Genomic DNA, 57,671 nt, shown 5'->3' with positions numbered 1-57,671 from the left:
TTAGAAGCAAGTAGATTTTATAGACAAATTTTAAATTTAATTCCACAAGGGGTTTATGAATTTGCTCATAATGAGCTTATGCAAGAGCGTTTTGATAGTCAAAAAGATAATGTTTTATTTGAAATTATTAATAATCAAGCCTTTTTAAAAGATGGATTTTGTATAAAACCTCAAGAGCTTGTGAAGACACTTTTGCAAAAAAGCAAGGCTAGGGTATTTTTTGAGTATGAATTTAAAGATTATTCTTATAAAAATGAAAAGTTTTTTTTAAATTTTAATAATCAAAAAATTTTAAAAGATTATGATGTGTTAATCTATGCTCAAGGTGCTGATGCTAAGAAATTTTTAGAGTATAAATATATGAAATTAAGTAGTGTAAGAGGTCAATGTACTCATTTAAAACCATTTTTAAAAAACCCGCATGCCTTATCTTCTAAAGGATATATTTGTCCTATTAATGAGGAGCTTAATTTACAACTTATTGGTGCAAGTTATGATAGGCTTAATCAAGATACAACGCTTTTAAAAAATGATGATTTACAAAATATTGAAAACATAAAAGAGTTTTTACATGATGAAAATTTAGAGATAATGGGCGGTAAAGTAGGATTTAGATCATATTCTAGTGATAGATTTGCCATAGCAGGTCAAGCCTATGATGAAAATTTTTATATGCAAAATTATAAAGCGCTTTTATGGCATAAAAATAAAAATCAAGTCATACCAAATGATTTTATTCCTTTGTATTTTTCTATTGCTCATGGATCTAGAGCTTTTGCTAGTGCTATTGTTTGTGCTAGAGTGATGAGCTCATTGATTTTTGATGAGCCAAGAATAAAAAAAGAATTTTTACATGCCTTACATCCTGCAAGATTCTTAATTAGAAAGCTTAAAAAAGGACTTATTTAATCTTTGATTTATTAATTTTATATATTGATATATTAAAATTAATATTTTAAGGAGGGTATATGAAAAGAAAAATTTTGCCAAATAATAATCAAAAATTTTTCAATGACGGACAAATGATTATTTCCAAAACAGATACTACAGGAAAAATCATATATTGCAATAGAATCTTTATTTCTCTTTCGGGCTATAGTGAGGAAGAATTATTGGGAAAACCTCATAACATAGTGCGTCATCCGGATATGCCAAAAGTTGTTTTTGAATTACTTTGGGAAAGACTTAAGAGTAAAAAAGAGATTATAGCTTATGTTAAGAATCTATCAAAAGATGGATCATTTTATTGGGTTTTGGCTTTTATCAGTCCTTCGTTTGATTCCAAAGGAGAAGTTGTTGGGTATTATTCTATGCGTTTAAAACCCAAAAAAGAAGCAGTTGAAAAAATAGAAAAATTATACAAAGAGCTTTTGATTGAAGAGCAAAAAGGTGGAAAAGGTGCATCAAGGAAGAAACTTGATGATTATTTAAATACAAAAGGGATGAGTTATGAAGAATTGGTTTTATCAATATAATATCAATCAATCTGTAAATTATTTTGCTTTATTTTTATTTTGTTTGATGGCAATCTTGGAAATAGTAGAAAATAATATTTTTGGTTTTATTTTTTGTGTGATTGGAACTTTAGTAGTGTTATTTGGACTTGCTAGTGCTTATTATAGAAATAAAGAAGTTTTAAGGATTACTCAAGTTTTAAATGAGCTTACAAAAGGAAATTTGGAAGCAAGAATTACTCATATAGCTGTTCCAAAATCTGGAGTAGGAAAATTAAGTTGGGTTGTAAATGATTTAGCTGATCAAATGGAGGCTTTTAATAGAGAAATTCTTAATGCTATTTTAGCTGTAAAAGAACAAAGATTTTATAGAAAAGCAAGATTAGAAGGCTTAATGGGTACTTTCGCATATAATGCTAAAATTATTAATGAAGCTACTTTAGAAATAGAAAAAACTCAAAATTTATCCATAAGAAGTATTGTCGTTGAAAATGTTTCTAAGGATATGTCAGATTCTTTGCAAAAAGAATTAGCTTTGATTAATGTGAAATTAAATGATAATGCAAGCACTATGCATGATATATATGAGCAAGCAAATGATATTTCTACTCATTCTTCAAAAAGTGCCAAAAATGCAGAATTAATTTCAGTCGATTTGCAAAATTTAGGTGAAAATATCACTCAAATTCATACTTTAATGGATACTTTTTCACAGCAAATTAATAATGTTTCTTCTTTTATATCTATTATAGAAGATATTACAGAGCAAACCAATCTTTTAGCATTAAATGCAGCTATTGAGGCAGCTCGTGCAGGAGAGCATGGTAGAGGTTTTGCGGTAGTTGCAGATGAGGTAAGACATTTAGCTGAAAAAACTCAAGAGGCCGCCAAAGAAATTTCTGTGATGATTAAAGTATCAATAGAGCAAATGAGTAATATTAAAAACATAACTAATGAAGCTTATAAAGTTGCTAAAAAATCTAACTCAAGTTTAGAAGAATTCCAAGAGGTGTTTACCGGTGTTGATGAGAAAGCTAAAATTTTATTAGATGAGATTTCTAAGACAAGTGTTGATACTAATAAAATATTGCTTTATTTAGAGTGTTGTTTAAAAACATATCTAGCTTGCTCTTGTGTGATTAATTCCAAAATAGAAGATATAGAAGATAAAAATTTAGCCAAATTTGATTCTACAAGTAATATTTATGTTTTAAATCAAAATTTAAATTCTTATATAGAAAAATTATTTGATTGTATAAGAAACAATCAAATAGTCAAAGAGGAAAGAAAAATTTATGCACATATTAAGCAAATTCAAGATATAAATGAAAAAATGATAAGCGAAATAGAGCATAAAAAACATATTTAATAAGAGGTTAAATGAAAAAATACATTTTTTTAAGTTGTATATGTTTAAATGCGCTTGCTTCTAATTTAGAAGAAAGCTTAAGTGAGGGTGATGTTAATATAACTAAAGAACAAAAAACAAATGCAATTTCTAAACAAGTATTTTTTCAAAAACCGCAGGAGTATCAAGTTCAAAATGTTGATTTTGGTACTTTTGCTAGTAATTCTTTAGCACAGGTTTTAAATTTAAGCTCAAAGGATAAAACAGAAGCTAGTTTAGATTATAACGCTTTAAATGTAAATATTAAAAATATCAACTCAATTTTAGATTATGATAATGCTACTTTACTTTTAGAAAAACAAGCAAGAATAGGGCAGTTAGAGCAAGCTTATTCTTTGGGAATTATTAATCGTTATGAATTTGATGAAATCAATTTTGGTTTTAATTATTTTAACGATCAATATAAACAAGCTTATGCAAAAAATAGTTTTGGTGCTGAATTGCAATTTAGTCAATATTTTAAAGCATATGCTAATCATTATGATATAAAAGAAAATAATAGTGATGATAGTACAGAGTTTGGGGTTATATTTGATTTACCTTATTTAAATGTTTTAAATGTAAATTCTAACATGAAAGAAACACAAAATCAGTATAACATTACTTATTCTCCAATTTCTATTTTGGATTTATCACTTAATTATCAAGATGAAAAAACAAGTGCAAAAGATCAAACGGCAATGTGGGTTAAGTTTAGACTAAATTATGAACAAAGTTTAAGTAAGCAATTTTATAATAGCTTTTATCGTAAAAATAGTATAGCCGAGTTTAATCGCTATGATTTTGCTACTAGGACTTATTAATTGCTCATAAAACGAGTAATGTCGTTGTAAGTTACAAATACCATTAAGCTTAAAAGTAAAGCCATGCCAAAATAACTAAGATATTCAAAACATACTTTTGGTACTTCTTTTTTAAAAATTAATTCATAAAGATTAAAAAGTATATGTCCTCCATCTAGTGCTGGTATCGGAAGTAAATTTAGTACTCCAAGATTGATGGAAATTAAAGCTGTGATTAAAAATAAAACTACTATACTAGTATTTGCTGCTTTGGAGGTTATATCCACCATAGTGATGATTCCACCCATATTTTTAGCATCTAATTCCCCGCTGATGATTTTAGTAAGACCTTTAAAAATAAGCAAAGAAGCATTTATGCTTTCTTCATAAGCATATTTTAAACTACTAATTCCTGAGTGATAAATAGTAACAAACTCACCCTTAGGTGCTATACCAATAAGAGGTTTTTGAACTTTTTGATAAAACTCATTATAGCCTTGGTCAATTTGCGGTGTTAAAGTGATATTGATAAATTTATTATCGCGTTCTATGTTAAGTAGGATTGGTTTTGCGTGAACAAGTTTGCCAATTTCTTCAAAACTTTGAATTTGAACCCCATCTATAGCTAGGATTTTATCACCAATTTGTAAATTTGCTTTTTGTGCAGCTGAGTTTGGCGCTATATCTCCAACAACAGGTGCAAGTTTTTGAACTCCTAAAAAACCTATGGCTATATAAAGTAAAAATGCTAGAAAAAAGTTAAAAAATGGTCCCGCAAAAAGTATATAAATTCTAGCTAAAGGACTTAAAGTGTTATAGCTATTTGGCTCATAATTTTTTTCACTAGGGTTTAAATCATCTTGTCCTTTAAGCTTGACATAACCACCAAATGGTAGGGCGGATAAGCGATACTCTGTATTTTTGTAAGTTTTTTTAAAAATAGCTTTTCCAAAACCTATGCTAAAAATTTCTACATCAACTCTCATATGTTTTGCAGCTAAAAAATGTCCTAATTCGTGAAAAAAAATTAAAAAAGATATCACTAAAAGTGTTATTAAAAAACTAAAAGAATAAAATTTAAAACCAATAGCTAAGATAATAAATAAAAATAAATATGATTTCAATTTATACCTTTTTTTAAATGTTTTACATAAGCTAGTATGTATTCAAAAGCTGAATAAAGTGTAAGCACTAAAGCAATAAATAACAATGTATTGGCAAAAGGCCATTGCATGATTAAAAATATAATAGCTATCATTTGAAAGGTTGTTTTTATTTTGCCTGCAAAAGAAGCACTTACATCAAATTTTTCACTTACCATAACCACTCTAAAGCCGGTGATGAAAAATTCTCTTACTAAGATAATGTAAACCATCCATGGATCAGCTTTTTGTGTAAGTAATAACCCTAAAAATGCAGCTAGAATAAGCATTTTATCTGCTAAAGGATCTATAATAGCTCCAAGTTTAGTAGTTTGATTCCAAGTTCTTGCAATATAGCCATCGAAAAAATCAGTTAAAGCAGCTATGCTAAAAATAACACAAGCAAAATAATTTACCCAACTAGGATGGATATTTTTGAAATCATTAATAAGTAAAAAAAACAAAAGTGGAGCTAATAATATCCTTATAAAAGCTAAGATATTGGGTAAATTCATACTTTTAAAATCCTTTATAAAGCACCCTTAAGGTAATATTACTTAAAGGTGGTGCCACCATCTACGATCAAAGTATGGCCTGTGATCCAATTTGCCTTATCAGAGCATAAAAATAAACATGCGCCAGCTAGATCTTGTGGCTGTCCAATGCGGTTTAGCGGACTAAGATTGATAGTTGCATTTTTTACCTCTTCATAATTTGTAAATGCTTTAAGCGCGTCAGTATCAATTGGTCCACCGCTAACTACATTTACACGGATATTTTTAGAACCAAGCTCGGTTGCAGCATATCTTGCCATAGCTTCAACCGCTGCTTTAGCTGTACCATGACCAGCATAATTTTCAATATGAACTAAATTTCCTGTTGAAGAAATAGATAATATACTACCCCCACCAACTTTTTCCATTCTTTTTGCCGCTTCTTGTGCTCCAACAACAAAAGCATTTACGGTTGCTGTGAAAATATTATTAATACCTTTTGGCTTTAATTTCATAAATTTAGTATATCCACCTACAACGGCACGACCTGAAATGATAGCATTAGAGATGAAAAAATCTATTCTATCAAAATCTTGATCGATTTTTTCAAACAACTCTTTATATGTTTCTGGTTCAAGTATATTAAATTCATAAGCCTTTACTTTGATTTTATAATTATTTTCTAAATCTTTCACAATTTCTTGAGCTAAATCTGCATTAGAATTATAAGTAAAAGCTACATTGGCTCCTGCTTTTGCAAACTCATATACAATAGCTTTACCAATCCCTCTTGTTCCACCGCTAATTACTAAAGTTTTATTTTGAAAAAAAGTATCCATTAAAATCCTTTTATGTTATAGTTTTTCATAATCGCTTCTATTTTTGTTAAATTGCAATCACTAGGTTTGCAAAGTGGCAAACGATATTCTAAAGTAGGGGTTAAACCTGCTATATACATTGCCGCTTTAATAGGTATAGGATTGCTTTCACAAAATAAAATTTTATTAATATTATATAACTCATCATTGATTTTTTTAGCTTCAATGTATTTTTCTTTTAAAGCTAGATGAGTTAATTTTGAAATCATATCAGGAAGTAAATTTGAAGTAACTGAAATCACACCCTTACCGCCATTTGAAAGTATAGGATAATTAATCGCATCTTCCCCGCTTAAAAGTATCATTCTAGGTTCATGCGCTAGCAAATCAACGCACTTATCAATGCTTCCACTAGCTTCTTTTACTCCGTAAATATTTTCACAATCTCTAAATAATCTTATAATAGTTTCTGTTTGAAGCTCACACCCTGTTCTTCCTGGGACATTATATAAAAGTACAGGTATATCTATACTTTTTGCTATTTCTTTATAATGAAGATATAAACCTTCTTGTGTGGGTTTGTTATAATATGGAGTAACGCTTAAAATTCCATCAGCTCCATGCTCTTGTGCAAACTTAGCCAAACTTACAGCTTCATGTGTGGCATTGCTTCCTGCTCCTGCTAAAACCTTACAAGAACTTCCTTTGCATGCATCTAGTGCTATTTCTATACAAATTCTATGTTCTTCATGGGTTAAGGTGGCACTTTCTCCGGTTGTTCCAACAGGCACTACTACATCAATTCCATTTGCGATTTGTCTTTTGATGAGTTTATGGTAAGTTTGCTCATCTAATTTTCCATTTTTAAACGGAGTTATTAAAGCTGTCATTGCTCCTATGATGATGTTATTGTCCATTTTCACCCCTTTTTAAGATTATTGTTGTAGATTTGTCTTCATTGAAGTATTTTCTAGCACAATGAATTAAATCATCTTTGCTTAGATTTTCTATATTTTTTTTATAATCAAGCAAAGGTTTTAAATCACCCTTTGCAAGATAAGATCCATAAATATTTGCAACGCTACTTGCATTGCTTAGTGAAAAAATAAAATCACTTTTTACGGTATTTTTGATTTTTTCCATGATAGCATCATCAAATTTGGCATTTTTTACATCTTCAAGAATTTTCAAAAGCTCTTTTTCAACATCTTCTGCTTTTATACTTTCATTACAAACACAAATAAATATAAATAAATTCTCATCTATATTTTCACTTGCATAGGCATAAAATTCATTGATTAGTTCTAATTTATCAATTAAAATTTCACTTATTAATGAGCTTTTTCCATTTCCTAAAAGCTCACTCAATGCGCAAAGTTTTGGCATATCTTCATGATTAAATGCAGGAATTTTGTATGCAAGTGCTAGTAGTTGCGTATCGCTTTCTTTGTGCAAAATCACGCGTTTAGCACCATCTTGTTCAGGTTCTTTTTCATGAACTATAGGGATTTCTTTGGTGTTTTTTATATCTTGAAAATGTTTTTTAGCAAGATTGAAAACTTCATCTTCATTAATATCGCCACTCACAAGCAAAATAGCATTTTTGGGTTGATAAAAAGTTTGATGAAAATCTTGTATATCTTCTATTTTCCAATTTTGTATATCTTTAAAAAAGCCTATTGGAGTCCAATGATATGGATGATGTAAAAAGGCATGATTGTATAATCTAAAATATAAATATCCTAAAGGATTGTTATCGGTTCTCCAACGCCTTTCTTCTAAAACTACATTTCTTTCGGGTTGAAACTCATCATCTTTTAAATTTAAATTACGCATTAATTCAGCAAAAAGCCACAAAGATTTGTCTAAATTTTCACTAGAGCATTTTATAAAATAATGCGTATAGTCAAAACCAGTACTTGCATTATCCACTCCACCAAAACCCTTGACTATCTCATCAAATTCGCCTGCTTTTAAATTTTTTGTACTTTTAAAATTTAAATGTTCAAGCATGTGAGCTATGCCGCTTTTTCCCATTTTTTCATTTCTTGAGCCAACTTTATAAAAAATATCTACACTTATAACCCCGCTTTTTTTATTTACAGGTAAAGTGTAAATTTCAAGTTCATTTTCAAGGGTGATTTTTTTATAATTAATCATTTAAAATTAACTCCTATAGCTTGACTAATATGATTAAAACCATCTTGTTTTAAAAGTTCAATTAATCCTTGATTGATATTTTTAACAATGCTTGGTCCTTTGAAAATCATAGCTGTATAAATTTGAACCAAACTAGCTCCATTTTTAATGCGTTCATAAGCAAGTTCAGCACTATCTATACCACCGCTTGCTATTAAAATAGTATCTTGATAAATTTCTTTAGCTACTTCTTTAAAAAATGTCGCACTTTTTTGAGTGATTAATCTACCACTAATTCCACCAAAGGTTCTTGTATTATCAATTAAAGAATAATCTATACTAGTATTTGCCATGATAATACCATCAGCTTTTGCACTAATAGCACTTTTGCAAAGTGAAATTGCACTATCTATACTCATATCTGGAGCAATTTTTAAAATCACAGGTTTTTTTGTGATTTCTTTTGCTTGATTAAATAGGGTGTTTACAAATTCCTCACTTTGTAAATCTCTTAAATTTTTGGTATTTGGAGAGGATATATTAATCACAAACAAATCGCACAAATCTTTAAATTCTTTTAATAAAATAATATAATCATTAATAGCTTCTTCATTTGGAGTGATTTTATTTTTGCCTATATTTGCTACTAAAGGTATGCTAAAAGGATAGACTTTTTTTACTTCTTTTGCGATAGCATCTTTACCTTTATTATTAAAACCCATAGCATTTTGAATACTTTCTTGTTCAACAAGTCTAAAAAGTCTAGGTTTTTCGTTGCCATTTTGAGGTTTTGGGGTGAAAGTTCCATATTCTAAAAAGCCAAAACCTAAAGCACTTAGCGGTCTTATCATAGTTGCATTTTTATCAAAGCCACCTGCTAAGCCCACAGGATTGTAAAAATTTAAATTAAAAATTTCTTGATTTAAAATTTCATCATTTATTATACAATCTTTTGCAAAAAAACTAAGCCCTCCAGGAAATATACAATCTAGCGTTCGCATACTAAATTCAGCTAAAGCATGGGCATTTTCTGGATCTAATTTATATATTAAAGGTTTTAAACTTTCATAAGTCATATTTTTCCTTTTTTTACAAAATAGCATATTTTACTAAAAAAATGATAATTCTTAGTTTTCATTTTCTTTAACTTTATCAGTTTTTTGTACTTTTTGTTTTAATTTTTGATAAATTTCACAATGTTGCATTAAATAAGCATCATTTCCTATAGAAGCTATTTTTCCTTTATCAAGCACAGCAATTTTGTCAGCATTTTCTATAGTGCTAAGTCTATGAGCGATGATGAGTATTAAGCGATCTTTTTTTAAGCTTTCTATAGTTCTTACTATGGCTTTTTCACTTTCATTATCAAGTGCTGAAGTTGCTTCATCAAAAATTAAAATTTGAGGATTTTTATATAAAGCCCTTGCTATGGCAATGCGTTGTTTTTGTCCGCCGGAGAGATTTTTTCCATGTTCTTTTAATTCAGTATGTATACCACCAAGTTCTTGGACAAAATCATAAGCATTAGCTTGTTTTAAAACTTCTATCACGCGTGTTTCGTTATATTCTTTAGCATAAGCAATATTTTGAGCTATAGTGTCATTAAATATATAAATATTTTGAGTTACCAAAGAAATATTTTCTCTTAAACTAATAATATCAAAAGAGCTAATGTCTTTTTGATTGATTAAAATCTCACCACTATCTTTTTCAAAAAAATACATCAAAAGATTGATAATAGAAGATTTTCCTCCACCACTTGATCCAACTAAGGCTAGAATTTCTCCTTTATCAAAAGAAAAATTTACATCTTTTAATACCATTTTATCTTTTTGATAGCTTAAAGAAACATTTTTAAAATGAATATTTTGGATATTTTCTGCAAGTTTTTCATCACCACCTTTAATTTGCGGTTCTAAATCAGTTAGATAAAAAGTTCTCTCACTAGCTGCTACTGCATTTTGCAATCTTGTATAAAGTGAAGAAAGTCTTTTAATAGGAGTATAAGCCATAAATAAAGCTGTAGTAAAGCTAAAAAAAGAACCTATGCTTAAACTTCCATCAATTACTTCTTTACCACCTATTATAATTACTATTGCAAAGCCAATTGAACCCATAGATTCCATTAAAGGGCTACTTAAAGCTTCAATTCTAATGCCTTTTAAGGAAAGTTTGCAAACTTCGCTATTAGTTTGGCTGAATTTTTGCATTTCATTTTTACCTGCATTAGAAGCTTTAATAAGTTCTATATTAGAAAAGATTTCACTTAATCTTGAAGTAAGATCAGAATTTTTTTCTTGAGTATTGCGTCCTATTTTTTTGATTTTTTTAGCAAAAATAGCAAGAGGGTAAATTGCTAAAGGTAAAATAACTAAAGCAAAAAAAGCAAGTTTTGGGCTTTGATAAATCACCACACTTAAAAGTCCAATCGCGGTTAAACTTTCTCTTAAAATTTCAGGTATTATAGTAGAAACTATATTTTGTAAAGCTCCAATATCAGAAGTACATCTGCTGATTAATTCTCCACTTCTGTATTTATGAAAAAAGCTCATATCTAAGCGCAAAAGATTGCCAAGAACTAATTCTCTTAATCTTCTTAAAATATCTGTCCCAACATAAGATATATAATAAACTTGCATATAAGCACCAAGATTTTTTAAAGCATAAATTAAAACAACAAGCAAAGGCATATAATAAAGCAAATCAACATTTTTTTCTATAAAAATTTTATTTAAAATAGGCTCTATGATATATGCACTAGCTGCTGTTCCACCACTAGTTAAAAGCATGCCAATAATAGCTAAAACAAAATAAAACCAATAATCTTTATAATAAGGCTTAAAGCGAGTAAAAACCTCTTTAAGCTTCATTTCTTTGTAATTTTTATCCATTTTTCTCCCATACCACACCATTTGGTGTATCCATTAAAAGAATATTCTCTTTAGCTAAATCATCACGAATTTGATCTGCTAAGGCATAGTTTTTTTCTTGCTTTGCCTTGTTGCGTAGAGCGATTTTTTCTTCTATTTCTTGACATTTTTCTTCACTAATGCCAAATTGAAAATATTTTATAGTATCCATAAAACCTATACCAAAAATAAAAGCGAGTTCTTTTAAGGTTTTTTCTAATTGTATTTTATAAGCTTTGTCTTTTAGGTTTTGATCTAAGTAAATATTACTTTCATTGATAAACTCATCAAGTAAAGCCAAGGCTTTAGAGGCATTTAAATCATCATTTAAAACTTCTAAGATATTTTTAGCTACTTCACTTTCTATGGTAGTTTTTTCATCTATAAAAGCATTTAAATTTAAGCGTTTTTTTAAACGGTAAAATTTATCAAGTCTTTTTTTAGCAGCTTGTAAGTCTTCCAAAGCATAGTTAAAATGCGCTCTATAATGCACACTTAAAAGATAAAATCTCAAAACCTCTCCACTAAAAAGCTTTAAAGAATCTTTTAGAAAAAAGCTGTTTCCTAAGCTTTTGCTCATTTTTTCACCATTAATTTGCACAAAGCCATTATGCAGCCAAAAATTAGCCAGCTCATGATTGTTTTTACAACGACACTGACAAGCTTCATTTTCATGATGAGGAAAAAGTAAATCTATGCCTCCTGCATGAATATCAAGTTTATCTTTAAAAATACTTTCTATCATCACAACGCATTCTGTGTGCCAGCCTGGTCTTCCTTTGCCAAAACTTGCAGGATAAAATTTTTCATCAAATTTCCATAAAACAAAATCGCTATCATTTTTTTTAGCCACGCTTTCTTCTAGGCGTGATTGATTATCTTCTAAATTTCTTTTAGAGATATAAAAGTATTTATCATCTTTGCTGGTATCAAAATAAATTCCATCTTCAAGTTTATAAGCTAGGTTTAATTCTAAAAGTTTTTCTATATATATAATCATTTGCTCAATATAAGCTGTAGCCTTTGGTTTAAAATCAGGTTCTAAGATATTAAGCGCTTGCATATCCTCATCATATCTTTTAATATAAAAATTTGTAATTTCTTCTAAGCTTTTACCACTTTCTTGCATTTTTTTTAAAATTTTATCATCAATATCAGTGTAATTTCTAGCAAAAATCACTTCATAATCACTTGCTAGCAAAACTCTTCTTAAAAAATCAAAACAAACACTACTTCTTGCATGTCCTAAATGTGCATCATCATATACAGTAGGTCCGCATAGATAAATGTTTGCTTTTTTTGCCTCATTTGGGATAAATTCGCATTTTTTCTTTAAAACACTATCAAAAAAAACCATTAAAATAAACCTTTAAAAAAATGATAAATTCCAATTAAAAATTGTATTAAAATATCTTTAATTTCAAATAAGCCTAGAGCAAATAAACTTAAAAATACTATACTAATAAGCCAAAATTTAACCCTAAAAATACCCCAAAGATTTTTAAAGCCAAATTCTTTAATATTAGCATATAATAAATAAAAAGCACTAATAGATGAAGCTAATGCAATGCCTAAGCTCTTATAAGTTTCTTCTTTGATAAGTAAAATAATCGCTACGCTAAAAAATGCTGATATAAAAAGTGTTTTAAAGGCTATTATAGCGGCTATTTTTTGTTTAAATTTAGCATAAAGCCATAAAGAAAAAAGTTTTTGCAAACCAAAAGGTAAAAGTCCTAAAAGATAAGCTTGTAATAAAAATGCAGTGATTTTTGTATCTTCTTGATTAAAATTTCCTCTTTGAAATAAAAACTCTACAATTTCTTTAGCTAAAATAATCCCTACTATGCTAGCTAAAATCAAAAGCACACTTAAATATTCAAAAGCTTTTTGCATAAAAGCTAAGGCTTTTTGTTCTTCATTTGCTTTTAAATGTCTTAGTATTTTTGGAAAGCTTACTTGACTTAGAGCGATTGCAAAAAGAGCTAAAGGAAGCTGAAAAACTCTGTTAGAATAATACAAATACGAAATACTTCCAGCCATTAAAAAACTAGCTATAGTAGTATCTAATAATGAACTAATTTGATTTGCCGAAGAGCCTAAAAGTCCATGGGTAAAAGTAGAATGAAATTTATCTAAATTGGTCTTTGTTTTTTTAAGTTTTATGCTTAAATACATGCTTTTTAAAATTCTAGTATTTTTTAAAGCAAAAATATGCCATATAAGTTGAGCTAAACCACTTAAGACAGTCGCATATGAAAAATAATACAAGGCCTCTAAAGGCTCATCTTGATTGACAAAAAAACCTGCAATCACAACAAAAAGATTAAAAAATGAAGCAGAAAAAGAAGTGATGAAAAAATTTTGTTTATAATTTAATAAAGAGCCTAAAAAAGTTACCAAAAAAATAAAAAACAAATACCAAAAATTAATAGAAACTAAAGGCGCAGCCAAGATAATTGTTTCTTTATTAAAGCCAAAAGCAAAAATCTTTGTAAAAAATTCAGCAAAAAAACTCACTAAAATACAGGTTAAAAATACTATAATACTAAATTGCAATAAAACATTTATACAAAAAGCACCTTTTTTACTTGCTTTTAAAAAACTTGGTAAAAAAGCTTGTCCAAAGGCCCCTTCTGCAAAAATTCTTCTAAAAAAAGCAGGCATTTTTAAAGCCACAAAGAAAATATCGCTATAAATTCCAGCTCCTAAGTACAAAGCTAAAACAATATCTCTTAAAACGCCCATAATCCTAGAAAATAAAATTCCTAAGGCATTGATGATGAAATTTTTAAAAACAATATTTTTTCTCATTAATTTTCATTCTTTAAACATTAGTTTGAGTATTATAAAATTTTTAATAGAGCTAATTTTAACTAAATTTTGATTTTATTTTTGCTAAAATCAAAATTTTATATATAATAAGGAAGCTTAAGCTATGGAAGAAAAGAAAATTTTATACACTAAAGACCCTTATAGAGAGCTTTTAATATTTGCTTCTGAAAATAAATGTGAAGTTGATGAACTTGATTTTAGGTTGTTAAGTTTTAGTACTTCTTATACTTATGATAATCAAGAATGGATAAAAGTTAATGAAAAAGAGTTGAAAATTTTTGAAGAAGATGAGAAATTTTTAAATCATGAATTAAATATAGAACAAGAATATAAAATAGAAATTTATTTTAAAAAATTTGCACGCATTTCAACTTTTGAAGTTAGCTTGCATGCTAATGAGCTTTGTACTTTATTAAAAGCTAGTGTTAGAGCTAGTGAAGCTATTACTTTTCATGATAAATTAGCACTAGAGCTTTTAGAAGCTATTTATAAAGTGATGATAAAAGAAAAATATTTGCTTGGATTTAGAATTTTTGATTTTAAAAAGCAAATTATTGATTTTAATACTAAAGTTAAAGAAAAGCAAAAATTTGATTTTGAAGTTGAATTTGAAGTATGTAAAGGAATTAATCCGCAAGAGCCTACAAATGAAGAAATTCAATATCACTATCTAGAAAATCTAAAAAAACACAATGATGTGATGAATAGAAACTATGTAGCGCCTATAGGAAAAGATGAGGTGGCTATTGAGAGAATCAAGCCAAAAGAGGGTAGCGATGGCAAGGATTTAAAATTTAAAATTTTAAAAGCACTTCCACCAAAAATAAATAAAGAAAAAGTTATTTGTTCTGATAAATTTGAAGTTAAAGAAGATGATGAGAGTATAAAATATATTGCTAAAAAAGATGGTTTTATTATACAAAGAAAATCCATTTATGAGATAGAAAATTATTTAGAATTTGGTAAGGTTGATTTTAAAAGTACAGGTTCTATTTGGGCGGGTTTTGATAAGCAAGTTATTATTGTGATTAAAAATACAAATACTCTAGAAGATGCAATAGGTCCTAGAATTACTGTTGAGGCTCAGGAATTAGAAGTTACTGGTAATATGGCTCAAGATTCTGTTTTAAGAGGTAAAAAGATAATTCTTAAAGGCAATATGCATCATAAAAGCACTATTATAGGACAAAAGGTTGAGGTTAATATCTTAAGAGGATATTGTGAGGCTGAGGAGGTTTTTACTGAAACTTTGGAAAATGGCTCTATCAAGGCTAAAAAAGTAAATATTAAAAAGGCTATGGGTGGAGAGATTATTGCTGATGAAATTTACATACAAGAACTCGGCGGAAATTGTTTATGTAGTGCTAAAAGTTTAATCCATGTTGAAAAAATTCAAGGCAGTGGAAATAAATTTATAATTCAAGATCTTAAAGCTTTTGGAGAAGAAAAAAGCGGAGAAGAGATACTAATACATGTTGATGGATTGAAAAAAGAACAAGAAAATTTAGCTAAAGAAATAGAAGAGACTAAACACACAATCAATATAAGTAAAGACTCCATACGAATTTTACAGCAAAAAGTAAAAGAATTAATGAGTGCAAAAAGAGCTATACCGCAAGCTTATAAAGCTACTATTAAAGATTTTAATCAAAAGATTGAAAATCTAAGTATTTTTGCCAATAAAATAGAATCTTTAAAAGAAGAAGAAAAAGCAAATATGGAAAAGCTTAAGAAAATTCAAGAAAAACTTTTAAAATCTAAGATTATTAATAAAAGTGGAAAATGGATGGATTTAAATGAAATTAAATTCATTTTGTTAAATCCTAGAAAAGAATTAAGCTATTATCCTCATGATGAAGAAAAAATTCAATGTTTTGAGCTTCAAAAAATTAATACAGAAAATGAGATGGAACTTTTTGAAATTCGTGCTATTAGTAATTACAAGGAAGAAACTAAATGATAGTGGCAATTGAAGGAATAGTGAGTAAAAAAGAACCTACTTTTGTAGTTTTGAAAACTTCAAGTGGGGTAAGTTATGGTGTTTTTGTTTCGCTTTTTTGCTCAAGTAATTTTGAAAAAGATCAAAAGGTTGAGTTTTTAATCACACAAATTATCAAAGAAGACTCTCATAAACTATATGGATTTTTAGATATAAATGAGCAAAAAATGTTTGAGTTGTTGATTAAAATTAGTGGTATAGGAGCAACTACTGCTATGGCACTTTGCTCAAGCTTAGATACTAATACTTTTTATGCGGCTTTGCAAAGTGGCGATGAGAGTGTATTTAAAAAGGTTCCTGGTATTGGTCCAAAGAGTGCAAAAAGAATTATAGCTGAGTTAAGTGATGCAAAAATCAATATAGAAAATTCCAATCAAGACCAAGCACAAGCTTTGGCAGCTTTACTTTCACTTGGTTTTAAACAAGAAAATATTTTAAAGGTTTTAAGAACTTGTGAGAGTAAAAATACTAGTGAGCTTATTAAAGAGGCTTTGAAAAAATTAGCATAATAAAAGGAAAAATATAATGATATATGGTGTAATTTTTGGTGCAAATTCTTATGAGCATGAAATTAGCATTGTAAGTGCTGTGGTATTAAAAAAAGTACTTAAAGCACAAAAAAAATTTATATTTTGTGATAAAAATAAGGAATTTTTTCTTATAGATGAAGAAAAAATGAATGCAAAAACTTTTAGCAGCGGTGCTTATAAAAAAGAAAAAGCCTTGGTGTTAAAGCAGGGTGGGTTTTTTATAAAAACTATGTTAGGTGAGAAAAAACTTGACATTGATATAGCGATAAATATCATACATGGAAAAGATGGTGAAGATGGCAAAATAGCTGCTTTGCTTGATTTTTATGGTATAAAATACATAGGCCCACGCATAGAAGCTAGTGTTTTATCTTTTAATAAGGTTTTAACTAAACTTTATGCACAAAGCGTAGGGGTGAAAACACTTGATTATAAGGTTTTAAATTTGCATAAAGAGCAAAATGTATCTTTGGACTTTCCTTGTATTTTAAAGCCTGCAAGATTAGGTAGTAGTATAGGTATAAGCATAGTTAAAGATGAAAGCGAGCTTAAGTATGCCAAAGATGTTGCTTTTGAATTTGATGAGGATATTGTGGTAGAACAATTTGTAAGTAATATTAAAGAATATAACTTAGCAGGTTGTATGATAGATGAAAAAATGGAATTTTCTATTATTGAAGAGCCTAGAAAAAATGAAATTTTAGATTTTGAACAAAAATATTTAGGTTTTTCAGAAAGTTCTAAAGTAAGTGAAGCAAAGATTAGTGAAGAATTAAAACAAAAATTAAGGGATAATTTTACTAGAATTTATAATCCTTTATTTAAAGGAGCTTTGATTCGCTGTGATTTTTTTGTGATAGATGATGAGGTTTATTTAAATGAGATCAATCCAAATCCAGGATCTTTAGCAAATTATTTATTTGAAGATTTTACTAATGTAATTAATAGTTTAGCTAAAAATATAGAATTTGAAAAGCAAATTAAGATTGATTATGCTTTTATTCATAGTATTAATGGACAAAAAGGTAAGCTATAATCATGGCTACTTTTAGCAAAGATGAAATTTATACTGCAACTGAAGTGGTAAGAAATTTCAGCACTATGCTTGAAAAAACAAAAAAAAGTGAAAATGGTAGAGTGGTGATTGTAAAAAACAATAAATTTGAAGCTGTACTTTTGAACTTTGAAGAATATGAGCGTTTAAATGAAGCTGTGATGCTTTTAGAAAAGATTTACAAAGATAAAAAAGGCTAGAAATGGCAAAAACTAGAGTATATTCTAATGGGTATTTTTATAATTTAAGTTATGAAATCATCAATCCAAAATGTGAAAAAATAATTCTTATTTTACATGGTTGGGGTGCTAATAAAGAGCTTATGAAACAAGCTTTTGAAAAGCCTTTGAGTGATTTTAAGCAAATTTATTTAGATTTACCTGGTTTTGGAAATTCAAGTATAGATGCACCTATGGATTCTTATGCTTATGCAAAGGTTGTAGAAGACTTTTTAACTACGATAGAGCAAAAAGCAGATTATTTAATGGGGCATTCTTTTGGCGGAAAAGTTGCGACTATTATGTGCCAAAATGCTAATTTTCAAGGTTTGATTTTGCTTTCTAGTGCAGGCGTGGTTTTACCAAAAAGTTTTAAAGTGAAGTTTAAAATAGCCTTGTTTAAAATTTTGAAAAATCTCCCTTATGGGGATTTTTGGAGGAAATTTTTTATTAGTAAAGACGCTCAAGGCATGAATGAAGTGATGTATGAAACCTTTAAAAAGGTTGTTAATGAAAATTTAGAAAATGAATTTCAAAAGCTTAAAAATCCTATTTTGATTTTTTGGGGTAATGAAGATAAGGCTACACCTTTAAAAAGCGGAGCAATTATCCATTCTTTAGCACAAAAAGGGAAATTTTTTGCATTAGATGGGGATCATTTTTTCTTTTTAAAACATGCTGATTTTATAAATGAAAAAATACATGAGGAATTTTTAAAAAATGATTAGTATGATAGCTTTTTTAAGTTTGAATTTTTTACTTGGATTTTATCTGATTTTAGCCTTACAATGGTACTCTTATAAATTTTCACGCATAATTTTACACTTTTCCAAACCCTTATGGCATTTGTATTTTTTAATAATTCCTTATTTTGCTTTTGTGTTTTCTTTGTATAGTGGAAATTTTTATTTATATTTTATAGTTTTTGCTCTATCTTTACTATATGGTGGATATTTATATAAAAATTTAGATAAAAAGCTAGTTTTTACTGCTAGGATTAAGCGTTATTTTTTATTTTTGTCACTTTTTAGCTTGATTTTTATACCATTTTTTTGGATAGGTTTAGAAGCTTTAGTAGTTACATTTTTATTAAGCTTTTTTGTGGAAAAAATTAATCAGAAAAGTTTTATAAAAAAAGCAAGTAAAAAGATTTGTGATAATCCAAATTTAAAAATCATTCTAATAACTGCAAGTTTTGGAAAAACAAGTATAAAAAATTTTTTATACGAACTTTTAAAAGATGAGTTTAAGTGCTATAAGACTCCAAGAAGTGTTAATACTTTTATGGGTATAGTAAAAGATATCAATGAAAAATTGGAAAATAATACTGAAATTTATATCGTAGAAGCTGGTGCAAGAGAGCAAAATGATATTTTAGAAATTACAGAGTTTTTAAATCCTCAAATTTGCATAGTAGGTGAGATTGGTTTGGCGCATTTGGAATATTTTAAAACTCAAGATAATATCCGCAAAGCTAAGTTGCAAGCTTTAAAATCCAAGCGTTTAGAAAAATACTTTTTACACTCAAGCACCTTATATGAAAATGAATTTTATGATGAGTATTTAAGTGATGTTAGGGCAAGTTTGGAAGGATTGGATTTTAAAATAAGATTAGATGATAGTATTTATGACTTTCATGCAAATTTACTAGGTGCTTTTAATGCTTATAATATTAGTGTGTGTATTTTGCTTGCACATTATTTAGGAATTAAAATAGAAAATATTACAAAAAGCGTATCGAATTTAAAGGCAGTAGAACATCGCTTGCAAGTGATTTCTAAAGAGCCTAAATTTATCATAGATGATGGCTTTAATGGAAATTTTAAGGGTATGAGTCAAAGCTATGAGCTTTGTAAAAGCTATCAAGGAAGAAGAGTTTTAGTAACTCCTGGTATAGTTGAAGTTAATGAAGAAGAAAATATAAAATTATGTAAAATTATTAATGAATGTTTTGATTTTGTGATTATTACTTCAGAGACTAATAGCGTGATTTTACAAAAACATATCACATTAGATTTTTATGTATTAAAAGAAAAATCTCAACTTGTGCAAACTTTATCAAGATTAACTCAAAATGGGGATTTGATTTTATTTTCCAATGATGCGCCAAGTTTTATGTAAAACCATTTAGCTTAAAAAGGCCAAATGGTCTCCATAAATTTTGTCCCCCAAGGCTTGCGTGTAGATTTGTCTATATCGCCTTCAGTTTTATAAAGAATTTTTGCATCAGCTATATATTTACTATCTATCATATTATCTTGAGAAATATCATAAGGTCTTATAACCCCGCTTAGTTGAATGATTTGTTTTTCTCCATTGATTAAAAGCTCACGACTTCCTTCTATAAAATAATTTCCATTAGATAAAACCTTAATTACTCTAGCAGAAATTGTAGTTTGGAAATTTTCACTTCTAGTTTGGCTTCCTGTGCCTTGATATTGTGAAGTACTTGCTGTGGTATAGCCTATATTTGTATAGTCATTAACAAAATCTCTAACTTTGCTAAGTCCAGCACCTGTAGTTATTTGTCCACCACCTAAATTTACATTGTTGTTTTTGCTTGTAGATTTAGAGCCTTGTGAATTTTGTGTAGCATTTTCTCTAATGACTACGGTTACCAAGTCATTTACATTCATTGCTTTTTTATCAGAAAATAAAGGGTTATCTCCTTTACCAAACAGCGATCCAGGATTGCTTTGAGTATTATGATTTTGCTTAGGAGCTAGTTCTTCTACATAAGTAGGTGGTTTCATATTAATATGTGGATCAACTGTGGCACTACAGCCAAACATTACAAAAGGTAACAAGTAAAAATTAACATTTTTAAATTTCATAGCTTTATAACCTTATATTATTATGATGAATTTTAAAATAATTATATTATAAAAAACAATTATTTTGTTAAATAAAGAGGAAAAAATGAAATCTATGTTTTTGTTAAACTGCATTGATGAAAAATTTTTGCAGCAGTGTTTAGAAAAGGTACGAGGTAAAATAGCTTTTTACTTTCCTGTTTTTTGTGAAAAAAATAAAGAAAAAATTACTTCATTTTGCACAAAAAGAAATCTTAAAATAGATTTTTTTAGTAGTTTTGAAAAAAATGAGTATCAAGGTAAATTCACTCAAAATTTAAATGATTTTTTTAAAAAGATTATTGAAGATTTTGAGAAAACAAAAAAAGAAAATGATTTTACTATAGTAGTTGGAGTAGATGATTTTGGCTTGATGGGGGATTTAAGTTTAAATATAGCCTTAGCTAAAGAGCTAAACGCTCCATTGTATGCAAAAAGTCAAGATGAAAATTATACTATGTTAAATTTTTTACTAAGCCAAAAGCTTAGCGACTTTGTTTTGTTAAAAGAAAATGAAGATTTTACTCAAGATTTATTACAAGAATATACTTATAAAACTCAGGCAAGATTTTCTTATGAGCTTTTTGAAAAAGCAAAAGCAGATAAAAAAATAGTAGTTTTACCTGAAAGTTTTGATGAAAGAGTATTAAAAGCTAGTGAATTTTTAATACAAAATGAAATTGTTGATTTGATTTTGCTAGGTGATAGCAATGAAATTTGTGCGAAAGCTAATAGTTTAAATATCAATATCGATGGTGTGCGTATTATAAATCCTAAAAATTCTCAATATAATGAAGAATTTGAAGAACTTTTATATGAAGCTAGAAAAAGTAAAGGTATGAGTAAAGAAGAAGCTAAAAAACTCGTGCAAGATAAAACTTATTTTGCGACTTTACTTGTACATACTCAAAAAGCCCATGCTATGGTAAGTGGTGCAAGTACAACTACTGCTGAAACTATTCGTCCTGCTTTGCAAATTATCAAAACAAAACCTGATGTGAGTTTGGTTTCTGGTATGTTTTTTATGTCTTTAGAAGATAAGGTTTTGGTTTTTGCTGATTGCGCTGTTATGCCAAATCCAACCCCTGAACAACTTGCTGAAATTGCTTATGTGAGTGCAAATAGTGCTAAGGCTTTTGGACTTGAACCTAAAGTGGCTTTACTTTCATATTCTAGTGGAGATAGTGGGAGTGGAGCTAGCGTGGATGCGATTAAAGAAGCTACTAAAATAGCTAAAGAAAAATATCCTCAACTTGAGCTAGAAGGTCCTATACAATTTGATGCAGCATATGATATGCTAACAGCAAAAAGTAAAATGCCAAATTCTAAAGTAGCAGGAAAGGCAAATGTATATGTGTTTCCTGATTTAAATGCGGCAAATATTTGCTATAAAGCAGTACAAAGAACAGCAAATTCTTTAGCTATTGGCCCGATTTTACAAGGTCTTAAAAAGCCAATTAATGATTTAAGTAGAGGTTGCTTGGTGGAAGATATTGTTAATACTGTGATTTTAAGTGCTATTCAAGCACAAGAATAAGGAGAAAAATGAAAATATTAGTTTTAAATTCAGGCTCATCTTCAATTAAATTTAAGCTTTTTGAAAAAGATGAAGCCCTAGCATCTGGTTTAGTGGAAAAAATAGGCGAGCAAAGCTCTAAAATAGAACTAAAAGATCTAAAAAGTGGTCAAAAATACCAAAAAGAATTAGCAATTAAAGATCATGAACAAGGTATTGAATTAGTAAATGAATTATTTGCTCAAAGTGGAATTTTACATGATTTAAATGAGCTTGATGGGTGTGGACATAGGATAGTTCATGGAGGTCCAAATTTAACTAAACATTGTTTAGTAGATGATGAAATTTTAAAAGAAATTGATAGGGTTTCTCATATAGCACCTTTACATAATCCTGCACATTTAATAGGTATTAAAACTATGATAAAAGCAGCTCCAAAAGTTCCCAATGTGACAGTTTTTGACACAGCTTTTCATCAAAGCATGCCTGATTATGCTTATATGTATGCTTTGCCTTATGAGTTTTATGAAAAACACCAAGTTAGAAAATACGGCTTTCACGGTACTTCACATTCTTATGTAAGTAAACAAGCTGCACATATACTTGGTAAAAATATTAATGAATTTAATGCAATTAGCGCTCACCTTGGAAATGGTGCGAGTGTTTGTGCTATAGAAAATGGAAAATGCGTAGATACTTCTATGGGTTTTACTCCACTAGAAGGTTTGATTATGGGAACTAGATGTGGTGATATTGATCCTGCTGTATTGCCATTTTTAGCAAAAGAATTAAATTTAAATCCATCTGATTTAGATACTATAATGAATAAAAAAAGTGGTGTTTATGGAATTTGTGGGTTTAATGATTTTAGAGATATTGAAGCGCAAATTGAAGAAAATAACGAAAAAGCAAGACTTGCTCTTGATATGTTTTGTTATCGTTTGAGTAAATATATTGGCTCATATTTTGCGATTTTACCTAGAGTCGATGCGTTGATTTTTACAGCTGGTATTGGAGAAAATGATAATATTGTTAGAGCAAAAGTTTGTCAAAGACTAGCGCATTTGGGATTTGATATAGATTTAGATAAAAATGCACAACTTAGAAATGGTGAGATTAGTAAAAAAGACTCTAAAATTAAAATTTTAATTGTTCCAACAGAAGAAGAATTAGAAATAGCTAAAATTACCACAGAACTTATTAAAAAATAAATAACCTTGAGTTTTAAACTCAAGGTTTGTTTTAAAATGCAGGAACTACGGCACCTTGGTATTTTTCATTGATAAAATCTTTTACTTTTTGACTTTGCAAAGCCTTTATTAAAGCTTTGATTTTAGGATTATCTTTATTATCTTGAGTAGTTACTAAGATGTTTGCATAAGGACTTTCTTTGCTTTCTATTAAAATAGAATCTTTTACAGGATTTAAATTTGCCGATAAAGCATAGTTTGAATTAATCACTGCAAAATCAACATCATCTAAAGCTCTTGGAAGTTGTGCTGCTTTTAACTCTTTAAATTTGATATTTTTTGGATTATCTTTAATATCAAGTGGAGTTTTTAATGCGATATTTTTAAAACTAACTAGTTTAGTACTAGCGATAATATCTAAAGCTCTGCTTTCATTTGTCGGATCATTTGGTACAGCTATAGTAGCATTTTGTGGAAGATCTTGGATATTTTTATATTTTTTAGAATAAACAGCCATTGGTTCGATGTGAACTTTTGCAACGCTAATTAATTTTGTGCCTTTATTGGCATTAAACTCATCCAAATAAGGTTGGTGTTGGAAGAAATTCGCATCAAGTTCTTTACTATCTGTACTAAGATTTGGTAAAACATAGTCATTAAATTCTTTAATTTCTAATGTGTAACCTTCTTTTTTTAATAAATCTTTAGTTTGTTCTAAAATTTCAGCATGAGGCACAGGTGTTGCACCTACAGTGATAACTTCATTAGCAAATAAACTTGCACCTAAAATTGTGCTTACAGCGAGCAATTTTAACAATTTCATATTAACTCCTTTTTATAGTTTTTTAAAATGTTTGATTATATTGTAAAAATATTAATAAGATGAGAAAAGTTTTATTTTTGTTTGTTTTTATATTCTTTAGAAAAGTATTTAAAATTTTATATAACCACCTTTATACCAACTTTTTTGAGCATTAATAAGGGCTTTTCCAATTTTATAAGAATAAGTATTTTGATTTTTAATACCTTCGCTTTTGTAATCATCATAGCTTGATAAAGGTGGAAGTTTAAGGTAAGGTTTTGTTTTCAAATCTTTTTGGTATTGTTTAGCTAGTTTTGTGTGTTTGTAATAAATCTTTAGTAGAGTAAAAGGTAAAAAAGGAATTTTTTTCTTATTCTTAGCACACTCTATAAAGGCATAACCTAGTTTGTATGATAAATGATATCTTGTGCGTTGGATGGATTGCTTGTTGTCTTTGTGAAAAGAGCCTATATATTTACTTCCTCCAAGTTTTAACCATTTTTCATAATATTCTTGCCATTTAGGCCATGTTTGATTGCAAAATTTACTATTCCAAAAACGACTGTTGGTGCCACAAGCATGAACTATAGAAGCATTTTGTGTAAGATTTGTAAGATAATGAGTACTTCCCGTGTATTTGTCTTTTAAATCTTTGACTTTAAAGTGATTTTCATAAACCATTAAGGAAAAAATTCCTTGATCTTGCCAATTTTTAGTATTTTGTGAAAGATAATTATAAATGAATTGATAACACTGTAAAGGATTTGGTATAAGATCGTTAAAGACTAAAATTCCTGTTTGATATACACGCTTATTAAGATATTTTTTTTCTAAAGGCAGTGCTGTGTGAATTAATGTTTTACCTAATCTTGCACCAAAATGATATTTTCTAGCTCTTAATTTACTAAGTTCATCTATACTTTTTAAAAGTAAAACATCAAAATCAAGATAGATAATACTTTCGCATTCATCTAAAAACTTAAAAGCTTCAAATCTTGCAAAAGCCATATGCGTCCATCTTTTTAAGAAAAATAAATTATTAATATCGTTTTGATTTTTATCAAGAGTGGTTAAAAAATCTTCTTGGGTAAAAAGAATAAATTTAATTGTTTTGTTTTTAACAATTTTTTGCATGATATTTTGATCATTCAAGCTAAAACCATCATGTAAAATGTAAAACACATCTACCTTTTCACCCATAACATCCATGATATTAATGAGCAAGGTTCCTATGGTAAAGCTTGAATTTTTAGTCGCTGCTAGTAAGATACCAAGTTTATGTTTCATTGTTTATCTTTTGGTGATTTTATAAAGAATATTTCCTATAAATTGTATGATTTGAACTAAAACAATTAAAACCACAACAGTTTGAATCATAATATCAGTTCTAAAACGCTCATAACCATAGCGAATAGCCACATCACCTAAACCACCACCACCAACAGTTCCTGCCATAGCAGAAAAACCAATAACAATAATCAAAATTAAAGTAATACCATTAATAATACTTGGTAAAGCCTCGCTAAACATAACTTTAAAGATAATTTGTGCTTTACTAGCTCCATAAGATCTTGCTGCTTCAATGATAGCAGGATCAATTTCTTTAAAAGCACTTTCAATCATTTTGGCCAAATAAGGCGCAATTCCTATGGTAAGTGGTACTATGGTAGCAGTTGTTCCTATGCTAATACCAATGAGATATTTTGTAAAAGGACTTAAAACTACAATAAGTACTAAAAATGGAAAAGATCTTAAAATATTGATAATAAAATCAAGCACACTGTAAATGCTTTTATTTTCCCATAAGCCACCTTTATCAGTAACAGTAAGCACAATTGCAGGGATAAGCGCGATTAAAAAGGCTAAAAAAGTGGCTGTAAAACTCATATAAAGAGTTTCTAGTAATGCCGGATAAAGTATATTTTCAAAATTTCTTAAAATTGTTTCTAAGTTCATTACACAAGCTCCCAAATAACGCCATTTTCTTGTAAATAATTTAAAACTCTTTCTTGATCTTTAGCTTCTATATTGATCACCAAATTTCCTAAAGCATTGTTGTTTAATTTTTCTATCTTACCCCAAACTATATTAAAATCAATATTTAAACTTCTAGCCATATGAGTGATAATGCTTTGGTTTGCTTTTTCTTTGCAAAAGTATAAGCGCACATTAACTCCATTTAGTGGTAAAAAATCACTTTCCCCTAGAAATTCACGCATTTTTTCACTTGGTTTTAAGAATAAATCTTCGATTTTCCCTTGACCTATGATTTGTCCATGCTCTAGCAATACAGCCTTTTGTGCTATTTGTTTTACTGCCTCCATTTCATGAGTTACTAATACTACACTGATGTTAAATTCTTGATTGATTTTGGCAATAAGTTCTAAAATATTATTTGTAGTATTTGGATCAAGCGCAGAAGTAGCTTCATCACTTAGTAAAATTTTAGGATTTAAAGCAAGGGCTCTAGCTATGGCTACTCTTTGTTTTTGCCCACCACTTAGCTCATTTGGATAAGCTTTGCTTTTAGCTAAAAGTCCCACAAGATCTAAAAGTTCATTAACTCTTTTTTGAATTGTGCTTTTGTCAAAATTATGAATTTCTAAAGGCATAGCTACATTTTCAAATACATTTTTTCTACTCATAAGTGCAAAATGCTGAAAAATCATCCCTATATCTTTTCTAAATACTCTTAACTCTTTTTCTTTTAAAGTAGCTATTTCTTTACCAAAAACTTCCACACTACCGCTTTGATAATTTTCTAAACCATTAATACATCTTAGCAAAGTTGATTTTCCTGCCCCGCTGTGTCCAACAAGAGCATAAATTTCTCCTTCTTTAACTTCTAAAGAAACATCATTTATAACTAATTCTTTGCCATAATATTTTTTAAGATTTTGTATTTTTATCACTTATTAGCCTTCTAAATTAGAAATTTCATCATTGATTTTTTCAAGTTGAGCTTTAATATTTTCAAGTTGAGTTTTATTTTGCTCAACGACTGCAGTAGGTGCATTAGAGATAAATTTTTCATTTTTCATCATAGCATCTAGCTTGTTAAATTCTTTTTCAAGTTTTGTTTTTTGACTATTAAGCCTATTTAAAACACCGCTTAAATCAAGATCTTGAGTTGGTATAAATACTTCTAAATTCTCGCTTACATCTCTAATGGATTTTTCTAAATTTGTATTGATAAACTCGATGTTTTCACATTTTGCAAGTGTTGAGATGAAATTAGTGTAATTTTTTAACTCAGCCATTAAACTCTCATCGTTTAATTTTATACAAGCTTTTTGAATTTTTGCATTTGCAAGCTCTACTAGGGTTTTTGCACGGCGTAAACTTACTATACTTTCTATAATGATATTAAATAGTTTTTCTATTTTTTCATCTCTAGAATTAAATTTAGGATATTTTGAAATCATTATAGATTCATGAGTTTGAATAGAGGTTTTACTTAACTCATGGTATAAATACTCACTAATAAATGGCATAAAAGGATTTAAAAGTTTTAATGCTTCTTTAAAAATACTTCCAAGTTCTTTTATACTTGATTTTTCAGCCTTGCTAAGCTCAATCCCCCAATCACAAAATTCATCCCAGAAAAATCTATACAAAGTATTTGCCGCATCATTAAAGCGGTAGTTGTCTAAATTTTCTCTTGTTTCTTTTACGCATACTTCAAAACGAGATAGCATGTATTTTGCTAAGTTAGTTTGAATTTTACTTTTATCTAAATCTTCAAATTTTTCTTCATTTAAGAGTAAAAATTTACTTGCGTTATAAAGCTTATTGGTAAAATTTCTAACTTGTATGAGTTTGTCATTGCTTAACTTTATATCTCTACCTTGGATAGCTAAAAGAGCAAGAGTAAAACGCAAGATATCAGCGCTGTATTCATCCACGCTTTGCACAGGATCAATGACATTACCTAAAGACTTGCTCATTTTTCTACCTTGTTCATCTTTAACCAAAGCATGCAAATATATATCTTTAAAAGGAAGTTCACCTAAGGCATTAGTGCTTTGAAACATCATTCTAGCAACCCAGAAAAATAAAATATCAAAACCAGTGATTAATAAAGAATTTGGATAAAAATCTTTTAAATCATCTTCATGCCAAAGTGTGTTTTTACCCCAGTCTTTATTACCCCAACCTAAAGTACTCATAGCCCAAAGACCTGAAGAAAACCAAGTATCTAAAACATCAGGGTCTTGTTTGAAATTAGTGCTTTGGCATTTTGGACATTGACTTGGAGTTTCTTCGCTTGCCCATTCATGAGAGCATTCACAGTAATACACAGGAATTTGATGACCCCACCAAAGTTGTCTTGAAATACACCAATCTTTTAAATCCCTCATCCAAGCATTAAAACTATTAATCCAATGTGCAGGGTAGAATTTGCTTCCACCAAGATTAACTTTTTCTATGCTTTCTTTTGCGATTTCATTTTTTACAAACCATTGTTTAGAAATGTAAGGTTCAACTACATTTTTACAACGATAACAATATCCTACTTGATTAGTATAATCTTCTATTTTTTCAACAAAACCTTTTTCTTGTAATTCTTTTATAATAATATTTCTTGCTTCTAATCTTTCTAAGCCTTTAAAATGCAAGCAATGTTCATTTAAGATACCTTTTTCATCAAAGATGGTAATAAATTCAAGTTTATGTCTTAAGCCTACTTCATAGTCATTATGATCATGTGCTGGGGTTACTTTCACAAAGCCTGTACCAAATTCCATATCCACATGCTCATCAGCAATAATAGGAATTTTTCTATCTATTAAAGGTAAAATGACATTTTTGCCTATTAAGTGTTTAAATCTTTCATCGCTTGGATTAACCATCACAGCACTATCACCAAAATAAGTTTCTGGTCTTGTGGTGGCTACTACGATATATTCTTGAGAATTTTCTAAGAAATATTTTAAATAATATAATTTTCCTTTATTTTCTTTGTGTTCTACTTCTATATCGCTTAATGCTCCATCATGAGTGCACCAATTTACCATGTAATTTCCACGCACGATAAGCTTTTTATCATAAAGATCCACAAAGGCTTTTTTTACTGCATTTACTAAACCTTCATCCATAGTAAAACGCAAACGACTCCAAGCGGGAGTGATACCCAAAATTCGCATTTGCTTAACTATGGTACCACCGCTTTGCTCTTTCCATTCCCATACCTTTTTTATAAATTCTTCTCTACCGAGTTCTTCTTTTTTAATGCCTTGAGCTAAAAGTTGTTTTTCTACAACATTTTGTGTTGCAATCCCTGCATGATCAAGTCCTGGCTGATAAAGAGTTTTGTAACCATCCATTCTTTTATAACGCGTTGTGATATCTTGTAGAGTACAAGTTAGAGCATGACCTATATGCAAAACACCTGTTACATTAGGTGGTGGCATCATAATACAAAAGTTTTTACCTTTTTCTTGAATTTTTTCATTACCATTGATTTCAAAATATCCGCGTTCTTCGCAAATTTTATAATATTCTTTTTCTAGTGATTTATCATACATAATTGCTACCTTGAGAATGAAAATAAATTGTTATGTTAGCTTAAAATTGTTAAAGAAGTTTTGAAATTTAGAAATTAGTTATAAAAACTAATTTCTACTTTACGATTATTTTGTCTTTGAGAATCAGACTTATCTTTAGTAGGATAGGTGTCTTTTCCCAAAGATTCTATTTCTATAACCTCAGTAAAACTAAAGAAATGTTTAGCCACATTCATTGCTCTATTTAATCCTATCATATAGTTTGCAAAAGTACTACCTCTATCGTCTGCATAACCTTGAATTTTAACTCTTTTGAGTATATCTTCTCTTGCTAGATTTTGATTGATTTTTTCAAGTAGATTTTCATTGCTGTATTCACTATATCCATTTCTTTCAAATAAAAATTTCAAATCAGAAATTTTAACATCTACATAATTGTATTTTTTCTTATTTTTAGCAAAAACAATATCTTTATTATATATGCTTAGTTTCATATTGTCATTTGAAAGCATATCGATAAAAATAGTTAAATTGTAATCTTGAGAATTAATTTTAACAGGATTAATCATTTCTTTTAACATATCAACCCTATAATCACTTAAACTTTTTCCATCCAATACATAAACTTTAACAAAATCATTACTTAATCTTGGTTCATATCTGCTAGTTTTACCTTTTGTAATGTATTCTTGCATAGTATTTTTATATTTTGTTGTTTTTTCTTTTTTTATGCTTGTTTGTTTGTTGTTTTCAACGAGAACTTTTTGTTCTTCTTGGGCTACTTTAGGAGTAATAGTTTCATTTTTAGAAACTTCAGCTATATTTGTTTGGGTTGTTGGCGCGACTTCTTGAGTGCTTGTATTTTCATCTATGATAGGATTATTTTGTACTGGAATTTCTTCTTTTAAAGACTCCGGATTTATTTGTTGTGATGGATAATAAGTATTATCACTTATATTATTTCTTTCTTGATTGTATTGAGTACTTGGCGGAGTGTAGCTTTGATAAGAACTACTTTTTTTATAATCATATACATAAGTATTTGAATCATCTTCAAAATACCACATATAAAAACCAATACTAGCGCCTATTAGCACCACAAAAGCTATACTAAAAGCAATAATACTTTTCATTTTTTATCCTTTGTGAAGTCCTCAAAAGGACTTTGATTATTTATAATTTTTAATAGAATTTTCTAAAATTTCACTTGCTTTTTCAATACCTGCAAATTCTTTTACTTTTACCCATTTGTTTGGCTCAAGCATTTTATATGTTTCAAAGAAATTTTTGATTTTATCTAGGCTTGCTTTTGGTAAATCATCTAAACATTTAATATTATCATATCTTGGATCTATTTTACTTACAGGAACAGCAAGTAATTTTTCATCCATACCACTTTCATCTTCCATTAATAATACCCCTATTAAACGACAAGGAATCACAGCTCCTGCTTGGATAGGGTATTCATTTAATACTAAAATATCAATAGGATCGCCATCATCTGCAAGAGTATTTGGTATAAAACCATAGTTTGCTGGATAAAACATAGCTGAATACATCACGCGATCAACCATGATGGCTCCGCTTTCTTTATCAAGCTCGTATTTAATGTTTGATCCATAAGGAATTTCAATAACTGCATTAAGTTTATTTGGTACTTCTCCAACTTTGATTTTGCTAATATCCATTTTTTATCCTTTATTTTAATAAATCATTGATTAAATTTTTCATATCAGCTACGATAGCTTCAATACTTCTTTCACCATTGATTACATGGTGGGTATTTTCTTTAGTATAAAAATTTGTTATTTCTTCTAAAGGTTCTAAATAAACTTTCATTCTATTATTAAAAACTTCTTCGTTATCATCAGCACCTCTAGCACGCCCTAAAACTCTTTCTCTAGCAACTTCTTCGCTAACTTTAACTTCTATCACACCTTTTAAAATTACTTCACTTTGATTTTTTAATACCTTATCAAACTCAAGCATTTGTTCAACACTTCTTGGATAACCATCTATTAATATAGTATTAGTTGGCGCATTTTTTAAAGCAGTGATGATAGTATTAACTACCACTTCCAAAGGAACCAAATTTCCTTTAGAAATAAAACTATCAATAGTCTTTCCAAGTTCGCTTCCACTAGCCACTTCTGCTCTTAGCAAATCACCTGTAGAATAATGAGTAATGCTTGCATCATCTGTAGCTATAATGCTTGCATCGGTTGTTTTACCACTACCTGGTGCACCTATGATTAAAAATAATTGTTTCATTTAGTATTCTCCCTTAATCTTATACCTAGTTCTCTCATTTGTTCATTGCTTACTTCGCTTGGAGCTTGAGTCATAAGACATTGCGCTCTTTGTGTTTTAGGAAATGCTATAACTTCTCTAATACTTGAAGATTTTGTTAAAAGCATGATAAGTCTATCAAGGCCTATTGCTATACCACCATGTGGTGGTGCTCCAAAACTTAATGCATCAAGTAAGAAGCCAAATTTCTTTCTTTGTTCTTCTTCATCAATATTTAAAAGCTTAAATACTTTTTGTTGGATAGGACTTTTGTGAATTCTTATACTACCACCACCTAATTCTACACCATTTAACACTACATCATGTGCAATAGAATTAATTTCTTCTAAGTCTTGCTCATCAATATTTTTTGGCATAGTAAATGGATGGTGCATTGCAGAATAGCTTCCATCATCATTTTGCTCAAACATAGGAAAATCAATAACCCATAAGAATTCTAATTTATCCTCATCGATAATTTTCATTTCATCAGCAAGGAATAATCTAAATCTGCCCATATAATCAAGCACAGTTTTTTTAATCCCTGCGCCAAAAAATACTACATCACCAACTTCTAATTCACATCTTTGGATTAAAGCATTTAAGTCCTCTTCGCTAAAGAATTTACAAAGTGGGCCTTTAGGACCATCTTCTTTCATTTGTATAAATGCAAGCCCTGCTGCTCCAAATTTACGCACAAATTCTTCAAATCTTTGCATTTGGCGTTTAGAAAAAATCGTATCGCCTTTTGGAACTCTTAAAGCTTTAATACGATTTTTCTTCGTGTCTTTTGCAATATTTGCAAAAATTTCATTATTTGATTTTGCAAAAATATCAATCACATCAATAAATTTCATATCAAATCTTAAATCAGGCTTATCAGAGCCATAATTTTCCATAGCTTCTTTATAACTCATTTGTCTAAAAGGTATGCTAATTTCTTTTCCGCAAGCTTTGAAAATATCTTTAAGTAAATTTTCTGCCATAGCTATGATATCTTTTTGCTCACAAAAACTCATTTCTATGTCTATTTGAGTAAATTCAGGTTGGCGATCTGCTCTTAAATCCTCATCTCTAAAACATTTTGCAATTTGAAAATATCTATCAAATCCTGAACACATTAAAAGTTGTTTGAAAAGTTGAGGGCTTTGAGGTAGGGCATAAAATTCACCTTGATGTACGCGTGATGGTACTAAATAATCCCTTGCGCCTTCTGGGGTAGCTTTGGTTAAAATAGGGGTTTCAACCTCTAAAAATCCCATTTTTGCTAAAGAATTTCTTGTTGCTATACAAGCAGTTGATCTTAGAGCAAAATTATCATAAAGTTTTTTGCTTCTTAAATCTAAAAATCTATATTTCAATCTTAATTCTTCATTAACGCTTTCATCGCCTATAGCAAAAGGTACTACAGCACTTTCATTTTCAATAGTAAGTTTATTTATAACAACTTCTATTTCTCCGGTTTTTAATTTTGGATTTACAAGTCCTTCGCCACGTGGACGAATTTTTCCTTGTGCTATTAAAACATATTCATTTCTTACTGATGAAGCTATATTATGTGCTTCTTGATTATCTGCTGGATCACATACTAATTGTATAAGTCCGCTACGATCTCTAAGATCGATAAAAATTACACCTCCATGATCACGGTAAGAATTTACCCAACCACATAATGTTACTTCCTCGCCAACATTTTGTATGTTAAGCTCTGTATTATAATGAGTTCTCAAAATTTTTCCTTAGCTTAATTTTGTTCAATTTTGTTATTATAGTATTTTATTCTTTTGCTTAGCTAAGTTTTGTTATAATTTTTTTATGAAAAAATGTATAAATATAGAAAAAATTCAAAAAGTAGGCTTATTTTGCAGGTTAAATACAAATTTAAATGAGCAAATTGCTTTTTTAAAAACAATTTTTTTGCAAAAAAATATAGAGCTTGTGCTATTAGATCAGAAAAAAAATAATCTTAAAGATTTACAGAAATTAGATTTTTTAATTTCTCTAGGTGGGGACGGCACGTTTTTGTCTTTATGTAGGCAAGCTTATCAAGCAAAAAAGCCCATTTTAGGGATAAATGCAGGAAATTTAGGTTTTTTAACTGCTTTTTCTTTTAATGAAGTAGAAAGTTTTTTTAAAGATTTTTTTAAAAATGATTTTAAAATAGAGAAAGCTAAAATGCTTCAAATAACGCTTTGTAAAAAGAATAAAATCATTAAAAAATTTGCTTTTAATGACGCGGTTTTTTCTCGTGATAATGCTTTAATGGCAAATGTGGAAGTTTTCTTTGAAAATAAACTTTTTAATGCTTATTATGGAGATGGTTTGATTATAGCTAGTTCAAGTGGTTCAACTGCTTATAATATTAGCGCAGGTGGGCCTATAGTACATCCTTGGAGTGAAATTTTTGTTCTAACTCCGGTTTGTTCTCATTCTCTAACTCAAAGGCCTATAGTTTTGCCTTATGGTTTTGAGCTTGAGCTAAAAGTTGAGCATTGTTTGTTGTATTTAGACGGGCAAGAAGTGGTTGATCCTAAAGAATATGATAGAATTCTTATAGGGCTTAGCAAGAAAGAACTTAGTTTTATACATAAAAAAGATAGAGATTATTTCCAAGTTTTAAAAGAAAAGTTAAATTGGGGTAAGTGATGATAGAAAGTATTTTAATCAAAGAAAATTTAGGTTTTAAACAAGCAAAATTAGACTTAGAAGCGGGACTTACTGTCTTTACTGGTTTAAGTGGTGCTGGAAAGTCTGTGCTTTTTAAGGCCATTTTGGCAGCTTTTGCTTTAAGTGAGAGCGAAGCTAAAATGGTGGAAGTTTTATTAAATGATGAGCTTGAATTAGATGAGTTTGGCATTGAAAATGAAGAATTAAATGTATTTAAACTTTTAAAAGATAAAAGCTCGCGTTATTTTGTCAATAATCAACTTATTTCAAAAAAGAATTTAGCCTTACTTTCTAAGAAATTTGTAAAATATCTTTCAGCTAAGGAAAATAATGAGTTTTCAAATGAAAGATTTTTAAACTTACTTGATTTTATGCAATCAAAAGAAGATAAGAAATTTAAAGATTTTTTAAATGAATATAAAAATGTTTATAAAGAATATATAGAAAATAAAATTAAATTAGAAAAAATTCAAGAAGAAGAAAAAAAGGTAGAAGAATTAAAAGAATTTACAAGCTTTGAAATACAAAAAATCCAAAGTATTAACCCAAAAATAGGCGAATTTGATGAGTTGATGAGTTTAAAAAAAAGGCTTTCTAAAAAAGACAAAATTGATGCAGCTTGGAACAGGGCAAGCAAAATTTTTGAATTAGAATCAGCAGTGATTGAAGCTTTGCAAATTAGTGATGTTGATAGTTCATTTTTTTCAGAGTGTTTAAATGAACTAAGGGTGGTGTGGGAAAATCAAAGTTTTGATGATTTTGATTTTGATATAGAAGAAGTGCTTGATAGGATAGAAAAACTTTCTTCTTTGATTTCAAAATATGGAAGTATAGAAGAAACTTTAGAAGCTTTAGAGAAGAAAAAAGCAGAATTAGCTCATTATGAAAATTTAAGTTTTGAAAAAAAAGAATTAGAAGAGAAAGTGCAAAATGCTAAAATACTTTTAGATGAGAAAAGCCAAAAATTAAGTACTTTGCGCAAAAAAAGATTAAAAGAGCTTGAGAAATTATTTAATTTTTATCTTGAAAAACTTTATATGAAAGAGATTAAATTAGAGGTTAAAGATTGTGCTTTGAGTATTTTAGGTAAAGATGAAGTGAATTTAAATATAAATGAAGCTAGTTTGAAAAATTTAAGCTCAGGTGAGATAAATCGTTTAAGACTTTCTTTTATCGCAACTGAATGTAATGTTACTAATAAAGCTAGTGGGATAATATTTTTAGATGAAATTGATGCAAATTTAAGCGGTAAAGAAGCAATGAGTATAGCTGAAGTTTTAAAAGAGCTTGCTAAGTTTTATCAAATTTTTGCAATTTCACACTTACCACAGCTTTCATCAAAAGCAAGCAATCACTTCCTAGTAGAAAAAATAGGAAATGAAAGTAGGGTAAGAAAGATAGAAAAAGAAGAAAGAGTAAAAGAACTTGCTAGAATGGTAAGCGGGGAAAATATTACCCAAGAAGCTTTAGAATTTACTAGAACTTTGCTTTAAAAACAAAAAGTAAATTTCAATATGATATAATTAGTTTTTTAAAATTATTTAAAGAGAGTGTTTTACCATGGAAGAAAAAATTTTAATCATTGATGATAATAAAATGCTAACTAAACTTTTAGCAAAAAAAGTAGAAAATACTTTAGGATTAAAGGTAGATGTTGCTTTTGATATGAATAGTGCAAAAGATTTATTGAAAAATGATTATTTTATGGCTTTTGTAGATCTTTGTTTACCAGATGCTCCTAATGGTGAAGTGGTTGATGTAGTTTTAGAAAAAAATATCCCCGCTATTGTTCTTACGGGAAGTAATGACGGACAAACTCGTAAAAAATTTATGGAAAAAGATATTATTAATTATATTCAAAAAGAAAGTGAAGATTGTATTAATGAAATGTTAAATTCTATTAGAATGCTTCAAAAAAATAATAAAACTAAGATAATTTTAGCAATTGCAAATGTAACTTTACGCGCAGAAATGAAGAAAAACTTAAACAATCAGCTTTTTAATGTTTTAGCAGCAGCTCATGGGGAAGAGGCACTAAGCTATTTAAGCGATCATCCTGATACAAAATTAGTAATTTGCGATGCTACTATGCCGGTAATTAATGGGGAAGATTTACTTGTAGAAATTCGCTCAAAATATTCTAAAATAGAACTTGGTGTGATTATGGTTGGGGATAAAGATGATGCATTAGAAGCAAGAGCTTTTAGAAAAGGTGTGAATGATTATGTGATTAGACCTTTCCAAAAAGAATCACTTAATTGTAGAGTAAATAATTGTTTAGATTATATGCAAAAATGTGTTTTGCTAGATGAGTATAGTTTAGGTAAAGATTTATTAACAGGACTTGATGATTATGCTACTTTTGAAAAAAGATTTTTAGATTATTTAGAAGATATACAAGAAAATGAAGAAATGGCGTTGGCTTTGATTGATATTGATAATCTTGCAACAATTAATTATGAATTAAGTTATGATTGCGGTGATGGAGTGATAAAATATACAGCCGAAAAGATTAAAGATCAAATTCGTGGTATGGATTTAGCTACTAGAATTGAAGATGGTAAATTCTACATTGCTTTAAAAAATATAAGCAATAAAGAGGCTTTAAAAGCTTTTTCAAATATAAGAGTTAATATTTCCAAAGAAAGCGTTTTAATAGCTTTAGACGAGGTTGATTATAGCATCTCTGTGGGGGTTGCTTTTGGTAGCAAAGGAAGCCAAATGCAAGATTTGCTCAATAACGCACAAAAGGCATTAGATTTAGCTAAGGCTAATGGAAAAAATAGGGTAGAGGTATGTTTTTAGATTGTGATTTTAGTGAAAAAATCATAGATACTCATTGTCATCTAGATAGCCAAGCTTATTTTGGATATTTAGATGAGATGTTAACGCATGCATTTGAAAATGGTGTAGATAAAATCATTATACCAGGTGCAGATATAAAAGATCTACCAAGAGCAAGAGAGATAGCACATACTTATGATAATGTGTATTTTTCTTGTGGGGTGCATCCTTATGATATAGATGATTTTGATTTAGAAGTTTTAAAAGAATTTATAGATGATAAAAAATGTATCGCAGTGGGTGAGTGTGGGCTTGATTATTATCGTTTAAATACTAATGATGATACTATTAAAACAAGACAAAAAGAAGTTTTTATAGCTCAAATACAACTAGCTATTGAATATAAAAAGCCATTGATTGTGCATGTGCGTGAAGCTAATGAAGACAGCTTTAATATTCTAAAAACATACTCAAAAGAATTGCAAGGCGGTGTTTTGCATTGCTTTAATGCAAGCGAGCTTTTACTTCAACTAGCAGATGAAGGATTTTATTTTGGCATAGGCGGGGTTTTAACTTTTAAAAATGCAAAAAAATTAGTGGAAATTTTACCTAAAATTCCAAAGGATAAACTTGTTTTGGAAACAGATGGGCCTTATTTAACTCCAGAACCACATCGTGGCAAAGTAAATGATCCTATTTTAACGCATTTTGTAGCACAAAAAATATCTGATCTTTTAAAATTATCTAAAGTTGAAGTAGTAAAACTTACGAATTTAAATGCTAATCGTTTGTTTTTTCAAGGTTTATAATGAAAAAAAACTTTATATTTTTTATATTAGTATTATTATGTTTAAATGCTAAAGCCTTGCAGGTAACTCCTGAATATTATACTCAGCAAGCTCAAATTTTAAGAAATTTAGACATAGAAGCAAGCTATCTTAGTGATATGTTATTTTTAGAATTTAAAGAATCTTCTTTAAATATGCATTCTAAAACTTTAGTTGATACCATGAGAGAATTTTATAAAATCACTCCAATTATCCGTAAAATTTTAGAAAAAGAAAATATTCCTCAAGAATTTTTATATTTGGCAATTGTAGAATCTGGTTTAAAAATTCATAGTGTTTCTAGAACTAAAGCAGTAGGTGTTTGGCAGTTTATGAAGCCAACAGCACAAACTTTAGGTTTAAGAATAGATCCTTATGTTGATGAAAGAAGAGATTTAGTCAAATCAACTTATGCAGCCATTGCTTATTTAAAGCAATTAAAAGAGCAGTTTGGAAAATGGTATTTAGCAATTTTAGCTTATAATTGTGGCGATGGTAAATTACGCCAAGCTATAAAAAAAGCAAAAAGTGATGATTTAAGAATCTTGCTTGATCCTGATAAAAAATATTTACCATTGGAAACTAGAATTTTTATTAGAAAAATTCTTACTATGGCATTTTTGGCTAATAATAATGATTTTTTGATTTCACAAGATAGTGCTTTGCTTAATTATGCTCTATCGAGTGAAGTTAAAAAAATACCTGTTCCACCAAGTGTTTCTTTAAGAGAGCTTGCTAAAGTAGCTAAGATGTCTTATAATGAATTTAAGCGTTATAATCCACATTTTAATTATGACTTTACTCCGCCTGATAAAAAAGATTATTATATGTATATTCCTTTAAGTAAAAGTGTGGCTGTGGAAAATGCATTAGAGAATGTAAAGCTAGCTAAAGTGGATACAACTATTCCGCATACAAAAATTTATATAGTAAAAAAGGGTGATAGTCTTTATACTATTGCAAAAAAACATAAAATTAGTGTTGAAAGCATTAAAGAATATAATAAAATCAAAGGAAACTTGATTAATATTAATCAAAAACTTGTGTTAAAAATTAAGGAGAATAACAATGCAAAAATCAAAACTACTCAAAAATTACCAAAAAACTCTCATACAAAAGTCGTTAGTCGTTAGTTGTGTAGGGGTTTTATTTAGTGCTTGTAATATGGTGCCTATTAGCACACCTACTGTGTATTATCCAGAAAGAGATTTTAAAAGTATAAAGCATAATAATACAGGCTTAAAAGGCACTATGAAACCTTATACTATTAATGGTAAAACATATTATCCAACCGTAGTAGAAGTAGGTGAGACTGCTGATGGTATAGCTAGTTGGTATGGACCGGGCTTTCATGGTAAAAAAACTTCCAATGGTGAAACTTATGATCAACATGCTTATACAGCAGCTCATAAAACTTTACCTATGAATACTATAGTAAAGGTAACTAATTTAAAAAATCATCGCCAAACTACCGTAAGAATAAATGATAGAGGACCTTTTGTAGCAGGTAGGATTATAGATTTATCTAATATGGCCGCAAGAGATATTGATATGATTCAAGCAGGAACAGCTCCTGTAAGACTTGAAGTAATTGGTTTTGGAACAAGTGCAAATTCAGGTTCAGTGCATACTAATTCTAATTTAGGTAGCAGTGGGGAGATTGCTGATAGTGGCCATATTTTCCAAGGCGGAGCTTTTATGGTGCAAATTGGGGCATTTAGAAATAAAAGTGGCGCAGAGTTAATAGCAAGTAGATATAAAAATTATAATTCTTATACTTCAACAATACAAACAAGTGCTAAAGATGGTTTACATAGAGTATTTTTAAAAGGCTTTAGAAGCGAGCAAGAGGCAAGGGATTTTGTTGATGGTGGTTCTTTTCCTGGTGCGTTTATAGTAAGAGAGTAAAATTATGATAGAGCTTATTTTTTTAGATGTAGATGGTTGTCTAACAGATGGTAAAATCATCTACACACAAAATTATGGTGAAATTAAAGAGTTTAATGTAAAAGATGGTGCAGCAATTGAGGCTTGGCAAAAGCTTGGCAAAAAAGTTGCTATTATTACAGGCAGGACTAGCGAATGTGTGTATTTTAGAGCTAGAGATTTAAAAATTGATCTAGTATATCAAGGTATTAGTGATAAATTAACTTGCGCTAAAGAAATTTTAGAAAAATTAAATTTAGACTTTTCTCAATGTGCTGCTATTGGGGATTATTATAATGATATGAGTTTACTTGAAGCAGTTGCTTATAGTTTTAAACCAAAAGATGCACATAAGGCTTTAAAAACTGATAAAGTTTTAAATAGAAAAGGTGGCAATGGGGCGGTAAGTGAGATGATAGAAATTTTAATTGAACATAATAATATGCAAGCTCAATGGGATAAACTTTGGCGATAAAAATTTTTGCTATATTAATGAGTTTATTTGCCTTTGTTATGGTGATTTTAAGTACTCAAGATCCTTATTTGTTTGCAATAAAACCGCAAAAGGTAGATGTGGCAAATATGCAAGCTTTTGATGTGCTTGATTATGAGCTTAATACATCTGTTACAAAAGCTAGTTATCAAGCAAGTCGTTGGGTAAAATACCAAGATAAAGATATTTTTGATGATTTTAAAGTGCAAGCACTTGATTATAATTTAAGTTCGGATTTATTAGTAAGAAATGATGAAAAATCCATTTTAGAAGGTAATGTAAGTTATTTTGATCAAAATCAAACTTCTATTTTTACTCAAAAAGCAATTTATGATATGAAAAATAAAATTTTATTTTCCAATGAAAAATTTAAGGCATATATAGGGTTAAATGAGGTTTTTGGGGATAATTTTTTATATGATGTGAATCAAAAAGAATTAAAAATTCAAGGAATAAAAGCATGGTTTTTAGAGCAATAATTTTTTTGTGTTTGTTAAATTTATTTGCATTTAGTGCTCAAAAAATAGAAGTTTATGCTAAAGATTTTTATTTGGATGAGAAAAATGAAACGAGCATATTAACCGGTGATGTGGAAGTAAAAAAAGGTAAAGATATTTTAAATTCGCAAAAATTAGTCATTTATATGAAAAATAAACAACCTATTAAGTATATAGCTACTAAAGATGCTAAATTTAAAATTATGATGAAAGATAAGATTTATCATGGAAGTGGTGATGAGTTTGTTTATAATGTAGCTAAAGATACATATGAAATTAATGGTAATGCAAAAATTATAGAAGTGCAGTCAAAAAAAGAGCTTATAGGTGATAAAATCATAGTAGATAGAAAAAATATGACTTATAGAGTAGTTAGTAAAGATAAAAAACCTGCTAAATTTGTATTTGAAGTAAAAGAATGATATTAAATGCTAAATTTTTAACTTCTGCTTCTAAAATAAATGAAGCTCCACAGCCTATATATACCGAAATTGCATTTTTAGGTCGCTCTAATGTAGGAAAAAGTTCTTTGATTAATACTCTTTGTAAGAATAAAAATTTAGCAAAAAGTTCTTCAACTCCAGGCAAAACCCAACTCATTAATTTTTTTGAAGTTGATTGTAAAAAAGATGAGGATAAATTTAAATTGATGTTTATCGATTTACCTGGTTTTGGCTATGCTAAAGTGAGCAAAAAAACTAAGGCTATTTGGAACAAAAATTTAGATGAGTTTTTAAAAGAGCGTAGTTCTATCAAGCTTTTTATTCATCTAATAGATTCAAGACATGAAAATTTAGATATTGATGCAAATTTGGATTTGTATTTAGATTCTTTTATTAGAGCTGATCAAAAAAAAATAATAGTTTATACAAAAGCAGATAAGCTCAATCAAAGTCAAAAAGTAAAAATTTTAAATGTAAATAAAAATGCCATTTTAGTTTCAAATTTGAAAAAAAGTGGTATTGATAAATTAGAACAAAAAATTATTTTAGAGAGCTTAGGTTTTAATGAGGAGTAGAAATTTAGTAAAAAATAGATTTGATTTTTCTTATTTATTTTTTTATTTATCTTTGATTTTTTATCAAGTGCTAAGCTCTGTTTATTATTGGATGCCTCCTTTGTTTGGCGTGTTTTTTTGTTATATGATAGTGCTTTTAAAAGAAAAAGAAAGAACTCTTAATAAGCTTGATTTTAGATGGTATTTTTCTTTGTTTTATCTTTTATTAATTGATATTATCCATGGATTTTATCTTTTTAGTTCTTGGATAGCTTTTTTTGTTTTTTATCATCTTTTTGTTGATTGGTTTAAAAGTAAATTAAAACTAGGCCATTATTTGCTCGTTATATTTACCTTTTGTGCTTATATTTTTATCTATCTTTTTGATGTATTTTTGGCGTATTTAGATAATAGTCAAATTTTAAAATTTGGTATTGAATATCTATGGTTTTTTGTCGTTGAAGCTTTGATTTCTTTTGTTATTTTTAAAGGGAAAATCTAATATGCGTATGCGTTTGGTGATGGGGTTTATAGCTTGTTTTTTTATACTTTTACTTGCTAGAGTGTATTATATAAGCATTAAATCTAATGTTTATTATGAAGAAATAGCTAAACAAAATGCCATTAAAACGCAATTTTTAGCACCTGTAAGAGGGCAAATTTTAGATGTTAAAGGTAGGCCCTTAGCAGTAAATAAATTAGGTTTTTCAATCTCTATAAAGCCATATTTGTATATAAAAAAGAAAAACAGAAATCTTTTAGAGCAGGAATTGCAAGTTATAGTAGATGCTTTTCCTGATTTAAACATAACTAAATTAAAACGAAATTATATAAAAGCAGATTCTTACTATAATCAAGATTATATAGAAGTAGTTCCATTTATAGAATATGATGCTATGATTAAGCATTTTACTAAGCTTAATTTGCGTGAAAATATGCAAGTTAAATCTACTACTCAAAGATTTTATCCTTATGATGCTTTAGCTAGCCATGTTATAGGTTATGTTGGAAAAGCAAATTTAAACGATATGAATGAAAATGAAATTGCAAGATTAACTAGCTATGTAGGGCGTAGCGGTATAGAGCGTTCTTATAATGAAATTTTGCAAGGTCAAAAGGGTGAAAAGGTTAGCAAAGTAAATGCGTTAAATAAAGAAATAGAAGAACTTTCTTATAAAAAACCTACTTCAAGTAATATCACTTTAAGCATTGATCTTGATTTGCAAGAATACTTGGCTAGTATTTTTGAAAATTTAGCAGGCACTGCTATAGTAATGGATGTAAAAAGTGGAGCTATTTTAGCAGCGGGTAGTTTTCCTGAATATAATCTCAATCCTTTTGTTACCGGTATTAGTCAAGAAGAATGGGATAAACTTTCTAATGATTTAAACCATCCTTTTACTAATAAACTCATTAATGGTCTTTATCCTCCAGGTTCAGTTATAAAAATGGGAACAGCTTTAGCATTTTTAGATAGTGGAAAAGTGAATGAAAATCATAAATATTTGTGTGATTCTAACTTTGAACTTGGTGGTAGAAAATTTAGATGTTGGAAGGCTATAGGTCATGGTTATGTAGATATGACAGATGCTATTAGAGAAAGCTGTGATGTATATTTTTATAAAGGAGCTTTGGAGGTTGGTATTGACATTATTAGTTCTGTTTTTGAAAGAATAGGTTTTGGTACAAAAACAGGAGTAGATTTACCTAATGAATTTATAGGAACAGTTCCTAATAGAATTTGGAAAAAAGAAAAATACAATCAACCTTGGTATCAAGGTGAAACTTTAAATACAAGCATAGGTCAAGGTGATTTTCTTGCTACTCCTATGCAAGTGGCTAAATTTACAGCTATGATTGCTACGGCTAAAAATATCACACCGCATTTTTTACATAGTATTGATGATAATGTTACTAAGGTAAATTTTGACAATAATGAAAGTGTTTTTACGACTTTTGAATTATCAAAACTTCCACTTTTAAGGCGTGCGATGTATGAGGTGGCCAATGTTGATGGTGGAACTACGGCAAGATTTTTAAGAAATTCTCCTATTACTATAGCAGCCAAGACAGGAACAGCTCAAGTAGTTGGAATTTCCCAAAGTGAAAAAAAGCGTATTAAAGAAGAGGATTTAGAGTATTTTTTAAGATCTCATGCTTGGATTACTTCTTATGCGCCTTATGAAAAACCTCAATATGTAGTAGTAGTTTTAATCGAACATGGAAAAAGTGGTAGTAGCGCAGGCGGACCTGTACTTGCTAAAATTTATCAAAAACTTATAGATTTGGGTTATATTGATAAAAAATATATTAAGAAAAAAGCTAAATGATTAGCATTCCATCGCCATAAGAATAAAAACGATATTTGTTTTTTATAGCTTCATGGTAAAGTTCTAAAGTTTTTTCTCTACCTATAAAAGAGGCCACAAGCATAATAAGAGTTGATTTTGGTAAGTGAAAATTAGTGAGTAAAAAATCAAGTCTTTGTGGGGTATTTTGTGGGTGTAAAAACAAATCACAAAAACCTTCTTTTAATTTTTTTCTATGATAATACTCTATGCAACGAGTAACTGTGGTGCCTACACCAAGTATTTTTTTAGAAGAATTAATCAAAGCACAAGTTTCATCATCAACATAGAAAAATTCTGAATGCATTTTATGCTCGCGTATATCTTCGCATTCTACACCTTTAAAAGTTCCCGCACCAACATGAAGTGTGATAGTATGGATATTATGATTTTTTTTAAGTTCTTTTATAATTGCTTCGTCAAAGTGCAAGCTTGCAGTGGGTGCAGCAACCGCACCTTGATTTTTGGCAAAAATGCTTTGATAGTTAATGTTATCTTGTGCTTCATCTGCTCTTTTAATATATGGTGGTAAAGGTATATGGCCTATTTTTTCTAAAATTTCAAAAACTTCATGATGATTGAATTTTTTTTCATCATTAAAAAATTCTACTTCTCTTGTGCCATCATCGTGTAATTTTTTGATTTTAGCTTTTAAAGAATTTTCAAAATATAAAATTTGTCCTTCTTTAACCTTGCCACGAATTTGAACTAAAAAATTATTATTTTTTAAAGGATGATTAATGAAAAGTTCTATTTTGCTACCACTTTCTTTAAATCCATAAATTCTTGCTTTTATTACTTTAGTGTCATTAAAGATGATTTCACAAGGTGGTAAAATTTTAGCTAAGTCCTTAAAATGTAAATGTAAAATTTGATCTTTACATCTTTCATAAACTAAAAGTTTAGCATTCTCCTTGGGTAAAATAGGAAAATTTGCTATAAGTTCATTAGGTAAATCATAATCATAACTAGAAAGCAAAAGATCTTTATCAATCGTTTTCATCATTTTCTTTTTGACTAGGATTAACTTTTTTGGCTATGTAAATAGAAATTCCATAAAGTCCGCACAAAGGAACGGCCATTAAAAATTGTGAGATTATATCAGGTGGTGTCATCATAGCTGAAAAAACAAAAATTACTAAAACTGAAACCCTAAAGTGTTTTTTTAAAAATGCATCATCAATAAGTCCAAGTTTGGCAAAGAAAAAGGTTATCACAGGCATTTCAAACGCTAAGCCAAAGGCAACTACAAGTTTAGTAAAAAATCCCACATACAAGCCTATGCTGATTAAAGGTTTAAAATCTTGAGTTTGCACCCCAAAATCAATTAAAAATTTAAAAGCCAAAGGTATGACTATATAATAACAAAACAAAGCTCCAAGTGCAAACATAATGCTAGCAAAGCTTACAAAAGGCACTACTAATCTTTTTTCATTATCATAAAGTCCTGGTGCTACGAATTTCCAAAACTGCCAAAAAATAACCGGTAAAGAAATCAAAAAAGCTGTAAAAAATGAAACTTTCATTGCAGTAAATAAAGGCTCTTGTAATTCAACGAAAGTCATTTGTTTTGAAATTTCAGGTAAAGCTGCTTCAACGGGTGCTTTTAGTATATCTATAATATAACTATTAAAACTAAAGCATACAAAAAACATTACAACAACACAAGCTACGCTTATAAATAATCTTTTTCTAAGTTCTACTAAATGTGGTTTTAATTCTTCAAACATTCTTAGCTTTCCATTTTTTGAGTATTTTTTTCATCTTTTTGAGTTTTTTCTTCTACACGCGAAAGTTCTTGTATATCTTTTTCTAAATCATTAATTTCACTTTTTAACTCTTTGGTATTATTTAAAATATCTTCTTTGAGTTGATCAAATTCTTCAAAACTCAGTTTTTTTCTGATATTTTCGTTAGTTTGTGAAAATTCATCTTTGTATTTTTGTGCTTCATCTTTTAACTCTGCTATTTTTAATTCTTTATTGATACTTGCTTTTGCTTCATCAATATTACTTTTAATGGCTTTTAAAATTTTTGCAATTTCAACTATAGTTGAAGGTAGTTTTTCAGGCCCAAGAACTAAAATAGCTATAACTAAAATAACTAAAATTTCTCCAAAACTCATTATTTTATCTTCTTTCGCTTAAATATATAGTTTGCATTTTACATAAAAATACTTAAAAATACTATTACTTTTATAATATTAATATATAAAGATATATTGATATATTAATATATTTTTGTTATGCTTATTTTAAAATGAAATGGAGTGAAAGATTATGGAAAAGTTATTTTTTATTTTTAAAGATTTTTTGATTTTATTTGTTGAAATTTCTATTTTATTTATATTAGTTAGTATGCTCATTGCTTATCTTAATGAGCGTTATGCTAAATTTTTCAATGAACATTTAAAGAAAGATTCTTTTGTAAGTTATATAAAGGCTATTCTTTTGGGTAGTTTAACTCCCTTTTGTTCATGTTCAAGCATACCGCTTTTAAATGCATTTTTAAAAGCTAAAGTACCACTTGGAGTATGTATAGCTTATTTGATAACTTCGCCTTTAATTAATCCTATTATAGTAGTGATGTTTGTAGTAAGTTTTGGCTTAAAAATCTCTTTATTTTATGTGGGATTTTTATTTAGCGTGATTTTATTTATTGCTTTTTGTGTTTCAAAAATAAACACTCAAAGATTTTTTAATGAAGATTTTTTAAAAAATGATTTAGAGCAAACTTCAAAGTGTTGTTCTAATGATACTTCTAAAAGTTTATGCTGTGAAAAACCTAGTTCTATTTTTGTTAAAAATTCTAAAATTAGCAGTAAAATTTTAAAATTTAAGACTAAAACAAAAGAAAATAAAATCAAAATATTATTTATGCAAAGCTTTAATGAATACAAAAAAATTCTGCCATATATTATTATTGGTATGGGTATTGGGGCTTTTATACACGGCTTTTTTCCGCAAGATTTTTTTCAAAATTATATGAAAGATTATGGGGTATTGGGTGTATTTATAGCAGCATTTATAGGGGTTTTGCTTTATATGAATTGCACTGCTATGATTCCTGTAGCACTAGCTTTAACTACCAGTGGAATTCCGCTTGGTATAATGATGAGTTTTTTAATAGCAGGAGCAGGGTGTTCTTTACCTGAGCTTATTTTGCTTAAAAGAATTTTTAAAACAAGCTTTTTGTTTTTATTTGCAGGTATGATTGTTTTTATTGCAATTAGTTTTGGACTTTTAATGTTTTTTATATAAGGAATTTTATGCAAGAATTTTTAAAAATAACAAGTGCAATTAATGATGAAAGCAGGATTTTAATCCTAGCTTTTTTACAAAAATATGGAAAACTTTGTGTGTGTGATTTGCAAAGCTCTTTAAATATGAGTCAATCAAGGCTTTCAAGACATTTAAAAATTTTAAAAGAAGCTAATTTTTTAGAAGTAGATAGACAGGGTGTTTGGGCGTATTATGGAGTAAAAGAAAATTTAAATAATTTTTGCAGCGATATATTAAAAAATATCAATGAACTTTCTATAAAGCTTCCTGAATTTAAAAGAATTTCTTGTGAATGCAAAGCTTAAGTGCTAATATACAAAGCTAGTTCATCGCTTAAAAGATAATTAGTATTATAAAAAATTCCATTTTTATATACTAATTTCCCTTTTTTGCTAAGAAACATTGCCTTTTCTTTTTCTAAAGGTTCTAGCTTTGTTTCATCCACTCCTATAATGCTTCTAAGTCCTAGAAAAATATGCTCTAAACACAAATCTTTTGAATTTAAATTTTCAACCTCCCTAAAACAGGGATTTGCTATATAATCTTTTAAACTTTTTTTAGTATAAAATCTTTGATTTTTTGAAAATCCTACTGCGCTTAAACCACATCCTATATAGTCTTTTCCTTGCCAATAAGCAAGATTATGTTTGCAAATTTGTCCAAAATTACTGATTTCATATTGTTTATAACCAAGATTTTCAATTGCTTTGATAAAATGCTTTGCAAGGCGTGGAGCATTTTTTTTATAATGAAATTTTTTAGCAAATCTTGTCTTTTCTTCTATAGTTAAATTATAAGCACTCACATGGCTAATATCAATTAAAGCGAGTTTAGAAATTTCATAATCAAGCATTTTACTATCATCGAGTTTTGTATCATAAATTAAGTCTAAATTTATATTATTAAATCCTGCTTTTTTTGCATTTTCTATACTTGTAAAAATGTTTTTTTGATCATGAATACGCCCAAGGAATTGTAATTTTTTTTCATGAAAACTTTGCACCCCAAAAGAAATGCGGTTAAAACCTAAATTTTTTATCTCTTTAAGCCAAGAAAAATTGCTTGAGTTAGGATTTGCTTCTATGCTTATTTCATTATTTTTTTGTAAATAACTTTGCAAAAAAATAAAAATTTTTTCATAAAAATTAACACTCATTAAACTAGGAGTACCACCACCTATAAAAATAGTTTTTATGGAATTTTTATCAAGCTTGAAAAAATCTAATTGATATTTTATATCTTGCATTAATGCGTTTAGATAATCTTTTTCAAAATCTTTTTTTTTAAGTGAAGTAAAAGAACAATAAAAACATTTACTTTCGCAAAATGGTATATGTATATATAAATGCATAAAACTTCTTTAAAATGTGATTATAAATTCGTATTTTTTTGTTAGAATTATATTATTAAAAAGTCAAGGATAAGAAAATCATGGAAAAAGAAAAAAAATATAGGCCAAATGTAGCCGCAATAGTGCTATCATCAGCTTATCCTTTTGAATGTAAAATTTTACTCGCTAAACGCAATGATATGGAAAATATATGGCAGTTTCCTCAAGGTGGAATAGATGAGGGAGAGGATGCTAAAAGTGCGTTATTTAGAGAATTAAAAGAAGAAATAGGTACAGATGAGATTGAAATTTTAGCCGAACATCCTGAATGGATTAGTTATGATTTTCCACCTAAGGTTGCACAAAAAATGTATCCTTATGATGGTCAAAATCAAAAATATTTTTTAGTTAGATTAAAAAACAAAGCTGTTGTTAATCTAAATACTAAAAATCCTGAATTTGATGCTTATAAATTTGCTTCATTAGAAGATGTGTATGATATGATTAATCATTTTAAAAAGCCTATATATATTAGAGTTTTAAAATATTTTAAAGAAAGGGGGTATATTTAATGCTGGTCGTACAAAAATATGGGGGAACGAGTGTAGGAACGCTTGAGCGTATTGATGAAGTTGCTAAAAGAGTGGCAAAAAGTAAAAAAACTTGCGATAAGTTAGTTGTAGTAGTTTCTGCAATGAGTGGAGTTACTAATGAGCTTATTGATTTTGCACATCATTTTAGTAAAAATCCTTCAGGTCGTGAGATGGATATGCTTTTAAGTAGTGGTGAGCGTGTAACTTCATCTTTACTTGCTATTGCATTAAATGAAATGGGTTTAAAAGCTACTGCATTTTCCGGACGCAATGCAGGGATTATTACAGATGATGTTTATACTAAAGCAAGAATTGAACACATTGATACTACAAATATCAATAAAGCCTTAGATGAGGGGTATATTGTAGTAGTTGCTGGCTTTCAAGGTATCGACAAAATGGGTAATGTTACTACTTTAGGTCGTGGTGGAAGTGACTTAAGTGCAGTTGCATTAGCAGGAGCTTTAAATGCTGATTTGTGTGAAATTTATACTGATGTAGATGGGGTATATACTACCGATCCTAGAATTGAACCAAAGGCTAAAAAGCTAGATAAAATTTCTTATGAAGAAATGCTAGAGCTTGCAAGTTTGGGAGCTAAAGTTTTACAAAATCGCTCTGTAGAGCTTGCTAAAAAATTAAATGTAAAATTAGTTACTAGAAGTAGCTTTAATGAAAATGAAGGGACGATCATTACTAAGGAGGAAAATATGGAACAAGCTTTGGTTAGTGGTATAGCACTAGATAAAAACCAAGCAAGGGTTACTTTAAGAAATATTGATGATAAGCCAGGAATTGCTGCTGAAATTTTTGGAACTTTGGCAAATGAAAATATCAATGTAGATATGATTATCCAAAATGTAGGTGTAGATGGAGCTACAAATTTGGGCTTTACTGTGCCTGAAAACGAGCTTGATTTAGCAACTAATGCTATGAAAAAAGTTTTAGGTGCTAATGCTAATATAGAAACAGATAGTGCAGTGGTAAAAGTTTCAGTTGTGGGTGTGGGTATGAAATCACATTCTGGAGTAGCTTCAGCAGCTTTTAAAGCATTGGCAAATGAAAATATTAACATACAAATGATTTCTACAAGCGAAATTAAAATTTCAGTTATCGTGCATGAAAAATATGGTGAATTAGCTGTAAGAGTATTGCATGAAGTTTATAAACTAGATGTATAAATGAGCAATAGTTTTTTAAAATTTACCCTAGAGCAAATCCGAGAAAATGGCACTTATACAAGTTGGTTAGAAGAAAGGCGTCTTGAATGGTCGCCTTTGATAGCTTCTAAATTAGCTTTGCTTTTACAAGGTTATACTTTTATTGTGATTACTGATGAGCAAAGAACATGGTTTGAAGAGTATTTTTTAAGCCAAATCAATGCTAGTACCACAAGACCTTTAGTGCCTTTTGTGTCTTTAAAAGGAATTTATAATAAGGCTTGCAATACCCAAGAAGATATAGATTTGCTAAATGATCTTTTAAGTATTTCTTTTCCTAATGGTTATGCTTTTTTTTATATAGGAACTAATACAGGATTTAAATTTAAAATCGCTAATTCTAAAGCAGAAAGTATGCTTTGGCTTTTTGATGAGCAATTGCAAAATAGCTTTTATCTTTCCTCACGCGATAAGGAATTAGACTATAAACTTATTTCTTTATATAAAGTATTTGAGCAAAGCTTAGAGGCTGTGCTTTTTTCTAAGGTAGAAATTTGAATCTAAGAAATAAAATCATTATCCATAATGATTTTGAGTTTATGCAAGAAAAACTCACAGAAGAATATGGAACAAAAAATCTTAGATTTTTCATACCTAAAAACCCTGATTTAGAATTAAGATTAAATGACTTAACTTATGACAAAAACGCTCAAGCAACGGCAAGGGCTATTATGAAAGAAAGTTATATGGCTGAAGCACAAGCTAAAATTATTGTTATACTAGCTAAGTCTTTTCGTGAAGAAGCACAAAATTTTTTATTAAAACTTTTTGAAGAGCCACCAAAAAATGTATATTTTATTATCGTAGCTCCTTCAAAAAATGTTTTTTTACCTACTATACTTTCAAGATTTATCATAGAAAAGCATAAAATTCAAAAAGAAAAGATGTCTTTAAATTTAGATCTTAAAAAAATGGATCTAGCTCAAATTGCTTCATTATTAAAACAATATGAAAATATAGACAAGCATGAGTGTTTGGATTTAATTAGTGCTTTAAGTCATGAGTGCTTTAAACAAGATATAAAATTAAACGATGAAGAAATTGAATTTTTTTATAAAGCTTATGAGCTTGCTAAATTAAATGCAAAGCCAACTATTTTACTAAGCACTATAGCTTTAATTTTACACGAGAGAAAAAATGAAAATCATTAAAATCAATCCCAACACAGACTTTGAGCAAATTTCTAAATATATAAAGCCACATAAAGCAGGTGAGAAAATTATGAGTGAAAAAACTCAAATTCATTTTTTTCTTATCAAAGAACTAAGAGCACCTGCTGCAAATATACTTAAACAAGACGCACTAAGGGTTGGAGCTGAACTTGTAACCCACAAAGAAGTTATACTAGGTAAAGAACATACTAATGCCTTACTTATGGTAACACAAGATCAAGCTAAAAAGCTTATAGAAAAAGAAAAACTACAAGATTTTAAGCTTAAAAATTTAGCACTATTTTTAAAGTCTAATTTCGCTAAACCAAAATATGCAAAAATTATGGGTGTGATTAATATTAATGAAGATAGTTTTAACGCTCAAAGTAGGGTTAAAGAAAATGAAGTTTTAGAAAAAATCGAACTCATGATTTCTCAAGGGGCTGATTATATAGATATAGGCGGGGTTTCTTCAAGACCTGGTAGTGTGTATTGCGGGAAAGAAGAAGAGTTTAAACGCTTAAAAAATACCCTAGATTTAATCTATAAAGAAAAACTTTATGAAAAATGTATTTTTAGTTTAGATAGTTTTGATGAGTATTGTTTAGAATATGCTTTAAATAAAGGCTTTAAGCTTATTAATGATATCACCGGTTTTAAAAATGAAAATTTAGCCAAACTAGCTTTAAAATACAAAGCCACTTATACACTCATGCATATACAAAATACCCCACAAAATATGCAAGATAACCCACATTATGAAGATGTATTAGCTGAGCTTGATGATTTTTTTGTGCAAAAGCTAGAAAGACTAAGTGAGCTTGGTTTAGAAGATGTGATTTTAGATGTTGGCATTGGTTTTGGTAAAAGTCCTTGGCATAATATGATGTTAATCAAGCATTTAGAGCATTTTTTACGCTTTGAAAAAGAACTTTTAATCGGAGCTAGTAGGAAAAGTATGATAAATGCTTATTTTAGCTCAAGTGTTGAGCAAAGACTAGCGGGCACACTTTATTTGCATTTAGAGGCTTTTAAAAATGGTGCAAGTATTATAAGAGCGCATGATGTGTATGAACATAAGCAAATGTTTGAACTTGCAAAAGTTATGGATGAACTTTCTTTGGAGTAGTAATGACTTATCAAGAGTATTTAGAAAAGGTAAAATTGGCAAAAGAATGGATGAGGGCTTATTATGAAGATGATGAGCCTTTAGCAAGCGATGAGGAATATGATAAACTTATAAGAGAGTTAAAAGCATTTGAAACGCTTTATCAAGAAAAGATTTCTAAAGATTCTCCTACGCAAAATATCGCCCCAACTATACAAAGTGAGTTTCATAAACTTGCACATAGTGCAAAAATGTGGTCTATGGAAGATGTTTTTGATGAAGCTGAGCTTAGAGCTTGGGCAAAAAGAGCTAAATGTGAGTTTGATTTTTTCATAGAACCTAAGTTTGATGGAGCAAGTTTAAATCTTACTTATGAAAATGGTATTTTAATCAGCGGTGCTACAAGGGGTGATGGAGAAGTGGGCGAGGATATTACTTTAAATGTAAAAGAAATATCAAACATACCTCAAAAAATTCCTTATAAAGACAAGATAGAAATTCGTGGTGAAGTGGTGATTTTAAAAGAAGATTTTGAAAAAATCAATGAAAAAAGAGCTAAAGATGGCTTGAGCTTATTTGCAAACCCACGCAACGCAGCAAGTGGCTCTTTAAGACAGCTTGATACAAGCATTACAAAAGAAAGAAATTTAAAATTTTATCCTTGGGGAGTGGGGGAGAATTCTTTAGAATTTAGCAAGCACTCTGAAGTAATGGAGTTTGTAAGAAGTCTTGGTTTTTTAAAAGATGATTTTGTTTTTTGTGTTAAGACTTTAGATGAGGTTTTAGAAAAATATCACGAGCTTTTAGAAAAAAGAGATCAAAAGCCTATGATGATGGATGGTATGGTTGTAAGGGTAGATGATTTAGCTCATTGTAAGCTTTTGGGTTATACAGTGAAATTTCCAAAATTTATGGCCGCGTTTAAATTTCCTGCTTTGGAAAAAACTACAACATTACTTGGGGTTAATTTACAAGTTGGAAGAAGTGGGGTGGTTACTCCTGTGGCGGTTTTAGAGCCTGTAAATTTAGATGGGGTTATCGTAAAGTCTGCAACCTTACATAATTTTGATGAGATAGCTAGACTTGGAGTGATGATAGGCGATAGCGTAAGTGTGATAAGAAGTGGAGATGTTATACCTAAAATCACTAAAGTTTTTACTCAAAGGCGTGATGGTTTAGAAAGTAAGATCACTAAACCAACTCTTTGTCCTGAGTGTTTAAGTGAGCTTTTAGATGAGGGTGCTTTTTTAAAATGCCAAAACCTAGACTGTAAAGCAAGGCTTGTAAATTCCATTATACATTTTGTATCTAAAAAGTGTTTAAATATAGACGGCCTTGGAGAAAATATCGTCGAGCTTTTATTTAAAGAAGGAAAAATCGCTAACATAGAAAGCATATTTTTCTTAAAATACAGCGATTTTGAAGACTTAGAAGGCTTTAAAGAGAAAAAAATCAACAATCTTCTAAGTGCTATTGAAAATGCAAAAAAATGCCCCTTATCAAGGTTTATCACTGCTTTGGGTATAGAGCATATCGGAGAAGTAGCAGCTAAAAAACTAGCTCAATCTTTTGGCTTTGAATGGTTTATGCAAAGCTATGAAGCTTATGCAAATTTAGAAGGCTTTGGCGAGCAAATGGCTAAAAGCTTAGAAGAATTTACCCATGTCAATGCAAATCGCATTAAGCATTTTTATGAAATTTTGCATTTAGAGGATGAGAAAAAAGAGCTTATTATAAATGATAATATTTCTAATAAAACCTTTGTTATCACAGGCACTTTAAGCAAATCACGCGATCATTTTAAAGAACTAATCGAAAGCTTTGGAGCAAAGGTAAGTTCAAGTGTGTCTAAGAAAACTGACTTTGTATTATATGGAAGTGAAGCAGGCTCAAAGCTTGAAAAGGCTCAAAACTTAGGGGTTAAATGTATTAATGAAGCTGAGTTTAATGCTCTTTTAGGTAACGATGATGAGGTATGATGTCTTTGTAAGTGCAAAGTTAAACATTTCTCGCAACAAAGCTTGTGAGTTTATAGAAAACAAGCAAATTTTACTCAATGGCGAGTTTAAAAAAACCTCTTTTAAAATCACATCTTTAAATCCTTTAGAAGATGAGAGTTTAAAACTCACGCTTTTAGAAGAGCTTTTTGTAAGCAGAGCTGCTTTTAAGCTCAAGCATTTTTTACAAGAGCATACATTTACCATAAAAGATAAAATTTGTTTAGATATAGGTTCATCGACCGGAGGTTTTGTGCAAATTTTACACCAAAATAATGCTAAACACATCACAGCTTTAGATGTAGGCTCTAACCAACTTCATGAGAGCTTAAGAAATTTAGAAAATATCCAAATTTGTGAAAACACTGATTTGCGTGAGTTTAAAAGTGAAATTTTATATGATGTTATCACTTGTGATGTGAGTTTTATATCTTTAACACATTTGATTTTTCATATAGATAAACTTGCTAAAGATCTTATCATCTTGCTTTTTAAACCTCAATTTGAAGTAGGTAAAAATGCTAAGCGTGATAAAAACGGAGTGGTAAAAGATACCAAAGCCATCAAAAATGCTAAAGAAAGCTTTGAAAAAGCTTGTGTAAAGCTTGGTTGGATCTTGCAAGCAAGTCAAGAGTCACACTTAAAAGGAAAAGAAGGTAATGTTGAGTTTTTCTACGCCTATAGAAAAAACTAAGATCACAAATTTAGCCATGGGGCGTTTTGATGGTATGCATTTGGGGCATTTTGAGCTTTTTAAGCATTTAGATGAAAATGGTGCCTTATTTATCATCACTAAAGAGGAAAAAGAAGCCCTAACACCTAAGGATTTTAGAGTAAATTTGGTTGATTTTCCTTTGATTTTTTGTGATTTTGATAAAATCAAGGACTATAAAGGCGAGGATTTTTTAAAGCTTTTAAAGCAAGAATTTCCCAAACTAGAAAAGATCATTGTAGGTTATGATTTTAAATTTGGCAAAGAAAGAAAATGCAGTGCCAAAGACATACAAAGTCTTTGTGGTATAAACACTATCATCGTAGATGAGTTTAAAATTCAAAATAAAAGTGTTCATACAAGTATGATTAAAACCTTACTTAAAGAAGCAAAAGTCAAAGAAGCTAAAAATTTTCTAGGTAGATTTTATACTATACAAGCAAATATCATAAAAGGGCAAGGCATAGGCGCTAAAGAGCTTTTTGCAACTTTAAATTTACATACAAAAGACTTCTTTTTACCCAAAGATGGCGTATATGCGACTTTAGTAAAGATTGAAAATAAAAGCTATCATAGTGTAAGTTTTATAGGCATAAGATCTACTGATGAGAATTTTGCTTTAGAAACGCATATTTTAGATGAAAATTTCACAAACACAAAAGCAATTTCAGTTGAGTTAAGTTTTATTGACTATATAAGAGCTAATGAGAAATTTAACGACTTAGCTTTATTAAAAGCACAAATTAGTAAAGATATTGACAAAGCAAAAGAAATTTTAGGAAAATTAAATGAAAGATGAAATTTTTAAAAAACCCTTAGAAAAACAATTTGAATTTGATAAAAGCGTAGCAAGTGTTTTTGATGATATGGTGTCAAGATCTGTGCCTTTTTATACGCAAAATTTAAAACTCATAGTCGAACTCATAGATCATTTTGCCTCGCAAAATGCAAGAATTTGTGATCTTGGTTGTTCTACGGCTAGTTTATTGCTTGCACTTTATGAAAAAAGAAAAGATTTTCTTTTAAGCGGGGTTGATGAGGCTAATGCTATGTTAGAGATCGCCAAAAACAAATGTCAAGCCTTTGGGGCTAGGGTGGAATTTCATCAAAAAAATTTAGATGATTTTGAGTTTTTTAAAAATGATGTTTTTATAGCTACTTATACTTTGCAGTTTATCCGCCCACCTAAAAGACAAGAATTAGTTGATAAAATCTATCAAAACTTAAAAGAAAATGGTATATTTGTGCTTAGTGAAAAAATTCTTTATGAAGATGTAAAAATAGCTAAAAAAATGATACAAATTTATGAGCAATATAAACTAGAGCAAGGTTATAGTAAGCTAGAAATTTCAAGCAAGCGAGAAGCCTTAGAAAATGTCCTCATTCCTTATACTCAAAATGAAAACATAGCTATGCTTAAAAAGGCAGGATTTTCTAAAGTAGAAAGTGTTTTTAAATGGGTAAATTTTGAAACTTTCATAGCTTTTAAATAAAAATATTTTTTATAACAATGTGTTTTAGAAAAATAATTATGAAGCCATGGAAGCAAAAATATTATTTTTTAACCATAAAGTCTATTTTATAGTAATTTTAAATTTAAGATACTTCTTATCTTAAATTATACTTAAGTAAAAATTTATAAATAAAATATTAATATTCTACACTTATTGTTAAAATATTAGCAATGGGTATTGTAAAACACACAAACAAATAATGAATCAATCAAATACATTAACTATTTTTGAAAGGACTTTTTCAATGAATATAAATTTATCTAAAAATTGCCTTATGGGGGGGTAGCACTT

57 protein-coding genes and 1 pseudogene (1 of these 58 running past the window's edge) are annotated in these 57,671 nt (G+C 29.0%); 35 read left to right on the top strand and 23 right to left on the bottom strand.

The window, feature by feature from the left end:
* The 4 genes in view from mnmC to L8X33_RS07065 are tightly spaced (at most 59 nt apart) and all read left to right on the top strand, a layout consistent with a single transcriptional unit that may run on beyond the window.
* Positions 1-909: the final stretch of a bifunctional tRNA (5-methylaminomethyl-2-thiouridine)(34)-methyltransferase MnmD/FAD-dependent 5-carboxymethylaminomethyl-2-thiouridine(34) oxidoreductase MnmC gene (mnmC, locus tag L8X33_RS07080; RefSeq protein WP_263670333.1), read on the top strand. It extends 927 nt beyond the left edge of the window; 909 of the gene's 1,836 nt are visible here — the last part of the coding sequence; its start codon lies beyond the left edge, outside the window; the stop codon is at positions 907-909.
* Positions 910-968: 59 nt separating this feature from the next.
* Entirely contained in the window at positions 969-1,475 is a 507-nt protein-coding gene (locus tag L8X33_RS07075; protein WP_133319244.1) for a PAS domain-containing protein, read from the top strand.
* On the top strand, positions 1,450-2,823 hold the full coding sequence (locus L8X33_RS08730) for a methyl-accepting chemotaxis protein (RefSeq protein ID WP_220566631.1): 1,374 nt from the start codon (positions 1,450-1,452) through the stop codon (positions 2,821-2,823). Before L8X33_RS07075 ends, L8X33_RS08730 begins: the two co-directional genes overlap by 26 nt.
* An 11-nt stretch (positions 2,824-2,834) precedes the next feature.
* A complete protein-coding gene (locus tag L8X33_RS07065) occupies positions 2,835-3,665 on the top strand; it encodes a hypothetical protein (protein ID WP_263670332.1) in 831 nt (276 codons plus the stop codon).
* Here L8X33_RS07065 and rseP read toward each other — a convergent pair.
* From rseP to murJ, 9 genes are read right to left on the bottom strand one after another with little or no spacing between them, the layout of a single operon-like run.
* Entirely contained in the window at positions 3,662-4,768 is a 1,107-nt protein-coding gene (gene rseP / locus L8X33_RS07060; protein WP_263666789.1) for an RIP metalloprotease RseP, read from the bottom strand. The genes L8X33_RS07065 and rseP overlap by 4 nt on opposite strands.
* Complete coding sequence (gene pgsA / locus L8X33_RS07055; protein ID WP_263666788.1) at positions 4,765-5,301, bottom strand: CDP-diacylglycerol--glycerol-3-phosphate 3-phosphatidyltransferase; 537 nt, start codon at positions 5,299-5,301, stop codon at positions 4,765-4,767. The genes rseP and pgsA overlap by 4 nt, the downstream gene beginning before the upstream one ends.
* 38 nt (positions 5,302-5,339) lie before the next feature.
* A complete protein-coding gene (locus L8X33_RS07050) occupies positions 5,340-6,119 on the bottom strand; it encodes an enoyl-ACP reductase (protein ID WP_263666787.1) in 780 nt (259 codons plus the stop codon).
* Positions 6,119-7,015: a 4-hydroxy-tetrahydrodipicolinate synthase gene (dapA, locus tag L8X33_RS07045; RefSeq protein ID WP_133319239.1), complete on the bottom strand. Its 897-nt coding sequence runs from the start codon at positions 7,013-7,015 to the stop codon at positions 6,119-6,121. The genes L8X33_RS07050 and dapA overlap by 1 nt, the downstream gene beginning before the upstream one ends.
* Positions 7,005-8,258 carry a M16 family metallopeptidase gene (locus tag L8X33_RS07040; protein ID WP_263666786.1) on the bottom strand — a complete coding sequence of 418 codons (1,254 nt, stop codon included), beginning with the start codon at positions 8,256-8,258 and terminating at the stop codon, positions 7,005-7,007. The genes dapA and L8X33_RS07040 overlap by 11 nt, the downstream gene beginning before the upstream one ends.
* On the bottom strand, positions 8,255-9,313 hold the full coding sequence (locus L8X33_RS07035; protein ID WP_133319237.1) for a quinone-dependent dihydroorotate dehydrogenase: 1,059 nt from the start codon (positions 9,311-9,313) through the stop codon (positions 8,255-8,257). Before L8X33_RS07035 ends, L8X33_RS07040 begins: the two co-directional genes overlap by 4 nt.
* 51 nt (positions 9,314-9,364) lie before the next feature.
* A complete protein-coding gene (locus L8X33_RS07030) occupies positions 9,365-11,128 on the bottom strand; it encodes an ABC transporter ATP-binding protein (protein ID WP_263666793.1) in 1,764 nt (587 codons plus the stop codon).
* On the bottom strand, positions 11,121-12,503 hold the full coding sequence (cysS, locus tag L8X33_RS07025) for a cysteine--tRNA ligase (protein ID WP_263666785.1): 1,383 nt from the start codon (positions 12,501-12,503) through the stop codon (positions 11,121-11,123). The genes L8X33_RS07030 and cysS overlap by 8 nt, the downstream gene beginning before the upstream one ends.
* On the bottom strand, positions 12,503-13,957 hold the full coding sequence (murJ, locus tag L8X33_RS07020; RefSeq protein ID WP_263670330.1) for a murein biosynthesis integral membrane protein MurJ: 1,455 nt from the start codon (positions 13,955-13,957) through the stop codon (positions 12,503-12,505). Before murJ ends, cysS begins: the two co-directional genes overlap by 1 nt.
* Before the next feature lie 124 nt (positions 13,958-14,081).
* On the opposite strand from murJ, the gene L8X33_RS07015 reads away from it, so the two are divergent.
* Genes L8X33_RS07015 through L8X33_RS06990 form a run of 6 tightly spaced genes read left to right on the top strand, consistent with a single transcriptional unit; the run spans position 14,082 to position 19,900 of the window.
* Positions 14,082-15,938: a FapA family protein gene (locus L8X33_RS07015; protein ID WP_263670328.1), complete on the top strand. Its 1,857-nt coding sequence runs from the start codon at positions 14,082-14,084 to the stop codon at positions 15,936-15,938.
* A complete protein-coding gene (ruvA, locus tag L8X33_RS07010; RefSeq protein WP_220566641.1) occupies positions 15,935-16,486 on the top strand; it encodes a Holliday junction branch migration protein RuvA in 552 nt (183 codons plus the stop codon). Before L8X33_RS07015 ends, ruvA begins: the two co-directional genes overlap by 4 nt.
* A 16-nt stretch (positions 16,487-16,502) precedes the next feature.
* Entirely contained in the window at positions 16,503-17,543 is a 1,041-nt protein-coding gene (locus L8X33_RS07005; RefSeq protein WP_220566642.1) for a D-alanine--D-alanine ligase, read from the top strand.
* Positions 17,544-17,545: 2 nt separating this feature from the next.
* The gene (locus L8X33_RS07000; RefSeq protein WP_087699049.1) at positions 17,546-17,761 is read left to right on the top strand and encodes a type II toxin-antitoxin system Phd/YefM family antitoxin; all 216 of its coding nucleotides are present in this window, start codon (positions 17,546-17,548) and stop codon (positions 17,759-17,761) included.
* Positions 17,762-17,763: 2 nt separating this feature from the next.
* Complete coding sequence (locus L8X33_RS06995) at positions 17,764-18,507, top strand: alpha/beta fold hydrolase (RefSeq protein ID WP_263665856.1); 744 nt, start codon at positions 17,764-17,766, stop codon at positions 18,505-18,507.
* Positions 18,500-19,900: a Mur ligase family protein gene (locus L8X33_RS06990; RefSeq protein WP_263670326.1), complete on the top strand. Its 1,401-nt coding sequence runs from the start codon at positions 18,500-18,502 to the stop codon at positions 19,898-19,900. Before L8X33_RS06995 ends, L8X33_RS06990 begins: the two co-directional genes overlap by 8 nt.
* 11 nt (positions 19,901-19,911) lie before the next feature.
* Here L8X33_RS06990 and flgH read toward each other — a convergent pair whose 3' ends face one another.
* On the bottom strand, positions 19,912-20,613 hold the full coding sequence (gene flgH / locus L8X33_RS06985; protein ID WP_133319229.1) for a flagellar basal body L-ring protein FlgH: 702 nt from the start codon (positions 20,611-20,613) through the stop codon (positions 19,912-19,914).
* A gap of 85 nt (positions 20,614-20,698) precedes the next feature.
* Here flgH and pta point away from each other — a divergent pair, with 85 nt between their 5' ends.
* Positions 20,699-22,168 (top strand): phosphate acetyltransferase, encoded by a 1,470-nt coding sequence (gene pta, locus L8X33_RS06980; protein ID WP_220566645.1) that lies wholly within the window; start codon positions 20,699-20,701, stop codon positions 22,166-22,168.
* An 8-nt stretch (positions 22,169-22,176) separates the two neighbouring features.
* The gene (locus tag L8X33_RS06975; protein WP_263670325.1) at positions 22,177-23,358 is read left to right on the top strand and encodes an acetate kinase; all 1,182 of its coding nucleotides are present in this window, start codon (positions 22,177-22,179) and stop codon (positions 23,356-23,358) included.
* Between the two features lie 31 nt (positions 23,359-23,389).
* Here L8X33_RS06975 and L8X33_RS06970 read toward each other — a convergent pair whose 3' ends face one another.
* The 9 genes and pseudogenes from L8X33_RS06970 to aspS form a co-directional block, all read right to left on the bottom strand.
* Positions 23,390-24,160 carry a MetQ/NlpA family ABC transporter substrate-binding protein gene (locus tag L8X33_RS06970; protein WP_133319226.1) on the bottom strand — a complete coding sequence of 257 codons (771 nt, stop codon included), beginning with the start codon at positions 24,158-24,160 and terminating at the stop codon, positions 23,390-23,392.
* Positions 24,161-24,268: 108 nt separating this feature from the next.
* Positions 24,269-25,426: a glycosyltransferase gene (locus L8X33_RS06965; RefSeq protein WP_263670324.1), complete on the bottom strand. Its 1,158-nt coding sequence runs from the start codon at positions 25,424-25,426 to the stop codon at positions 24,269-24,271.
* A 9-nt stretch (positions 25,427-25,435) separates the two neighbouring features.
* A pseudogene (locus L8X33_RS06960) lies at positions 25,436-26,092 on the bottom strand (methionine ABC transporter permease); the annotation flags it as partial.
* 2 nt (positions 26,093-26,094) lie between these two features.
* Entirely contained in the window at positions 26,095-27,051 is a 957-nt protein-coding gene (locus L8X33_RS06955; RefSeq protein WP_263661301.1) for a methionine ABC transporter ATP-binding protein, read from the bottom strand.
* Between the two features lie 3 nt (positions 27,052-27,054).
* Positions 27,055-29,667, bottom strand: coding sequence for a valine--tRNA ligase (locus L8X33_RS06950; RefSeq protein WP_263666777.1), 2,613 nt, complete (start codon positions 29,665-29,667; stop codon positions 27,055-27,057).
* Positions 29,668-29,741: 74 nt separating this feature from the next.
* Entirely contained in the window at positions 29,742-30,779 is a 1,038-nt protein-coding gene (locus L8X33_RS06945) for a hypothetical protein (protein ID WP_263666776.1), read from the bottom strand.
* 36 nt (positions 30,780-30,815) lie between these two features.
* Positions 30,816-31,334, bottom strand: a complete 519-nt coding sequence (gene ppa / locus L8X33_RS06940) for an inorganic diphosphatase (RefSeq protein ID WP_220566652.1) — start codon at positions 31,332-31,334, stop codon at positions 30,816-30,818.
* A gap of 10 nt (positions 31,335-31,344) precedes the next feature.
* Positions 31,345-31,917: an adenylate kinase gene (locus L8X33_RS06935; protein WP_263670323.1), complete on the bottom strand. Its 573-nt coding sequence runs from the start codon at positions 31,915-31,917 to the stop codon at positions 31,345-31,347.
* Entirely contained in the window at positions 31,914-33,665 is a 1,752-nt protein-coding gene (gene aspS, locus L8X33_RS06930) for an aspartate--tRNA ligase (protein ID WP_133319218.1), read from the bottom strand. The genes L8X33_RS06935 and aspS overlap by 4 nt, the downstream gene beginning before the upstream one ends.
* Before the next feature lie 85 nt (positions 33,666-33,750).
* On the opposite strand from aspS, the gene L8X33_RS06925 reads away from it, so the two are divergent.
* The 12 genes from L8X33_RS06925 (at position 33,751) to mrdA (ending at position 44,456) form a co-directional block, all read left to right on the top strand.
* On the top strand, positions 33,751-34,581 hold the full coding sequence (locus L8X33_RS06925; protein ID WP_263670322.1) for an NAD(+)/NADH kinase: 831 nt from the start codon (positions 33,751-33,753) through the stop codon (positions 34,579-34,581).
* Entirely contained in the window at positions 34,581-36,095 is a 1,515-nt protein-coding gene (locus L8X33_RS06920) for an AAA family ATPase (RefSeq protein ID WP_263670320.1), read from the top strand. Before L8X33_RS06925 ends, L8X33_RS06920 begins: the two co-directional genes overlap by 1 nt.
* Before the next feature lie 67 nt (positions 36,096-36,162).
* On the top strand, positions 36,163-37,407 hold the full coding sequence (locus L8X33_RS06915) for a diguanylate cyclase (protein WP_263661305.1): 1,245 nt from the start codon (positions 36,163-36,165) through the stop codon (positions 37,405-37,407).
* Complete coding sequence (locus L8X33_RS06910; RefSeq protein ID WP_220566657.1) at positions 37,398-38,195, top strand: TatD family hydrolase; 798 nt, start codon at positions 37,398-37,400, stop codon at positions 38,193-38,195. Before L8X33_RS06915 ends, L8X33_RS06910 begins: the two co-directional genes overlap by 10 nt.
* Entirely contained in the window at positions 38,195-39,346 is a 1,152-nt protein-coding gene (locus L8X33_RS06905) for a lytic transglycosylase domain-containing protein (RefSeq protein WP_133319213.1), read from the top strand. Before L8X33_RS06910 ends, L8X33_RS06905 begins: the two co-directional genes overlap by 1 nt.
* Complete coding sequence (locus tag L8X33_RS06900) at positions 39,282-40,121, top strand: septal ring lytic transglycosylase RlpA family protein (protein ID WP_412175230.1); 840 nt, start codon at positions 39,282-39,284, stop codon at positions 40,119-40,121. The genes L8X33_RS06905 and L8X33_RS06900 overlap by 65 nt, the downstream gene beginning before the upstream one ends.
* 4 nt (positions 40,122-40,125) lie before the next feature.
* Positions 40,126-40,614, top strand: coding sequence for an HAD hydrolase family protein (locus tag L8X33_RS06895; protein ID WP_133319211.1), 489 nt, complete (start codon positions 40,126-40,128; stop codon positions 40,612-40,614).
* Positions 40,605-41,111 carry a hypothetical protein gene (locus L8X33_RS06890; RefSeq protein ID WP_220566660.1) on the top strand — a complete coding sequence of 169 codons (507 nt, stop codon included), beginning with the start codon at positions 40,605-40,607 and terminating at the stop codon, positions 41,109-41,111. Before L8X33_RS06895 ends, L8X33_RS06890 begins: the two co-directional genes overlap by 10 nt.
* Entirely contained in the window at positions 41,093-41,551 is a 459-nt protein-coding gene (lptA, locus tag L8X33_RS06885; protein ID WP_133319209.1) for a lipopolysaccharide transport periplasmic protein LptA, read from the top strand. The genes L8X33_RS06890 and lptA overlap by 19 nt, the downstream gene beginning before the upstream one ends.
* Complete coding sequence (gene yihA, locus L8X33_RS06880; protein ID WP_263670319.1) at positions 41,548-42,147, top strand: ribosome biogenesis GTP-binding protein YihA/YsxC; 600 nt, start codon at positions 41,548-41,550, stop codon at positions 42,145-42,147. The genes lptA and yihA overlap by 4 nt, the downstream gene beginning before the upstream one ends.
* A complete protein-coding gene (locus tag L8X33_RS06875; protein ID WP_133319207.1) occupies positions 42,137-42,628 on the top strand; it encodes a hypothetical protein in 492 nt (163 codons plus the stop codon). Before yihA ends, L8X33_RS06875 begins: the two co-directional genes overlap by 11 nt.
* Position 42,629: 1 nt before the next feature.
* A complete protein-coding gene (gene mrdA / locus L8X33_RS06870; RefSeq protein ID WP_263670317.1) occupies positions 42,630-44,456 on the top strand; it encodes a penicillin-binding protein 2 in 1,827 nt (608 codons plus the stop codon).
* Here mrdA and queA read toward each other — a convergent pair.
* From queA to tatB, 3 genes are read right to left on the bottom strand one after another with little or no spacing between them, the layout of a single operon-like run.
* Positions 44,449-45,477 (bottom strand): tRNA preQ1(34) S-adenosylmethionine ribosyltransferase-isomerase QueA, encoded by a 1,029-nt coding sequence (gene queA, locus L8X33_RS06865; protein ID WP_263670315.1) that lies wholly within the window; start codon positions 45,475-45,477, stop codon positions 44,449-44,451. The two genes, mrdA and queA, sit on opposite strands and share 8 nt — an antisense overlap.
* The gene (tatC, locus tag L8X33_RS06860; RefSeq protein ID WP_133319204.1) at positions 45,464-46,204 is read right to left on the bottom strand and encodes a twin-arginine translocase subunit TatC; all 741 of its coding nucleotides are present in this window, start codon (positions 46,202-46,204) and stop codon (positions 45,464-45,466) included. The genes queA and tatC overlap by 14 nt, the downstream gene beginning before the upstream one ends.
* Before the next feature lie 2 nt (positions 46,205-46,206).
* A complete protein-coding gene (tatB, locus tag L8X33_RS06855) occupies positions 46,207-46,599 on the bottom strand; it encodes a Sec-independent protein translocase protein TatB (RefSeq protein WP_133319203.1) in 393 nt (130 codons plus the stop codon).
* A 154-nt stretch (positions 46,600-46,753) separates the two neighbouring features.
* Between tatB and L8X33_RS06850 the strand changes: the two genes are divergently transcribed.
* Entirely contained in the window at positions 46,754-47,734 is a 981-nt protein-coding gene (locus tag L8X33_RS06850; protein WP_133319202.1) for a permease, read from the top strand.
* Positions 47,735-47,742: 8 nt separating this feature from the next.
* On the top strand, positions 47,743-48,060 hold the full coding sequence (locus tag L8X33_RS06845) for an ArsR/SmtB family transcription factor (protein ID WP_133319201.1): 318 nt from the start codon (positions 47,743-47,745) through the stop codon (positions 48,058-48,060).
* Here L8X33_RS06845 and hemW read toward each other — a convergent pair.
* The gene (gene hemW, locus L8X33_RS06840) at positions 48,057-49,106 is read right to left on the bottom strand and encodes a radical SAM family heme chaperone HemW (protein ID WP_263670313.1); all 1,050 of its coding nucleotides are present in this window, start codon (positions 49,104-49,106) and stop codon (positions 48,057-48,059) included. The two genes, L8X33_RS06845 and hemW, sit on opposite strands and share 4 nt — an antisense overlap.
* An 80-nt stretch (positions 49,107-49,186) precedes the next feature.
* On the opposite strand from hemW, the gene L8X33_RS06835 reads away from it, so the two are divergent.
* The 9 genes from L8X33_RS06835 to cmoA are packed head-to-tail and all read left to right on the top strand — an operon-like array spanning position 49,187 to position 57,359.
* Positions 49,187-49,657 (top strand): RNA pyrophosphohydrolase, encoded by a 471-nt coding sequence (locus tag L8X33_RS06835; protein WP_263670312.1) that lies wholly within the window; start codon positions 49,187-49,189, stop codon positions 49,655-49,657.
* Positions 49,657-50,859 carry an aspartate kinase gene (locus L8X33_RS06830; RefSeq protein WP_133319198.1) on the top strand — a complete coding sequence of 401 codons (1,203 nt, stop codon included), beginning with the start codon at positions 49,657-49,659 and terminating at the stop codon, positions 50,857-50,859. Before L8X33_RS06835 ends, L8X33_RS06830 begins: the two co-directional genes overlap by 1 nt.
* The gene (locus L8X33_RS06825) at positions 50,860-51,396 is read left to right on the top strand and encodes a HobA family DNA replication regulator (RefSeq protein WP_263660282.1); all 537 of its coding nucleotides are present in this window, start codon (positions 50,860-50,862) and stop codon (positions 51,394-51,396) included.
* A gap of 41 nt (positions 51,397-51,437) precedes the next feature.
* Complete coding sequence (locus tag L8X33_RS06820) at positions 51,438-52,049, top strand: DNA polymerase III subunit delta' (protein ID WP_263670336.1); 612 nt, start codon at positions 51,438-51,440, stop codon at positions 52,047-52,049.
* Positions 52,036-53,178, top strand: a complete 1,143-nt coding sequence (gene folP / locus L8X33_RS06815; RefSeq protein ID WP_263670310.1) for a dihydropteroate synthase — start codon at positions 52,036-52,038, stop codon at positions 53,176-53,178. Before L8X33_RS06820 ends, folP begins: the two co-directional genes overlap by 14 nt.
* A 2-nt stretch (positions 53,179-53,180) precedes the next feature.
* Positions 53,181-55,136: an NAD-dependent DNA ligase LigA gene (gene ligA, locus L8X33_RS06810; RefSeq protein WP_263670309.1), complete on the top strand. Its 1,956-nt coding sequence runs from the start codon at positions 53,181-53,183 to the stop codon at positions 55,134-55,136.
* Positions 55,126-55,848 (top strand): TlyA family RNA methyltransferase, encoded by a 723-nt coding sequence (locus tag L8X33_RS06805; RefSeq protein ID WP_263670335.1) that lies wholly within the window; start codon positions 55,126-55,128, stop codon positions 55,846-55,848. The genes ligA and L8X33_RS06805 overlap by 11 nt, the downstream gene beginning before the upstream one ends.
* Positions 55,814-56,665, top strand: a complete 852-nt coding sequence (locus tag L8X33_RS06800) for a bifunctional riboflavin kinase/FAD synthetase (protein WP_263670308.1) — start codon at positions 55,814-55,816, stop codon at positions 56,663-56,665. The genes L8X33_RS06805 and L8X33_RS06800 overlap by 35 nt, the downstream gene beginning before the upstream one ends.
* On the top strand, positions 56,655-57,359 hold the full coding sequence (gene cmoA / locus L8X33_RS06795; RefSeq protein WP_263670307.1) for a carboxy-S-adenosyl-L-methionine synthase CmoA: 705 nt from the start codon (positions 56,655-56,657) through the stop codon (positions 57,357-57,359). The genes L8X33_RS06800 and cmoA overlap by 11 nt, the downstream gene beginning before the upstream one ends.
* Positions 57,360-57,671: the final 312 nt, after the last annotated feature.

Source organism: Campylobacter sp. CNRCH_2014_2849 (assembly GCF_025772845.1).
GTDB classification, from domain to species: domain Bacteria; phylum Campylobacterota; class Campylobacteria; order Campylobacterales; family Campylobacteraceae; genus Campylobacter_D; species Campylobacter_D lari_D.
Note: the sequence above shows the minus strand (reverse complement) of the source record. Positions and strands in the feature narration are given on the sequence as shown.

Bases quoted from the DNA above. Each gene is read 5' to 3' on its own strand.
- L8X33_RS07075 (WP_133319244.1), top strand. From the start codon at position 969: ATGAAAAGAAAAATTTTGCCAAATAATAATCAAAAATTTTTCAATGAC.
- L8X33_RS08730 (WP_220566631.1), top strand. From the start codon at position 1,450: ATGAAGAATTGGTTTTATCAATATAATATCAATCAATCTGTAAATTAT.
- L8X33_RS07065 (WP_263670332.1), top strand. From the start codon at position 2,835: ATGAAAAAATACATTTTTTTAAGTTGTATATGTTTAAATGCGCTTGCT.
- pgsA (WP_263666788.1), bottom strand. From the start codon at position 5,301: ATGAATTTACCCAATATCTTAGCTTTTATAAGGATATTATTAGCTCCA.
- L8X33_RS07050 (WP_263666787.1), bottom strand. From the start codon at position 6,119: ATGGATACTTTTTTTCAAAATAAAACTTTAGTAATTAGCGGTGGAACA.
- dapA (WP_133319239.1), bottom strand. From the start codon at position 7,015: ATGGACAATAACATCATCATAGGAGCAATGACAGCTTTAATAACTCCG.
- L8X33_RS07040 (WP_263666786.1), bottom strand. From the start codon at position 8,258: ATGATTAATTATAAAAAAATCACCCTTGAAAATGAACTTGAAATTTAC.
- L8X33_RS07035 (WP_133319237.1), bottom strand. From the start codon at position 9,313: ATGACTTATGAAAGTTTAAAACCTTTAATATATAAATTAGATCCAGAA.
- L8X33_RS07030 (WP_263666793.1), bottom strand. From the start codon at position 11,128: ATGGATAAAAATTACAAAGAAATGAAGCTTAAAGAGGTTTTTACTCGC.
- cysS (WP_263666785.1), bottom strand. From the start codon at position 12,503: ATGGTTTTTTTTGATAGTGTTTTAAAGAAAAAATGCGAATTTATCCCA.
- murJ (WP_263670330.1), bottom strand. From the start codon at position 13,957: ATGAGAAAAAATATTGTTTTTAAAAATTTCATCATCAATGCCTTAGGA.
- L8X33_RS07015 (WP_263670328.1), top strand. From the start codon at position 14,082: ATGGAAGAAAAGAAAATTTTATACACTAAAGACCCTTATAGAGAGCTT.
- ruvA (WP_220566641.1), top strand. From the start codon at position 15,935: ATGATAGTGGCAATTGAAGGAATAGTGAGTAAAAAAGAACCTACTTTT.
- L8X33_RS07005 (WP_220566642.1), top strand. From the start codon at position 16,503: ATGATATATGGTGTAATTTTTGGTGCAAATTCTTATGAGCATGAAATT.
- L8X33_RS07000 (WP_087699049.1), top strand. From the start codon at position 17,546: ATGGCTACTTTTAGCAAAGATGAAATTTATACTGCAACTGAAGTGGTA.
- L8X33_RS06995 (WP_263665856.1), top strand. From the start codon at position 17,764: ATGGCAAAAACTAGAGTATATTCTAATGGGTATTTTTATAATTTAAGT.
- L8X33_RS06990 (WP_263670326.1), top strand. From the start codon at position 18,500: ATGATTAGTATGATAGCTTTTTTAAGTTTGAATTTTTTACTTGGATTT.
- flgH (WP_133319229.1), bottom strand. From the start codon at position 20,613: ATGAAATTTAAAAATGTTAATTTTTACTTGTTACCTTTTGTAATGTTT.
- pta (WP_220566645.1), top strand. From the start codon at position 20,699: ATGAAATCTATGTTTTTGTTAAACTGCATTGATGAAAAATTTTTGCAG.
- L8X33_RS06975 (WP_263670325.1), top strand. From the start codon at position 22,177: ATGAAAATATTAGTTTTAAATTCAGGCTCATCTTCAATTAAATTTAAG.
- L8X33_RS06970 (WP_133319226.1), bottom strand. From the start codon at position 24,160: ATGAAATTGTTAAAATTGCTCGCTGTAAGCACAATTTTAGGTGCAAGT.
- L8X33_RS06965 (WP_263670324.1), bottom strand. From the start codon at position 25,426: ATGAAACATAAACTTGGTATCTTACTAGCAGCGACTAAAAATTCAAGC.
- L8X33_RS06950 (WP_263666777.1), bottom strand. From the start codon at position 29,667: ATGTATGATAAATCACTAGAAAAAGAATATTATAAAATTTGCGAAGAA.
- L8X33_RS06945 (WP_263666776.1), bottom strand. From the start codon at position 30,779: ATGAAAAGTATTATTGCTTTTAGTATAGCTTTTGTGGTGCTAATAGGC.
- ppa (WP_220566652.1), bottom strand. From the start codon at position 31,334: ATGGATATTAGCAAAATCAAAGTTGGAGAAGTACCAAATAAACTTAAT.
- L8X33_RS06935 (WP_263670323.1), bottom strand. From the start codon at position 31,917: ATGAAACAATTATTTTTAATCATAGGTGCACCAGGTAGTGGTAAAACA.
- L8X33_RS06925 (WP_263670322.1), top strand. From the start codon at position 33,751: ATGAAAAAATGTATAAATATAGAAAAAATTCAAAAAGTAGGCTTATTT.
- L8X33_RS06920 (WP_263670320.1), top strand. From the start codon at position 34,581: ATGATAGAAAGTATTTTAATCAAAGAAAATTTAGGTTTTAAACAAGCA.
- L8X33_RS06915 (WP_263661305.1), top strand. From the start codon at position 36,163: ATGGAAGAAAAAATTTTAATCATTGATGATAATAAAATGCTAACTAAA.
- L8X33_RS06910 (WP_220566657.1), top strand. From the start codon at position 37,398: ATGTTTTTAGATTGTGATTTTAGTGAAAAAATCATAGATACTCATTGT.
- L8X33_RS06905 (WP_133319213.1), top strand. From the start codon at position 38,195: ATGAAAAAAAACTTTATATTTTTTATATTAGTATTATTATGTTTAAAT.
- L8X33_RS06900 (WP_412175230.1), top strand. From the start codon at position 39,282: ATGCAAAAATCAAAACTACTCAAAAATTACCAAAAAACTCTCATACAA.
- L8X33_RS06895 (WP_133319211.1), top strand. From the start codon at position 40,126: ATGATAGAGCTTATTTTTTTAGATGTAGATGGTTGTCTAACAGATGGT.
- lptA (WP_133319209.1), top strand. From the start codon at position 41,093: ATGGTTTTTAGAGCAATAATTTTTTTGTGTTTGTTAAATTTATTTGCA.
- yihA (WP_263670319.1), top strand. From the start codon at position 41,548: ATGATATTAAATGCTAAATTTTTAACTTCTGCTTCTAAAATAAATGAA.
- L8X33_RS06875 (WP_133319207.1), top strand. From the start codon at position 42,137: ATGAGGAGTAGAAATTTAGTAAAAAATAGATTTGATTTTTCTTATTTA.
- mrdA (WP_263670317.1), top strand. From the start codon at position 42,630: ATGCGTATGCGTTTGGTGATGGGGTTTATAGCTTGTTTTTTTATACTT.
- queA (WP_263670315.1), bottom strand. From the start codon at position 45,477: ATGAAAACGATTGATAAAGATCTTTTGCTTTCTAGTTATGATTATGAT.
- tatC (WP_133319204.1), bottom strand. From the start codon at position 46,204: ATGTTTGAAGAATTAAAACCACATTTAGTAGAACTTAGAAAAAGATTA.
- tatB (WP_133319203.1), bottom strand. From the start codon at position 46,599: ATGAGTTTTGGAGAAATTTTAGTTATTTTAGTTATAGCTATTTTAGTT.
- L8X33_RS06850 (WP_133319202.1), top strand. From the start codon at position 46,754: ATGGAAAAGTTATTTTTTATTTTTAAAGATTTTTTGATTTTATTTGTT.
- L8X33_RS06845 (WP_133319201.1), top strand. From the start codon at position 47,743: ATGCAAGAATTTTTAAAAATAACAAGTGCAATTAATGATGAAAGCAGG.
- hemW (WP_263670313.1), bottom strand. From the start codon at position 49,106: ATGCATTTATATATACATATACCATTTTGCGAAAGTAAATGTTTTTAT.
- L8X33_RS06835 (WP_263670312.1), top strand. From the start codon at position 49,187: ATGGAAAAAGAAAAAAAATATAGGCCAAATGTAGCCGCAATAGTGCTA.
- L8X33_RS06830 (WP_133319198.1), top strand. From the start codon at position 49,657: ATGCTGGTCGTACAAAAATATGGGGGAACGAGTGTAGGAACGCTTGAG.
- L8X33_RS06825 (WP_263660282.1), top strand. From the start codon at position 50,860: ATGAGCAATAGTTTTTTAAAATTTACCCTAGAGCAAATCCGAGAAAAT.
- L8X33_RS06820 (WP_263670336.1), top strand. From the start codon at position 51,438: ATGCAAGAAAAACTCACAGAAGAATATGGAACAAAAAATCTTAGATTT.
- folP (WP_263670310.1), top strand. From the start codon at position 52,036: ATGAAAATCATTAAAATCAATCCCAACACAGACTTTGAGCAAATTTCT.
- ligA (WP_263670309.1), top strand. From the start codon at position 53,181: ATGACTTATCAAGAGTATTTAGAAAAGGTAAAATTGGCAAAAGAATGG.
- L8X33_RS06805 (WP_263670335.1), top strand. From the start codon at position 55,126: ATGAGGTATGATGTCTTTGTAAGTGCAAAGTTAAACATTTCTCGCAAC.
- L8X33_RS06800 (WP_263670308.1), top strand. From the start codon at position 55,814: ATGTTGAGTTTTTCTACGCCTATAGAAAAAACTAAGATCACAAATTTA.
- cmoA (WP_263670307.1), top strand. From the start codon at position 56,655: ATGAAAGATGAAATTTTTAAAAAACCCTTAGAAAAACAATTTGAATTT.